Origin of the sequence: Bradyrhizobium lablabi, from assembly GCF_018129385.1 — a bacterium.
GTDB classification, from domain to species: domain Bacteria; phylum Pseudomonadota; class Alphaproteobacteria; order Rhizobiales; family Xanthobacteraceae; genus Bradyrhizobium; species Bradyrhizobium lablabi_C.
Map to the genome: position 1 here is coordinate 227906 of NZ_JAFCLN010000003.1, position 44595 is coordinate 272500.

The window sequence follows — 44595 nt, forward strand, 5'->3', positions numbered from 1 at the left end:
ACAGCACCACCGAGCCGATCACATAGAGCGCGGCCAGCATCAGCTCGCCGCGCTCATAGAGCAGCGCGGCATCGAGCGAATAGGCCGAGAAGGTGGTGTAGCCGCCGAGGATGCCCGTCATCAGGAACAGCCGCCATGGCTGGGCGGCTTCACCCTTGAAGGCGAGATAGCCCGCGATCAGGCCCATCACGGTGGAGCCCGTGATGTTGATGATGAAGGTGCCCCAGGGAAAGCCGGGCGGCATGCAGCGCGCGCAAGTGAGATTGATGAGGTGGCGGAGCGTTGCGCCAAGGCCGCCGCCGATGAAAACGAGGATGTAGCTCACCTGCCCTGCCCTTAGCTCAGGGAGCGACTTTCATCGTCATTGCGAGCGAAGCGAAGCAATCCAGCTTTCCGCACGGGGATGGATGGATTGCTTCGTCGCTGTCGCTCCTCGCAATGACGGCTGAGGGACTATCAGACCTTGCCGATCACACCTTGCCGAACAGCTCGTCGACATAGTCCCAGTTGATCAGGTGATCGCAGAACGCCTTCAGATAATCCGGGCGGCGGTTGCGGTAGTCGATGTAGTAGGAGTGCTCCCAGACGTCGCAGCCGAGGATCGGCGTGGCGCCGTGCACCAGCGGGCTCTCGCCGTTCGCGGTCTTGGAGATTTCGAGCTTGCCGTTCTTGACCTGTAGCCAGCACCAGCCGGAGCCGAACTGGCCGACACCGGCGGCGGCGAAATCGGTCTTGAACTTGTCGAGGCCGCCGAGGTCTTCGTTGATCTTCTTCTCCAGCCGGCCCGGAATCTTGCTGCCGCCGCCATTCGGCTTCATCCAGTTCCAGAAATGCAGGTGGTTGTAGTGCTGGCCGGCATTGTTGAACACGGCCGCGTTCTTGCCGAACGAGCCCTTGACGATCTCCTCAAGGGATTTGCCTTCGAATTCGGTCCCCTTGATCGCGTTGTTGCCGTTGGTCACATAGGCCTGATGGTGCTTGTCGTGATGGTACTCCAGCGTCTCCTTGGACATGTGGGGCGCGAGGGCGTCGTGGGCATAGGGCAGGTTCGGGAGCGTGAATGTCATGGGACTGTCCGCAAATGGTGGGAGACGGGGGGTAACGGGAACTCCTTATAGAAGGTTCCAGCGGCCTTCGACACCTGCAAATTTTGGAAAACAGGCGCCGCGCGGGGCATGGATGGTCACATCCGGCGGCAGCAAAATATCATTTGGAATGAATTGCTTACGCGATCGATCGACGACATGCCGGATCGATCCTGCGGAAGCGCCCGGATTGTCGCAGCGCGCCTGGTATTGCCGGCGCCGGCCTTCGCGGTTCGATACGGTCTCCATCGCCGATTGCGCGTAAGGACGAATTGCAAACAACCAGTCCTTCGCATTTAATCCGGCGCGTTATTGTAGCTATTTTGCCGGGGGTACATCCATGGGGCTGAAGACGATTTCGTTCGGTGCGGCGTTGGCCGCCACCATCCTTACAACATCTGCGCCCAGCGAAGCGGCCGGCCAGGTCAGGGCGCGGTTCACCTTCGAGGGCCTTGCGACCTGCCAGAACCCGCCGATCACGAACTTTCCGATTCGTGGCGAGGGAGAAGGCGTGCTGTCGACCGACCGCAGCGCGACACTCAACATGAATTCCACGGTCGAGGGCCAGGTGCAGTACCAGGCCAAACTCGGCGGCAAGGCGATGGAGGCGCCGGCGGGCTCGGCCTCGCTGCATGTGGTCGGACGGCATACGCTGCGGGCGGTGCGGGATTATCCGAACAACCAGATCATCATCACGATGACCATTCGCGGCGCTGCCTGCACGATGACGATCGACCAGCGGCTGAAGCCCGGCAAGAAGCAGTATACCTTCTACAACGGCTCCGGCCTTTCCTACTGCTCGCGTCCGGTCATCACCCGGACCCAGTGCACCAGCTACTGATCGGCAACGATTGCGGGGCGCCCCCGCTATTCGCAGAACGACATGCCGTTGGCGACGAAGCACTTGCCGCCGCGCCGGCCCGAGGCGGGCGCGCGGCGCTCACGCTGCTGCGTGACCTTCGGCGGCCGCTTCTGGCAGGCACCGTTGGAGCCGAGCACGTAGCCGTCGTCGCAGGTGATCTTGACGCATTGTTCGCCGCTGGCGCGGTAGCCGCGCTCGCAGGCGAGCGGACAGACGCGGCCGGTTTTCGATTTCACCACGTCGAGCGCATCGATGCTGGCGAGCTTGATGTCGAGCTTGGTGCCGGCATTGTTGTTGAACGATGACAGCGCCTTGCGCGCCGATTCATTCCACTCGCTGCTCACGTCGCCGGTCTTGCAGCCGACGCGCTTCAATTCGGCCTGCAACAGGCGGGGGATATCGGGGGGTGCCGGCTGCGACGTGCGGCTTTCCTGCGGCGCAAGCGAAGCCACCTTGGCTTCCTCCGCTTTCCTGCCCTCTTCCGCTTTCCGCGCCTGTTCGGCGGCAAGCCGCGCCTCGTCGGCCTGCTGCTTCTCTGCCGTCTTGCGGGCCTCCTCGGCTACCTTGGCGGCGAGCTTGGCGTCGTCTGCCGCCTTTTTCTCGGCGGCCTTGCGGGCGTCCTCCTCTGCCTTGGCCTGAGCGGCCGCCTTGGCCTTCTCGGCGGCGGCGACCTTTTCTTCCTCGATGCGCTTCTGCTTCTCGGCGGCCAGTTTCGCTTCTTCGGCCGCTTTGGCCTGCTGCGCGGCCTTGGCCTGTTCGGCGGCCCTGGCGCCTTCGGCGGCTAACCTCGCCTGCTCTTCCGCGGCCAGCCGCGCCTTCTCGGCGGCGGCAACCCGGGTAGCTTCCGCCGCGAGCTTGTTGCGCTGGGCTTTCGCTAGCTCGGTGTAGAAGCCGGACGGATGGGCGGCGATGAAGGAATCCCACGCCTCCCGCGTGCCGACGCGCTCGGCCAGTTCATAGTCTCTGCGGACACCTGCATTGGGATCGGCGACCACGGGCGGCGCCGCGACTGCCGGCGCCGGCACCAGCGAAACATCGTTGCCGCCCAGCGAACCATAGACAAACGGCTCCTGCCGGTTGCCGGTGGCTTTCATGACGTCATCGCGCACCAGGCGGAATGCCTTGCCGAGTTCGAGCCCGGGCTTGGCCAGATGCGCCAGCAAGGCCGATGTGAAGGGACTGTGGCGGCCGTCGCCATCGGCGGCGGTCGATCCGCCCTTGGCCGCGAACGCGATCAGCGTGTTCGGCCGCGACGGCTCGACACCGGCGAGCCCGCGGCCGAGCGCGCGCGAGGCCACCATACGTTTCATCGTCTTCGCGAAAGGATTGTCGCGGCAGGCATCGAGGATGACGAGCCGCAACTGCTTGGCCGGCTCGATCGCCTGTAGGATGCGGTCGAGCGAAATGGCCTCGTCATAAGCGTCGGTATCGCGCTCCAGCACGGCGTCGACGGGCACGAGATAGTTGGTGCCGTCCACCTCGAGCCCGTGACCGGCATAATAGATGACGGCGATATCGGCATCGCGCGCCTTTTCGGTGAAGTCGCGCAAGGCGCGCCGCATTTCCGAATTCTTCAGGTCGCGGCGGGTTTCGACGACGTCGAAGGCGGCCTTCTTGAACATGTCGGTGACGGCGGCGGCATCGTTGGCGGGATTGGCCAGCGCGACCACGTTCTGGTAGCTGGAATTGCCGACCACGAAGGCGACGCGCTTGTCGGCGAGCGCGGACCGGCTGGCAAGACCAATTGCCAGCATGGCAACGATCAAGGTGGCGAGCCGGCGCATCGAGTTCCCCAGTTTCCGATCGTGGAATCATATCATTTGCCCACATCACAGCAAGGCGAGGCGCCGCCATCTGTGATTTCCGTCACCGATCGGCTATGGCGGCACCCGGGCATCGTGTGGGAATCGAGCATGAGCATCGAAATCGAGGTCTTGAACGGGGATGCGTCCTGGCCGGTGGCTGAGCCGTTGATGGAGGCGGTCTGGCCGCCGCATGTGCTGCAAAAGCTGCCATGGGGCGAGGTGGTATTTGCCCATGCCGATTTGCGGGTGCTGGTGCAATCCGAGGAGCAGGGCCTGCTCTGCCACGTCGGCATTTTCCGGCGCGAAGTGACATGGAACGGGCGCAAGCTGCGCGCCGGCGGCATCGGCGCCGTCGCAACCCGCGAGGATTGCCGCCGCCACGGCCATGCCAGCATCGCGCTCAATGCCGCCGTGCAGACGCTGCGCCACGAGGGCGCGATCGATTTCGGCATGCTGTTCTGCGAACCGCACAACGCGCCGTTCTACGCGGCGCGCGGCTGGCAGCTCTATGAGGGCGAGGTCTATGCCGAGCAGCCGGAGAAGGGCCGTCTCCGTTTCGATGTCCTGACGCCGTATATCTTCCATATCCGCCGCTCACCGCTGCGGGGCGTCGTCGACCTATGCGGCCTGCCGTGGTGACCTCTGCGCGGCAGGGGATAGTTTGCCGCCCGCACCGTCTATAATATGTCGTCCATAATCTATTGCGCCGGGCGGAATTCGCTCCGGCAGGCCGGGGACGCATGACCATCGAAGCTTCTGTTGATGCGCGTCCGCCGGCAGCTCCCGTCAACGCGCTGTTGACCGCGCCGATCCTGCCGACGCTGCTGAAGCTGGCCCTGCCCAATTCGATCGCGATGTTCGCCACTGCCCTCGTCGCGGTCGCCGAGACCTCCTATATCGGCCGGCTCGGCGTCGAACCGCTGGCCGGCATTGCGCTGGTGTTTCCGTTCGTGATGCTGACGCAGATGATGTCGGCGGGCGCGATGGGGGGCGGCGTGTCGTCGGCGGTCAGCCGCGCGCTCGGCGCGGGCAACCGCGAACGCGCGGCGACGCTGGCGCTGCATGCGGCGATCATCGGCACATTGGCAGGACTGTTCTTCACGGTGATGATGCTGGTGTTCGGCCGCGCCTTCTATGCGCTGCTCGGCGGCAGCGGCGCGGTGCTCGAACAGGCGATGCATTATTCGCAGGTGCTGTTCTCCGGCGCGGTGTCGATCTGGCTGGTCAATACGCTGGCTTCCGTGGTGCGCGGCACCGGCGACATGCGCGCGCCGTCGGCCGTGCTGATTGCGGTTGCGATCATCCAGGTAGTGGTCGGGGGCACATTCGGGCTCGGCCTGTTCGGCGTGCCATCCTTCGGCATGCGCGGCGTCGCGGCCGGTCAGCTCATCGCCTTCACGCTCGGAGCCATTTTCCTGATCTGGTATCTTGCCAGCGGACGCAGCCGGTTGAAGCTGAACCTGAGGAATTTTGCGTTCCAGCGCGACATGTTCCTCGACATCCTCAAGGTCGGCGCGATTTCCTGTCTGTCGCCACTGCAAACCGTGCTGACGATCCTGATCTTCACGAAGATCCTCGCCGGGTTCGGCACCGTGACGCTTGCCGGCTATGGCATGGGCTCGCGGCTGGAATTCTTGCTGGTGCCGATCTCGTTCGCGTTCGGCGTCGCCTCGGTGCCGATGGTCGGCATGGCGATGGGCGCGGACCTCGTCAGCCGTGCGCGAAAAGTGGCCTGGACGGCGGGCGCTGCGGCAGGCCTGAGCCTCGGTCTGCTCGGCGTCATTGTTGCCATCAAGCCCTCGCTCTGGGTTTCGCTGTTCACCAGCGATCCCGGCGTGACGCAGGCCGCCTATTCCTATTTCGCCTGGGCGGGTCCGGCGTTCGGATTCTTCGGCATGGGGACGTGCCTCTATTTCTCCTCGCAGGGTGCGGCGAAGATGCTGGGCCCGGTGCTGTCGGGCACCTTGCGCCTCCTGCTGGTCGCGGTCGGCGGCTGGTGGCTTGCCTCGTCGGGTGCCGAGGCCTGGACGCTGTTCGCGCTGGTTGGCGGTGCGATGGTGGTGTTCGGGCTGACGACGGCGCTTTCGGTGCGGCTGACCCGCTGGGGAAAATGACGCGGCCCTGCGGCCGTTTCCAGCATTGCGCAAGCCGGATTTATTGATATTCAGGCCCCCGGTTTTCAGGAGGGGGTTATGACGCGATTCGGCTTTATCGTTGGGGTCATCGCCGTGTTGTTCGGCGCGTCGCCTGCACGGGCGCAAGGGGCTGAGCCGATCGGCATCTGGCAGACCCAGGCCGGCGATGCGCGGGTGCGCGTCAGCAAATGCGGCGGCGGGATTTGCGGTGTCATCGTGTGGCTGCGCGAGCCGATCGATTCGGCGACCGGCCGGCCGCAGGTCGACGACAAGAATCCCAATCCCGCGCTGAAGACGCGGCCCGTGATCGGGCTGCCGCTGTTTTCGGGGATGCGGCCGTCGGCACCCAACCGATGGTCCGGCCACATCTACAATGCCGACGACGGCGGCACCTATGAAAGCCACGTCTCGATGGCGGGCTCGGGCAGCCTGCGCGTCGAAGGCTGCGTCGGCGCGATCTGCGGCGGCGAAAACTGGACGCGGGTAGGGAATTAATCGTTCCTTCTCCTCATCCTGAGGAGCGCGCTCTTGCGCGCGTCTCGAAGGATGAAGGCCGCAGACGGGCCTTCATGGTTCGAGACGGCGCTGCGCGCCTCCTCACCATGAGGATCACGCGGCCATCGCCTTCAGCGCGGTTGCCGCCGAGGCATAGCCGCCGCGTGCGCCATCGATGAAATGCACATGGTCGCTGCGCATCACCGATGGCGTGAAGCAGGTCATCATTGCCGCATCCTGCCGGTGCAGGCCGTAGCGCACGATGCGGCTTGAGGCGGCGGCCGCAAGGCGCTGCGACAGCTCGGCCTCCAGCTCGGGCGTGCAATCCAGGATCATCCGCAAGCCGTCGTCATATTTACGGAAGTCGGAATTTTCCACCACTTGCTGCCGGTAAACCTTCGGCACGAAATTGCCGACCTTGATGCCGAAACGCATGATCACATAGGCCCAGAACGTGAAGGCGAGCACAAAGGTGCGCCGCATCAGAAGCGGACCGCCGCGCGCGGCGCGGGCCTCGTATTCGAGGCCGGCCGGCGGCCATTTCAGCGGCGGCCCGTCCGGCGGCACCGGCCGTCCCGCATCCGGGCTGCGTTCGACGCGGTTGATGACGTCCTCGATCACCTTGCGAAAGGCGTTTGGATCGGCGCCGCGCGCGGGCATCACCAGCACCGAGAGGATCACCCCCTGCCGCGCGGGGATTTCCTCGAACCGGCACGACAGGCCCGACAAATCCGGCTGCGTGCCTGCGGGCGCAGGCGGCACCGCGAACTCGCCGCGCTTCATCGCCGCATCGGCCCAGCCGAGCCCGCCGCCGGAAAACATCGCGTAGGAAAGATTCGCCGACGGCCCAAAGCGCGCAACGCGGACATCGAGCCCTTGCGCCCTCACCGCCGAGACCGGCACCAGCGCCACCCGCATCACGAGGTCGAGGTCCTCTTTCGCCCAGGCCGCCGTCGCCGCCAGCGCTTCGCGCGCGGAATCGAGGTCGTCAGGCGCCACCGCAAAGCTCGCGCCATCGCCGCCGAACACGAAAGGAAACTCGCGTCCGCCCAGCGCATTGGTGACGGCCGCGATCACGGCGGCACCCGCTACATTGACCGCCTTGTAGCGCTGGTTCGCGATCGCCTTGGTCGAGTCCACGATGTCGGCAACACCGATGCACCAGTCATCCGGCAGCGGCGAATACAGCTTTGGGTCCATCAGGCTGGCAAAGCCGCGAAAGACCGGGATGCGCCCGTAAAAGCTGTCGGTAGCGTTTGCCATCGCGATGCGGGCCCCGTTTGCCAACATTGTCTAGCAGATACGGGCGCGTTTGGAATCCGGTTCGGCCGAGCGAGCTAGAGTTTGACTCCCCGCAGCACCAGCCGATTCAGCCGGTTCGCAAACGCCGCCGGGTCCTCCGGCAATTCGCCGTCGAGGATTTGCGCCTGTTCCAGGAGGAGGAACGACAGATCCTTTGCCGAATCCTTTGCTTCGGTGATCGCCGCGACCAGCGGATGCTTCAGGTTGATTTCCAGCACCGGCTTCTGGATCGCGCTCTTGTCGTGCTGCGCCAGCAGCCGCTCCAGCGCGCGGTCGCGCGCCTCGCCCGAGGCGACGAGGCACGATGCGCTCGAGGTCAGCCGCTGCGAGGCGCGCACGTCGGAGACGCGTTCGCCGAGCGCATCCTTGATCACGGCGACCGTCATCGCCTCGTCGGCGGCGGCTTCCGCCTTGTCCTCGGACTTGTCGTCGAGCAGCGGGATCAGGCCGAAATCGATATCGCCCTGGCTCAACGATTTCAGCGGCTTGCCGTCGAAATCGAGCGGCGCCGCGGTCCAGAACGCATCGACCGGATCGGTCAGCAGCAGCACTTCGATGCCGCGCGCCTTTGCCGATTCCAGCTTTGGGTTGGATTTCAGGCGATCGATGCTGTCGCCGACCAGATAATAGATCTCGGTCTGGTTCGGCTTGAACTCCGCGACATATTGCTTGAGCGAGCGCTTCTCGCCTGTCGTAGTGGTGAAGCGTGATAGCGCCAGCAGCTTTTCACGGCGCTCAAAATCTTCCCAGATGCCTTCCTTGATGACCGGGCCGAATGCGTCCCAGATTTTTGCGAACGCCTCCGGCTCCTTCTCGCCGAGGCTTTCCAGCTCGCCGATGACGCGGCCGGTTACGGCCTTGCGTATCTGCGCGAGCTGCGGATTGTTTTGCAGCATCTCTCTGGAGATGTTGAGCGGAAGGTCTTCGCTGTCGATCACGCCGCGGATGAAGCGCAAATAGGCCGGCAACAGCTCGGCATCGTCGGCGATGAAGACGCGGCGAACGTAAAGCTTCACCTTGCCCTTGCGCGCCTGGTCGAACAGGTCGAACGGCTTTGTCGAGGGCGCGAACAGCATCACCGCATAGGACTGGCGGCCCTCGGCGCGGTAGTGCAGCGTCATCGCGGGCTCGTCGAAGGCGCCGGCAATGGATTGATAAGCCTGCTTGTAGTCTTCGGCCGTCAGCTCCGATTTCGACCGCTGCCACAGCGCGCTGGCCGAATTGATCTGGCGCGGCTCGCCCTCCTCCGGGACCAGCTCGATCGGAAACTGGATGTTGTCGGAATAGGCGCGCACGATGCGCTCGATCTCATAGGTCTCGAGATACTTTTGCGCATCCTTTTTCAGGTGCAGCACGATCTCGGTGCCGCGCGTGACGCGTTTAGCATCCTCATCGCTGGCGGGCGCGACTTCAAAGCCGCTGCCGCCCGACGACGACCAGGTCCAGACCTGATTGGAGCCGGCGCGGCGGCTGGTGACGACGATGCGCTCGGCCACCATGAAGGCGGCGTAGAAGCCGACGCCGAACTGGCCGATCAGGTTGGCGCCGTCCTTGGCCTCGGTCAGCCGCGCGAGAAAGGATTTGGTGCCGGAACGCGCGATGGTGCCGAGATTATCGATCAGCTCCTGCCGGTCCATGCCGATGCCGCTGTCGGCCACGGTCAGCGTATCAGCCTTCTTGTCCGGCCTGATCCAGATTTTTGGCGGCGCACCGTCGGCGATCAGCTCGGGCGAGGCAATCGCCTCATAACGCAGCTTGTCGCAGGCATCCGACGCGTTCGAGATCAGCTCGCGCAGAAAAATGTCGGTCTCGGAATAGACCGAATGCACCATCAGGTGCAGGAGTTCGGCGACCTCGGCCTGGAACGGCTGGGAGACAGGGGCGGTGTCGGTATCGGACATGGCGTGGCTCACTGGAACGCAAAATAGACGGTAGGTGGAAAGCCCCGATATAACAATGGCATCCGGGCTGGCAAGACTTGCCGGGGCCGCTCCGCGCCGGAACACGCCTAGCCGGCGATTGCCGCGAGATATCGCCGCACGGACGCATCGAACGCCGCCTTGGCGCCCGATGCGATATTGCGGCCCCACCAGGCGCCATAGACGCGGTCGAACGCCAGCGGCGCGATTGCGCTTGCGATGGCGCGCACCGCGGCCGCGTTCAGCGGAATGTAGTTCGGAAAACTGTACATGAAGCTGAGCGAGCGGCGGTCCATCGCCACCATGGCAACGTCGCCGGTGAGCAGCGCGCCGCGCCCCTCCGCACCGGCGCGCCAGTGCAGGATGGTGGCGCCGGCAAAATGACCGCCGGCGCGCACCAGCAGGATGTCATCCGATATGCGATGGCTGTCGCCGGACCATGGCACGATCGACGGATGCGGACGCGTGACCCATTTTCCATCGTCGCCATGCAGATAGACCGGAACGCCGCCGAACGCCGCGCTCCAGTCGGCGACCGCACCATAAAAATGCGGATGCGATACCGCGATCCCCTTCAGGCCGCCAAGCGATTTGATGTGCTCGATTGCTTCTGATGTCGCCAGCGGAATGCAATCCCACATCACGCAACCGTCGGTCTCGCGGATCAGCAGCGCGCGCTGCCCGATCGCAAATCTCGGCTCGAGGGCGATGCCAAGCAGGCCGAGATCGTCGCGCCAGACGACCTTGTGGTTTTTTGCGAACGCGTCGCGGGTCAGCCATTTCTGGCCGTCCCAGTTCACAAACTGCCGTTCGTCCTCGCAGATCGGGCATGATGCCGGCGGCTTGTCGCTCTCAGGGAACTGAGCGCCGCATTGTTCGCAGGTCCAAAAGGGCATGGCTGGATCTCCGTCCGAGAAGAGCATGTATGCCTGGTTAACTTGCAAATCAGCCCTTGACGCTGTGGTATGAAATGCACAGCCGCGGACTACAACCGCTCACATCGATCTCTCCAGTCGAGAAGCGCAGATGTCATCTAGTACGCCGAAGCTTACCCGTAGAGCCTTCGTTGCCGTAGCCGGAAGCGCGGCGTTCTGTACGCCGGCGCTCGCCCAGCATGCCGGGCACGGCAGCACCCTGCCCGAGGCCAAACCCTCGACTGATCCCTTCTCACGATTGCAGGGCGGCGCGCCGCATCATCTCACCACCGAGCAGATCGCCCAGCGCAAGACGGGAAGCCCGGCGCCGAAGGGACCGCCGGGCCGCTGGACTCCGAAGGCGGCATTGCCGCTGCCGCGCAGTGAGATGGCCTGGGCGACGGCGTGGGCCGGGCGCATGCATATCGTCGGCGGCTATGGCGAGGGCCGCGTCGACCGCGCCTATCACCATGTCTACGATCCCAGGGATGACCGATGGTTCAACGCAGCCCCCTTGCCGCGCGGCGCCAATCATGTCGCTGTCGTCGCGGATGCCGGGCGCATCTATGCGCTCGGCGGCTTCATCGAGCAAAACCGCAATCCCGATCCGAATGCGTTCTTCTACGACGTCGCGTCGGACAAATGGACCACCATTGCGCCCCTGCCGCGCTCGCGCGGCGCCGCCGCGGCGGTCGCGCTCGACGGCAAGATCCATCTGATCGGCGGCGCCGGCGCGCCGACCATGGAGCGCGCCAGCGTCGGCTGGCACGAGGTCTACGATCCGCAAGGAGACAAGTGGGAGATCCGCAAGGCGCTGCCGGCGGCGCGCGACCATGTCGGCGCGGTCGCCCATAACGGCATGATCCACATCATCGGCGGCCGCTTCAACGTGTTCGAATACAACACCGATCTCCACCATGTGTACCTGCCCGTGCAGGACACCTGGAAGGAGCGCGCGCCGCTGCCGACGCCGCGCTCCGGCCACGGCCTCGTCGTCTACCGCGACCGCTTCTTCGCGATGGGCGGCGAGTACGGCGTGATCGAGGGCGGCCAGATCACGCAAGGCGCCGTGTTCAGCCAGATGGAAAGCTATGATCCCGCGACCAACACCTGGCAATCGCACGCCCCGATGCTGACGCCGCGCCATGCGGTCGGCGCCACCACCATCGGCGATGCGATCTACGTCGCAGGCGGCGGCGCCGTCACCGGCGGCGCGGTGCAATCGTCCGTGCATGAAGCGTTTACGCTGGCGGCTTGATCGTCCGCGGTACTGCCCGCGCCAATGGCGTGGCAAGGCTCTCGCGCCGGCAGCCACCATGGGCCGAGCCATCTTGCGCGCATCACCTGATGAGGTGATTACGCCGCCGCCTCCGCCATCCATAGTCGGGAAACCGGCAGGCGGAGGCCTTTCGAAAAGCGATGACTCTCAGAAACGCGATTGCTTCGAGCCTCGTGCTCCAATGGCTTTTGCTCGCAGTTCCGGCCGCTCCCGCATTGTCGGCGGCGGATGGAACTCGCGTCCAGTTTTGCTGGGCGCTCGGGAAATTCGACCACACAGTCTATTTCGCCGAAGCCGAGGTCCGCGAGGATCGGCAAACAAGCTTCACCGAGCTACTCGATATCTCCGGCATCGACCACGATCTGGTCGAATGCCGGCTTTCGGATTCAGGATCGTTCCGTTCGGTGCGCGCCGAATTGATGAAAACCTGGGCAGACTCCGAATTCGAGATCATCAACACCACGTTCCTGTCCGATCTCGATTATTGAGGAATCGGGAACTCCGCGCCGTCATCGCTCTGTCGTGTGAGGCGCGCCGTTGTGCCGGCTGGCGCAGCCACCCATTTGGGTGAGGTATTGCGCGCATCACCCAAATTATCGTCACAACGCGTCCTTAGATTGATCGGCGTTTGACGTCCGCTGGTTCCATTGGCGCGATCGCGCCACAAGGTGAGACGATCGTGATTATTTCAGACAAACGATCAGAAACTATTCTCAATCTCGTCTATGACGCCGCTGCCGAGGAAGAACTGTGGAGCAGCGTTCTTACCGAGATCGCGGATTTGACCCGCAGCCAGGGCGGAATCCTGTTCGGTCAGTCGCTGACTGCAAGCCGGGTCTACTTCGACTACAACGGCCGGCTCGACGAGGAATGCAACCGCGTCTACCAGGAACGGCACATGCAAAATGTGTGGTCGGAGCACATGGAGCATCAGCCGGTCGGCCGGGTGGTGTTTTCCGACGATGCGGTCGAAATGTCGGCACTGCGCGCGACGGCCTTCTTCGATGAGGTTCTGCGGCCGCAGGATGTCGCCCACAATTCGATGATCGCGCTGGCGGCCAAAGAAGATTTCCGGGCGGCCTTCAATATCTGCCGCAGCTCGCGCCAGGGGGCTTTCGGAGCAGACGAGCAAAAGCTGTTCGAGTGGCTGGTGCCGCATTTGCGCCGCTCGATCACGCTGGGATTCAAGCTCGACAGCTACCAGGCCATGCAGCGCGCCGCGTTCGAGGTGCTCGAGCAACTCTCGGATGCGGTGATGCTGCTCGATCGCCGGGCTCGCCTGCTGTTTGCCAACGCGGCGGCCCGGGCGCTTGAAGAAAGCGGGGCGCTGCGCCTGCGGCAATGCGTTACGACTTACTCGCAGCCGCATTCGCAGCGATTGGCCGGGCTGATCCGATCGGCGCTGGAGGGATCGGCCGGCGGATCCATGAGCATGCCGGGCTGCATCGCGGGCCAGCACCTGACGATCCTGGTCTCCTCGGTACGCAGCAAGGATATGGGGCGGTTTTCCGACCTCAACATGAAGGACGCGGCCGTGCTGGTGTTCATCATCGACCCGGCGAACCACAATTCGATACCGCTGGCGCGGATCATGGACGCTTTCGGGCTGACGCAGGCCGAAGCGCGCGTCGCACTGGCATCGTCGTCGGGAAAGACGATGTTCGAGACGGCTCAATTGCTGGGATTATCGCCGAACACCATCAAGACCCACCTGCGCCGGGTGTTTGCCAAGACGGCAACGGGACGTCAGGCCGAGCTGGCACGACTCATGGCATCGATAGGGACCATGCGGTTTCCCAATGACGACCGCTAAGTCCCTTTCGCCGGCGTATTTGCTACCGGCCTCAGCGAGCTGCTCCAGAGCGCGGGCGGAGCATCCGCGCTCATCAGACCGGTGTGGCGACGCCGCTTGATGGCCGTGATGACGATCACCACGATGCAACAAATCGCATAGAGCCCGCTACAGGCCGCGAGCAGGCGATCGCCGAGATTGATGGCGGCATAACAGCCGGTCGACACATGGCTGCCGGTCCACATCAGCCAGGTGGAATATGAGATGGCGGAGGCGCCGTTGCCGTCACGGGCCACCCGCCAGATCTGGGGAAAATAGGATACGAGTCGCAACCCGCTGAAAGCACTGAAAGTGCCCAGGCTGATTTCTGCAAGCGTCATTGCATTCTCGCACGCGGCGCTACCGACCTCGATTCGACCCTAGGGTTTTCGACGATGCCGGCGCGTCATCCCATCGGGTGACGTCGAGAATTTTTGATCAGCGCGCCTCACCTGAATGGATGACGACGATTGTCGCGCGCTCGCTTACAGCTTTGCGCACTTCGGCTCGGGGTAGGGGCGAGAATGCGTGCATTTTTCAAACAATACCTGAACGAGGTTGACGATGAACAGATTTTCAACAGGTCGGACAAGCTTTTCGAAATATCCTGACGATCTCAGCGAACAGGACCGGCGGACCTACCGCCGGTGGGTTTCGGGACTGTTCGTTTTCTATTCGCTGGCGATCGCAGTTGCCGTGGCCGCTACCTTCACGCATCGGCCTGGCGGCGATGAAACGGCCTCTATCGAACGCGGCAAACAAGTCACGGCGGCGACTGCGACGTCCGGCTTCGTCACCAGCGCTGCCGCTGAGAAAAGGTGAGCGGTTACCCGCTCGCCCGTGATCGCACCGTGCGAAGCTGTTGCGGTGGCTGTGAGGTCATTTCGCTGTCACACTAAATAATCGCGGGGCGCGGCGGTTCGCGCCACGCGCAAGTGGCCTGCCCGCAACACCCGTCGAGAAAGCGGCTGTGGCCAACACAATTCCGTCCATTCGCCAAAAGCGTGCACGCGTTGAGAAGACGCTCCCCGGCCATTGCGCTACGAAAAATGCAGGCTACGGCGGTGGTTGGGGGAAGTGATGGAAGCGTTCGGCGGCAGGCTGGGCATGTGGCGCGGCGCGCTGCTCGGTTCGGTATCCCTGGTGGCGATGGCGTGCGCGTCGGATGCGTTGGCCGCGTGCCAGGGCGTGAACACCGGCAATGTGCTTTGCGATGCCGCCCATCCCTCAGGCGGCTCGCTCAATACGCAGTCCGGCGTCGATACGACCGTTAATATCAATGCCGGCGCCGGCATCACGGGCGGTATGCTCGTGGTGGCCAACGGCGCGTCCACCTCTCAATCTGTTACCGTCAATCACAATGACCCGGGCGGCATTCGCAACAGCACGTTTGAGGCCATATTAATCTATAACTTTACCCCCAGCGGTGCTGTTACCTATACGGGGTCGGCCGATGTCGTCGGACCGCTGAGCATCAAATCATCTGGCGGCCCAGTCTCCGTCACGCAAACCTCCGGCACCGTAACCTCTGTCGCAGTCGAGACCGAGGCCTCCGGGAGCGTCGACATCAACACGGTCGGCAGCCGGGTTGGGTTCGTCTTTGCCCGCAATATCGGGACGGGAGGACAATCGGACTTCACGATCAGAACCGGCGAAGTCACGGCGGCGGATGCCAACCAGGACGCCATATACGTGCTGGCGGGCAACAGCAGGATCACCGGACGCAATCTCAGTCTCACGACTGACGGCAACGTTCTTGGCCGCATAAGCATGTCAATGATGGGGACCGGAACCGTCGATTTTACGACCAACGCCGGTGTCACCGGCGACGTCAGGGTTGAGGCGACCAATCAGGCGAGCACCGGCGCATTCAGGATCAATCTCAATCAGGACGTCACCGGCAACGTCAGTCTGTCCAACGCCGGGACGGGCACCACCACCGTTCACACGCGCAACATCGCCGGCACACTCTCGGTCGGAGGCGGTGGCGGTGCAAACAGCAGCATTGTCGTTGACGGCAACGTGAACGCGGGCACCGTTGCGGCTTTCTCCTCCTACGGTGGCGGTGTTGCCTCGATCGGCCTCCGGGGTGGCGGGACCAACAGCGCGACCTTCAACGGCGCCATCTCGGGTACATTCGACGCCTCCGCCGCTCCCCGTCCGTCACTCGGCGGTCGCGTCACCGGCCTGGGCGCCACTTTGGGAAGTACATCCACTGACGGTTCGGCGACGCTGAACGTCAACGGACCGGTCACGGTGACCGGTATCGGCCGGGCCGGCGATGCGGCGCATGTAAACGGCGTGTCGCTCAGCACCGACCGCGATAGCGTCGTCCCGTTCGACGTCAACCTGCGCGGTTCGGTGTCGGCGACATCGATCGGTGACACCGCCGCCACCGTTTTCGGCATCAGCGCCTCGCAATCCCGCCTCGGCACGCTCCGGCTGACCGCCGACGGCGCCGTCACCGCCACGGCCAACGCCGCCGGCAGCACCGTCACGGGAATCTCCGTCGGCGCTTCAGCGTTTTCCACGTTCGACAATGCGACCACCTTCATCGTCCGGGCCAACGGCGATGTGACCGCGACATCGGACGGCGCTGCGACCGGCATTTTCGTGACACGCGGGAGCACGTCCGCGGGTGTCACCGCAGGAGCGGGAGGCGCCGACGTCATCAGCAGGGGGACCGTGACCGCCAACTCCACCAGCGCGGGCGCGATCGGCGTGCGCGGCCTGTTCATGAGCGACGACACCAACGCGGCCACCCTTTCCCTGCGCACCGAAGGCAACGTGATCGCCAACGGCACGGCTGCCGGCAGCTACGGCATCTTCGCCCAGCGCGGCGGCCTCGGCGATCTGAAGATCGAGGTACTGGCCGGGGTGCAGAGCACGGGTACCGGCATCGGCGTCACCCGCACCAATGCCGGCAACATGTTTATCACGGCGGGCAGCAATGCGGCGATCAGCGGCGTGACCGGTGTCACGACTTCGGGAGGCACCACCACGCTGGTCAATTACGGCGGCATCACCGGCACCGGCGGCACCGCGATCCAGTTCGGCGGCACCAATGACGTGCTGCGGATGATGTCGGGCAGCACGGTGAACGGCAATGTCGTCGGCAATGGCACCAGCATTTTGCAGCTCGGCGGCACCACGGCCGCGACCGTCAACCTTTTGCAGTTCTCCGGCTTCTCGAACATTGCATCGCTGGCCGGCTCGAACTGGAGTTTTTCGGGCACTTCGAATTTTGCCGGCACCTTCAATGTCGACGGCGCCTTCACCTTCAATGGCGACATGTCCAATGCCAGCGTCATCGTCGGGGCCGGCGGCACGCTCGGTGGCAACGGCACCTACGGCAATCTCGTCGTCAACGGCACGTTGTCGCCCGGCAACTCGCCGGGCACCATCACGACCGGCAGCCTGGCGCTGAGTTCGGCGTCGATCTATCTGTTGCAGGTCACAGGCACGACCAGCGACAAGATCATCGTCACCGGCACCGCCAACATCGACGGCAAGGTCGTGGTCGATCCGCTGGAGCGGCTGCTGAAGAAAACCACCTATACCATCATCAACGCAGGAACGCTGAACGGCACCTTCACATCGGCGAGCGTCGCCGGCACCAGCAATTTCGCCCGCAACGCTATTCTGAGCTATGTCGGCAACGACGTGCTGGTGACCGTCGATCCCGGCCTGCTCTCGCCGGTCCTGTCGGCGAACGCACCGGTCAATCACAGGAACGTCGCCGGCGGGATCGACAATGCGTTGCTGGGCGGCGCCAATCTCTCCAACGCCTTCAGCGCGATCTTCAATCTTTCGGGCAACGCGCTGGAGAACGGCCTGACCCAGATCTCGGGCGAGACCGCCACCGGCACGCAGCAGACGACGTTCAACGCCATGAACCAGTTCATGGGCACGCTGCTCGATCCCTTCATCGACGGGCGCGGCGCGGCCGCCAGCGCCGGCGGCGCACCGAATGCCTTTGCAGACGAAGAAGCGCTGGCTTATGCGGCCAAGCGCTCCAATAACGACGCCTATGCCGCGATCTACCGCAAGGCGCCACTTGCGGCGGCCTACGATCCGCGCTGGAGCGTGTGGGCGGCGGCCTATGGCGGATCGCAGAGCACGAGCGGCAACGCGGTCGTGGGTTCGAACGACACCACCAGCCGCCTGTTCGGCACCGCCGTCGGGTTCGACTACCGTTTTTCTCCGAACACGATTGCGGGCTTTGCGCTCGCCGGTGGCGGCACCAATTTCGGCGTGACGGGCGGCGGCAGCGGCCGCTCCGACCTGTTCCAGGCCGGCGCCTTCGTTCGGCACAATACCGGCGCAGGCTATGTGGCCGGCGCCCTCGCCTATGGCTGGCAGGACGTCACCACCGACCGCACCGTGACGGTGGCGGGCATCGATCGCCTGCGCGCCGAGTTCAACGCCAACGCCTGGTCGGGCCGCGTCGAAGGCGGCTATCGCTTCGTAGCGCCGTGGATCGGCGGCGTCGGCTTCACGCCCTATGCCGCCGGCCAGTTCACCACTTTCGACCTTCCCGCCTATGCGGAGCAGGCTGTGGCCGGCAACAACACCTTTGCGCTGGCCTATAATTCAAAGAGCGTCACCAACACCCGCAGCGAGCTCGGCCTGCGCACCGACAAATCGTTTGCGCTCGACGGCGCGGTGCTGACGCTGCGCGGCCGCGCCGCATGGGCGCACGACTTCAACCCCGACCGCAATATCGCGGCGACCTTCCAGACCCTGCCCGGCTCAAGCTTTGTGGTGAACGGCGCCGCGCAGGCGCCAAACTCCGCACTCACGACCGCCTCGGCCGAAGTGAAGTGGATGAACGGCTGGTCAGCGCTCGCCAGCTTCGAGTGCGAGTTCTCCAGCGTGACGCGCTCCTACGCCGGCAAGGGCGTGGTGCGATATGCGTGGTGAGCGCGGCGGGCACTGATTAAATCAGCTAAGGCCATTTCCGAAACAGCAAAGCAAAAGGCCTCCGCGATAATCGCTGGAGGCCTTCACTTCACGAGGGGTACATCCGCCCTCGCTCCACTACTCTTGCTATATTACTGTTGCCGTGCTGCTTCCCGGGCCAGCCGTTCGGCCTTCAGACGCTCGTAGTTTGCGCGGAAAGCATTGTCCGCGCGCTTGCGCTCCGCCATCGCCTGTTCGGCTTCGATGCGCTGCTTTTCCAATCTCGCCTCCCGCTCCATGCTGCTGGCGGCAGGCTTCATTCGGTTTTCATAGGTCATACAGCACAACGCGCTACGGCACCAAAAGTTCCCGTCAGATTGGCCATCGCGGGCAATCTCGCCCCCAAAGAGTCCCAACGCCTGAAGGGGGCGATGCCGTTCCAATGGCATTGGCCGGCGCAGGAACAACCCGGCACGCGGCGCGATTAAGCCATCATCCGGATCATGCCCCAGGGAGCATCTCACGCAGCAATGGCCGACAAGCGCCCGCAACAACAGAAGGGCAAGGCAACGCGGCTATGGCCGCTGCTCGCGGTGAACTTCTTTGTGGCCGACATGCAGTCCGGCATCGGCCCCTTCCTCAGCGTGTTCCTGCTCGAGCGCGGCTGGGCCGCCGGCATGATCGGCACCGCCATGACGGTGGGCAGTATCGCCGGCATGCTGGTCACCACGCCCGTCGGCGCTCTCATCGATGCTTCACGTCGCAAGCGGGTCTGGGTGATCGTGCCCGGCATCGCCGTGGTCGCGGCTTCTTCCATCATCCTGATCTGGCATAATTTCTGGGCGGTCACCGCATCGCAAATCGCGACCTCGATCGCTGGCGCCGCGATCATCCCTGCGATGACCGGCATCACCCTCGGCATCGTCGGACAGAAAGGCTTCAACCGGCAGAACGGCCGCAACCAGGCCTTCAATCACGGCGGCAACATGGTTGGCGCGGCCCTGTCCGGGTACCTCGGCTGGCAGTTCGGATATTTTTCGGTGTTCCTGCTCGCGGCGCTGTTCGGTGTCATCACGATCGCCTGCGTGCTCATGATCCCTGCCGACTCGATTGATGACCGTGTCGCGCGCGGCAGCAAGGAAGACGATCCCGAAAGCCAACCCAGCGGTTTGACCGTGTTGCTGAAACACAAACCGTTGCTGGTGCTCGCGCTGGCGCTGGCCGTCTTTCACCTTGGCAATGCGGCGATTGCCCCGCTTTACGGCATGTCCGCCGTCGCCGACAGCCAGGTCAACGGGCCGAGCTTTGTCGCCGCGACGATCGTGATCGCCCAGGGCGTCATGGTGATCGCCTCGATCCTTGCGATGCGCATCGCGGAAAAGCGCAATTACTGGCTCATCATGCTGGTGTCGTTTCTGGTGCTGCCGCTGCGCGGAATCCTTGCCTATTTCCTTGCGGGGTGGTGGGGCGTGGTCCCCTTGCAGATTCTGGACGGTATCGGCATCGGATTGCAGAGCGTGGCGGTGCCCGTGATGGTGGCGCGTTCGCTGAACGGGACCGGCCGCGTCAATCTCGCGCAGGGTGCGGTCATCACGGTGCAAGGCGCGGGCGCGGCATTGAGTCCTGCGCTCGGCGGCTGGATCGCGCAAGCGATCGGCTATACGCCGGTCTTCCTGTTGCTGGGAGGGCTTGGGCTGGTCGCCACGGCCGTGTGGATCGCTTTGGGTGCGGCCGTCAAAAAATACTGACATCCCTTGCGATCACGGCGGCCATGCCGTTCAGGCTGGTGACGGCGGGGTCGCTTGCTGCGAAGCCAGAACCAGCCGGCGGTCGTGGATCAGGTTTTCCAGCCGGTGCGCCGCCACGTTGAGCGCGACGACATCGCGCGCCGTCTCCTCGCCGGCGGCCTCCCTCGCCCGCTGCCCTTCCAGCACCCGGTCGATTTCGCTCTCGATCGCGTCGAGCTCAGCTTCACTATTGCTGGCGCGGATGCGGCGGCCCAGCGTGTAGAGCGCATCGAGCGCCTGTTCGCGCGAGAGCGGCGTGCCGGCGCGCAGGAATTTCCAGGCGGCTGCCAGCACCGATGCAAGACCGCCCGCGATCATCGGCACGAGGAAGATGATGTTGCCCCATTTGTCGAGAAAGCTTTCCTGCGTGCCGTTGTAGAAGGCGGCAGCGCCGGGATGCAGCGGAATATAGGCGGACGCGTCGGTGTCCGGCGTCGTGATGTGGGTCAGTTGTGGGTATTCCGCCAGCAGGTCCCGCCGGGCATTCATCAGCGACTCCGTCAGGTCGGCGATCAGGTCGCTGTCGAGCTTCTTCTGCGCGACGAGATAGAAGGACGTCCGGAGCGTCGTCAGATCGTCGGACGGATTGGGCGGCGATCCGCGCAGCGTGCCTTTCGGCACGTCGAAACTTTCATAGGCACGGTCCTTCCCCGCAATCGCTCCGGCCTGTTCGATGGGAATCATTATCGGGCCCGACTTGCCGCCCGGCGGAAACAGGCCGCGCAGCAGCGACAGGTATTTTTCCGTGAGCGGCGTCATCACCAGGATCGCGCGGACCTCCTTCGTTTCAAGCGCCCGGCGCACGTCCGGCAGCGCAAGCGTTTTGAAGGTCACGCCCGCCTGGCCAAGGTCGTATTCGTCGGTCAGGTCTTTGATGAGCCGCTTGTCGATGTTGCCGCCGATCACGCCCACTGCGACGCGTTTCAGTCCCGCAATATCCGATATCGTCGAACCTGGCGGCGCCATCAACAGCGCTACCGCGTGGCCCACGACCGCAACGGCGTACGCCTGCGAGAGATCGCCGACGTCACCCCTGACAATCGCAAGATCGACCTTGCCGGACGAAAAGGCATTGGCTGAATCGAGGGTGCTTGCTGTTTCCACCAGCGAGAGCCGCACCGGCGCCTTTTGCTGCGCGAGCTTGCTCGCCAGCGCCGACACGACCTTGTTCGCCTCGCCGTCGAACGACCCTACCGCAATGGTCAACGTCGTCGGCCGGTAATACCAGCGCCAGGCAAACAGGCTGGCGCCGGCGACCAGAACGACAATCCCGGCGACCAGCGTGATGCGCAGCCAGCTTGGCAATCTGGTTGGATCCATGTCCGGCAAACTACCCGATCAATCCGGCATCAACCAGCAGCAGCGAGCCGCAATGGCCGCGCGACCGGCGGCAAGTGCCGGTTAACCACAAGCCCGCCGAGGGGCTCAAAAAAAATTTTGCCGCCCTCTTGAACTTTTTTTCGCTCTGACGATTTTTTCGATCGCCGCATGACAAAGCGGCCGGGGTGCCTGTCGGGCCCCGCGACTTGAGGCGGGCGCCGGAAGGTGTCCGGCGCCAGCTCGTACCCAACTTGCTCTATGGAGGATTTGGCTATGAGGTATGATTGGACTCCCCTGTGGAGGTCGACCATTGGCTTCGACCGCCTGTTTGACGTTCTCGACGAGGTCCAGCGGACCGCCGAAGAGACCTATCCCCCCTACAATATCGAACGGCTCGACGAAAACCGCTTCCAGATCTCGGTGGCGCTCGCCGGATTCACCCCGGACGAGGTCACGCTGACGATGGAGCAAAACGTCCTGACGCTGGAAGGCCGCAAGACCGAGAAGGACGAGAAGACTTTCCTGCATCGCGGCATCTCCACCCGCTCGTTCAAGCGTCAATTCACCCTGGCCGACCATGTCGAGGTCAAGGGTGCGCGCTTCGAGAACGGACTGTTGCTCATCGAGTTGCAGCGCGAGATCCCAGAAGCCATGAAGCCGCGCCGTATCGCCATCGCCGGCGCAGGCAAGGTGAGCCAGATCGAGGCCAAGGCCGCCTGACCAACCTGCGGCCAGGACCGATCGCGTCGCGCGGGAGCTTCCCGCGCGGCACCCTATCAACGCGTCTTTCGATTGGAGGCAGCCATGCGGCCGACGCCCGCTCAACACGACAACGTCTTCGACTTCAATTCTCTGCTTCATCCCGGCACGGTGTTCACGCATCCGCGGGATGTTGTTTCCCATCCGAACCTCTCTCTCGCCGAGAAGCGCGCCATTCTGGCGTCCTGGGCATCCGATGCTTCGGCGATCGCGTCCTGCCCCGCCTTGCGCGCCCCCGACGGGCTGAAGGCGCCCGTTCACATCGACGACATCCTGGAGGCGCTGCGCGCGCTGGACGACAGCGGCCCGCGCCATCCGCCGGGCGGCAAGCCGATGCGCCTGCGCTCGAGCGAGCGGCGGGCGGCTGCCTGAAAGGTGACGGCAATGGAAACGCATCTTGAATTGCCGGGCGATGCCGAACAACTCCAAAGGGCCCTTGCGCAACGTCTTGAGGACGAGGTGCATGCCTGGCGGGCGGTGCGGGCGCGGCGATCCAGCGTAACGGCGAGCGGCGTGCCCGTGCTGCGGCGAACGCCGCAGACGGGCCGCGTCCGGCCCCGGACGTGAGCTGATCATGCCCTATAACATCCATGCGCAGAGCGGCTTGGGCGCATTCGGTGTCATCGTCGAAACGGCCCGGGAGGCGCTCGCAACGGCTGCGCAACTGGCTGAAGAAGGGCATCCCGACGTCCTGATCAAGGACCTCTTCGGAAACACGCTCACGCTTGGCGCGTTGACGGCGCTGGCCGACGCAGAAGACGCCTGACGCGACAGCGGCGGTGAGCGAACACCGGAAAGCCATTTGCGCTACGGGTGCAGAATGCAAAGGTTTTGCGCGACCCGGGCGCAGGCAAATCCGGCCCTTCCCGGGAGATTGTGGTAAGGTGATACGCTCGATAGGCTCTGGAAGCGCGCAACCCCCGCTGCTGGTGATGACAATGGATGCGCTGGGCTTGGCCTTGCTGGTTGGAGGGTTCGCCTTCCTCGTCAGCGGACTGATCTTTCTGGTGCCGACACGGCGCAAGCAATCGGCGCAGCGGGAAATCGTCGATGAAAATCTGGAACAGGTGGATCACTATTTGCGGGAGATGCGCCGGGGACGGGAGGATCTGCCCTGAGCAGGCCGGGAGCGCCACGATGCGTGCGATAGCTGTTTCGATCCTGCTCGCCCTGATCCCGGCCGCCGGCGCCGAGGCGCAAACATACGACCCGAGATACCCGATCTGCCTTCAGGTCTGGGGCACCGACGGCAGCTCGATCTCCTGCCGCTTCGGCTCCATGGGCCAATGCAAGGCGGTGGCGTCCGGCCGGGCGGCGCAGTGCGTGACCAATCCGTATTTCGCGAAGCGACGCCGTTAGGCCGCGTTGGCACGGGGGAAGGACAGCGCAAAACAAAAAACCCTTCCAAGCCGTTGGCCTGGAAGGGTTGTTTGGTTGCGGGGATAGGATTTGAACCTATGACCTTCAGGTTATGAGCCTGACGAGCTACCGGGCTGCTCCACCCCGCGTTAACCGTTGCGCGCCTTCCAAAAACCGGGCCGGAAACGAACCCGGCCCGCGCTTGCAGCGCCGATCGTCCCGTTCCGGAGGCTTCCTGAGAAGGCAACCCGGGCATCGCCAACGGGTGCGGGGCGTATGTATCAACGCTGATCCCCTTTGGAAAGGGCAAAAGGTCCGGTTTTGAGGATTTTGTGACAGCTAAATCACGGGTTTTCCGGCTCAAAATCGGAATGGGGAACCGCTCTTGCCAGAAACGGCCGAAAAGCGGAGCTTCACTGCAAAAATGATGGGGGATACGCGTGACGGATACATTCGATTTCGTGGTGGTGGGCGCCGGCTCCGGCGGGAGCACGTTGGCGGGGAGGCTTTCGGAGAACGCGGACACCTCGGTGGCGCTGCTGGATGCCGGCGGCAGGAACGACAATTGGGTGGTCACCACGCCCTTTGCGCTCGCGCTGATGGTCACCGGCAACATCAACAACTGGGCGTTCGCCACGGTGCCGCAGGCCGGCCTCAACGGCCGCATCGGCTATCAGCCCCGCGGCAAGGGGCTCGGCGGCTCAAGCGCGATCAACGCCATGGTCTATATCCGCGGCCATCGCAGCGACTATGATCACTGGGCTTCGCTGGGTAATCCCGGCTGGTCCTATGCCGACGTATTGCCCTACTTCAAGCGCGCCGAGGACAATGCCGATTTCGGCGGCGAGTATCACGGCAAGGGCGGCCCGCTGGCCGTCAACCGGCTGCGTACCGACAACCCCGTGCAGCAGATCTTCATACAGGCGGCGCAGGAAGGCCAGTTCCGGATCCGCGAGGATTTCAACGGCGAGGACCATGAAGGCCTCGGCATCTATCAGGTGACGCAGAAGAACGGCGAACGCTGGAGCGCAGCGCGCGCCTATGTCCATCCGCATATCGGCAGCCGTGCCAATTTGCGGGTCGAGACCGGCGCCCACGCCACCCGCATCCTGTTCGAAGGCAAGCGCGCGGTCGGCGTCGAATACCGGCAAGGCAAGGAGTTGAAGCAACTGCGCGCGCGGCGCGAGGTGATCGTTGCCGGCGGCGCGTTCCAGAGCCCGCAACTGCTGATGCTTTCTGGCGTCGGGGACGGCACAGAACTCGGCAAGCACGGGATCGCCAGCGTGCATCACCTGCCCGGCGTCGGTCAGAACCTACAGGATCATCCTGACTTCGTGTTCGGCTACATGTCCGACAATCCCAACTTCAACGGGCTCTCGCTGAAGGGAATGCCGCGACTGTTGCGCGCGATCCGCCAGTACCGGCGCGAGCGCCGCGGTCCGATGACGTCGAACTTCGCCGAATGCGGCGGTTTTCTGAAGACCAGGCCCGACCTCGAGATTCCCGACGTGCAACTGCATTTCGGCATGGCGCTGACCGACGATCACGGCCGCAAGCGTCACCGGGGCACCGGCTTCTCGTTGCACGTCTGCCAGTTGCGGCCGAAGAGCCGCGGACATGTCGGGCTTCATAGCGCCGATCCCATGGCCGCGCCCCTGATCGATCCGAATTTCCTCGGCGATCCCGATGATCTCGAAACCATGGTCGGCGGCTACAAGATCACCAAGCGGCTGCTGGAGACGCCGGCGCTGCGAGCGATCCAGAAAAAGGACATGTTCACCGAGGGCGTGCGCACCGACGATGACATCCGAAAAATCCTGCGCGAGCGCGTGGATACCGTCTATCACCCGGTCGGCACCTGTAAGATGGGCAGCGATCCCCTGGCGGTGGTCGATTCACGGCTGAAGGTGCATGGCATGGAGGGATTGCGCGTGGTCGATGCCTCGATCATGCCGACCCTGATCGGCGGCAATACCAATGCGCCGACCATCATGATCGGCGAGAAGGCCGCCGACATGATCAAGGCGGAGATGCGGGCGAACTGAATAACCGCTCGTCATGCCCGGACTTGATCCGGGCATCCATCGATCTTCGGAAAAAATCTTTCATGCGAGGTGGATTGCCGGGTCAAGCCCGGCAATGACGAGAGAGTTATCACGAGAGCTGTCGGAACCAAACGGCTGCGCCGATACCGACAATTTTAGCGATCGCGCGGCCGGTTCCTTGACGAACCTAGGGCATGGAAAGGCGCTGTTGGAAGTGCCACATGAACAGTTTCGATATCGTCGTCTATCTTGGTTTGGTCATCGCCATCGTGACTGGCTTCAACACCGGCCTTTTGCGCAGCGCGATCACCATTCTCGCCTATCTGGTTGCGATGCCGCTGAGCGCGTGGATCATGACGATGGTCGCGCCGCAACTCGGCGGCCAGTTTGCCGCGCCGCTTTCGCAAAACTGGGTGATCTTCTTCGCCACGTTCCTGTTCGCAGGGATGGGGCTGGGAAAAATGGCGCGGATGGCGCTGGACGATGCCATCGGCTCCGAGACCGGCATCGGCGACCGTCTCGGCGGCGCGGCGCTGGGCGCGGTTCGCGTCGGCTTGGTCGCGACCACGTTCGTCCTCATTTTCGATCAGCTCGTGCCGGCGGCCAAGCAGCCAGCGTTCCTGAACGGCTCGCAATTGCGGCCGCTGTTCTCCGCCGCCGGACAGAGCGGCATCCGGTCGCTGCCGCCCGACCTCACCGCCACCATCGAGCGGATGAAAAAAGAGCGGCACATCTGAAGCTTTTTGCTTTGAGCATAATCTTGCGGAAAGCCGGTGCCCACTTTTCCGGATTATGCTCCCTCTTCCCGCCGTCATGCATTTCTGCCGCGCGCGGTCCCTTATCAGGGCCGCGGAGGTTGGCTATGGTGCCGCCGTCCGACCTCAATAATCATCCGAAATCACGGGAGTGAAACAGTGGATCTTGGGATCAAAGGCCGCCGCGCCATCATCTGCGCCTCCAGCAAGGGCCTTGGCCGCGCCTGCGCCATCGCGCTCGCCGGTGAAGGCGTTCATGTCACGCTGACGGCGCGCGGCGCCGAGGCGCTGAAGGCGACTGCCGACGAAATCCGGAAGAAAAGCCCCGGCGTGACCGTCACCGAGATCGTCGGCGACATCACGACGCCGGCGGGGCGCGCAGACGTGCTGAAAGCCTGTCCCGAGCCGGACATTTTGATCAACAATGCCGGCGGCCCGCCGCCCGGCGACTTCCGCAACTGGACGCGAGACGACTGGATCAAGGCCATCGACGCCAACATGCTGACCCCGATCGAGCTGATCAAGGCGACGGTCGACGGCATGATGGCGCGAAAATTCGGCCGCATCGTCAACATCACCTCGGCCGCGGTGAAGGCGCCGATCGAAATTCTCGGCCTCTCCAACGGCGCGCGGGCCGGCCTCACCGGCTTCGTCGCGGGTCTCTCGCGGAAAACCGTCATCAATAACGTCACCATCAACGGCCTGTTGCCGGGCCCGTTCTTGACCGACCGGCTGCGCAACACCGCAAAATCCGAAGCGGAGAAGCGCGGCATCACGCATGAGGCGCGGCTGGCGGAACGCGCCAAGGAAAATCCGGCCGGCCGCTTCGGCGATCCCGAGGAGTTTGGCCTCGCCTGCGCATTCCTTTGCGCCGACAAAGCCGGCTTCATCACCGGCCAGAACATCCTGCTCGACGGCGGCGCGTTCCCGGGAACGCTGTGAGAGCGATCTGGTACGAACGCACGGGACCGGCGGCGGACGTTCTCACCTATGGTGAGATGCCGACGCCGGTCGCGGGACCCGGTGAGGTGCGGATCAGGCTCGAGGCATCGGGCGTCAATCCCGCCGATGTCGGCCGCCGCGGCGGCACCTATCGCGCGATGGAATATCCGCGTGTGATTCCGAACAGCGACGGCGCAGGGATTATCGACCAGATCGGCGATGGCGTGACGCGGTTGAGCACCGGCCAGCGCGTCTGGCTGTTCAACGGCCAGCGCAACGGCAGAGCGTTCGGTACCGCCGCCGAATACATCGCGTTGGCCGAGCACCTCGTGACGCCGCTGCCGGACAATCTCACCTTCGCGCAAGGTGCGACCCTCGGCATCCCCGGCATGACCGCCTGGTGCTGCCTGTTCGGCGACGGACCGATTGCGGGCAAGACCGTACTGGTCACCGGCGGCGCCGGCGCGGTCGGCCACTATGCGGTGCAACTGGCAAAATGGGGCGGCGCGCGGGTGATCGCGACGGTCAGTTCGGCGGCCAAGGCCGAACAGGCGCGGCTGGCCGGCGCCGATCTCGTGATCAACTACAGGAACGACGACGTGGTCGAGAAGGCGATGGCCTTCACGGGAAGGCGCGGCGTGGACCGCGTCGTCGACGTCGATTTCGGCGGCAATATCGAGACTACGCTGAAATTGATGGGCATGAATTCGACCATCGCGATCTACGCGACCAACGGCAACCGCACGCCCGTGGTGCCGATGCGCGAGCTGATGGAAAAATGCATTGCGGTGCGCGCGCTGGTGCTGTTCGCGCTGCCGCCGCCGCTGCTCGCGGCTGCGCAAGCCGACATCACCAAATGGCTCGCGGCGGGAATGCGCATTCACAACATCGCCGGTCAGTTCGCGCTGTCAGATACGGCGCAGGCGCATCTGGCGGTCGAGAAGGGCGACAAGCTCGGGACCGTCATCGTCGATTGCGCGCGATAACAAGAAACGAGGGAAACGCCGGATGCAGTGGAAGGTAGGCAGGGTCAAGATAACGAAGGTCGTCGAGCTCGAGACGTTGGGTCACACGCGCTTCATCCTGCCGCTCGCGACCAACGAGGAAATCCAGAAACTGCCCTGGCTGATCCCGCACTTCGCCAATGAAGAGGGCCGGCTGAAAATGTCGATCCATTCGCTTGTCGTGGAGACGCCGACGCGGCGGATCATCGTCGACACCGGCCTTGGCAATGACAAGCAGGGCCGCAACGTTCCGACCTGGAACAACCGCAAGGATCCCTTTCTGGACAGGCTGACCGCCGCGGGCTTTCCACCTGACAGCATCGACACCGTGCTGTGCACGCATCTGCATGTCGATCACGTCGGCTGGAACACCAGCCTCGTGGACGGCAGATGGGTGCCGACGTTCAGGAACGCGCGCTACGTGTTCGGCAAGACCGAATATGAGCACTGGCGCGACCACAGCGAGGAGCCGGCGCATATCGCCGTCTTCAACGACTCGGTGAAGCCGATCGCGGATGCCGGCAAGGCCGATCTGGTCGCCAGCGATGCAAAACTCGCCGACGAGATCACGCTGATCCCCACCCCGGGCCACAGCCCCGGCCATATGAGCATCCACATCAGGTCCGACGGCGAAGAGGGCCTGCTGACGGGGGACGTTGCCCACCACCCCTGCCAGATGGCGCATCTGGACTGGTCCTCGACCGCGGATAGCGATCCCACCCAATCGCCGGCGACCCGGCGCGAGCTGTTTTCGCGCTTCGCCGACACGCCCGTGCTGGTGATCGGCGGGCATTTCAACGCCGGCCACATCAGGCGCGAGGGCGACGCCTTCAAGTTCATTGCGCTCGCTTAGACCCTCATGGTGAGGAGGCGCGTAAGCGCCGTCTCGAACCATGAAGGCCCCAATTTTACCCGCGGCCCATCCTTCGATACGGCCGCTTTGCGGCCTCCTCAGGATGAGGGGTGCTGCGTTGCAGCAGCGCAGGCGAGAGGCCATTGCAATCCCGCCCGCGCTGTTCCATGAACGCTGCCAAGAAGGCATCAGTCAAACCAAGACCCTCAAGGGAGTGCTGAAAAATGAAGCTTGTGCGTTACGGCGAAAAGGGTGCGGAAAAGCCCGGCCTGATCGATAAATCCGGCCAGTTGCGCGACCTCTCGGCCCATGTGAAGGACCTGGATGGCGCGGCCTATTCGCCTGACAGCCTGAAGAAGCTGGCTGCGATCGACCCGGCCTCGCTGCCCGCCGTCTCCGGCAAGCCGCGCTTCGGCGCTCCCGTTACCGGCATCTCCAAATTCGTCGCCATCGGCCTGAACTACGTCGACCATGCCAAGGAGACGGGCTCGCCGATCCCGACCGAGCCGATCTTCTTCATCAAGGCCAACACGGCGCTGTCGGGTCCGAACGACGCGGTCGAAAAGCCGCGCGGCTCGACCAAGCTCGACTGGGAAGTCGAGATCGCAGCCATCATCGGCACCCGCGCCAAATATGTTTCGGAAGCCGATGCGCTGAATCACGTCGCCGGCTATTGCTGCTGCAACGACGTTTCCGAGCGCAATTTCCAGATCGAGCGCCTCGGACAGTGGACCAAGGGCAAATCGCACGACACCTTCGGCCCGGTCGGCCCGTGGGTTGCGACCAAGGACGAGATCGCGGACGTGCAGAAACTGTCGATGTGGCTCGACGTCAACGGCCAGCGCCGCCAGACCGGATCGACCTCGACCATGATCTTCACCATGGCCAAGTGCATTTCCTACGTCTCGCAGTTCATGACCCTGCTGCCCGGCGACATCGTCACCACGGGCACCCCGCCCGGCGTCGGCACCGGCATGAAGCCGCCGCAATTCCTCAATGTCGGCGACGTCGTCACGCTGGGCATCGAGGGCCTCGGCGAGCAGCGCCAGGAGATTGTTGCGGCCTGAGCGCACACTCCACCGTCATTGCGAGCGAAGCGAAGCAATCCATCTATCCGCTTGCGGAGCTATGGATTGCTTCGTCGCCTCGCTCCTTGCAATGACGTTCCAATTTCCAATGGACCATTTGGAACCACTCATGAAACTCACCTTCTCTCCCGCCTCGCCCTTTGCCCGCAAGGTGCGCATTGCCGCGATCGAGCTCGGGCTGATCGACAAGATCGAGATGATTCCCTCCACCGTCGCGCCCGGAACGGTCAACGAGGAATATTCCAAAATCTCGCCGCTGAAGAAGCTGCCGGTGCTGATCACCAATGACGGCGACGTCATTCTCGATTCCTACGTGATCGTCGAATATCTCAACGAGACCGCAGGCGGTGCGCTGATCCCCGGCTACGGGCGCAAGCGCTGGCAGGTGAAGACGGATCATTCGCTGATTCAGGGCATGCTCGATTCCATGCTGCTGTGCCGCTACGAAAAGGCCGTACGGCCGCAGGGCCTGCAATGGCAAGCGTGGAGCGACGACCACTGGAACCGGGCATGGACCGGCATGGCGCGGTTCGAGAGCCGCGATGACGTGCTGGGCGGTCCGTTCGACATCGTGCAGATCGGCCTTGTTTGCGTGCTCGGCTATGCCGATTACCGCTTTGCCGATTGCGGCTGGCGCAAGGCCTACCCCAAACTCGACAAATTCCATCAGAAGATGCTGGAGCGGCCGTCGGTGAATATCTCGGTGCCGCCGCCGGCGTAGAGTAGAGATTTGCGAGGGAGTGACCGACATGCGCCACCATCTCCCTCGCCTTCACTATCTCTGGCTTGGCGCCTTGTTCTCGCTCATCGCTTCCGCGGCATGGGGACAGAACCAGATGTCGCCTGGCCAACGAAATCTTGCCTGCGGATCTCCGACATCGCTCGACGACGGTTGGGTGACGGCCGCGCCCGAAAGCGCCGGGATGGATGGCGAGCGCCTCTGCACCATCGCCGCGCGTCTGCAACTCACGGGTTCGGAGGTTCACTCCGTGGTCGTCGTCCGCCACGGCAAACTGGTATTCGAGCAGTATTTCCCGGGGCTGGACCAGCCGTGGGGCGAGAAAGAAGCGCGGCACGAATTCACGCCGACGACCAGGCACGACATGCGCTCGGCATCGAAAAGCGTGACTTCGCTGCTGGTGGGCATCGCGATCGACCACAAGCTGATCGCAAGCGCCGATGAGTCCGTCGTGAAATTCTTCCCGGAATATCAGGTGGTGAAGCAGGCCGGATGGGATGCGATCACCATTCGCCAGCTCCTGACGATGTCCTCCGGCATCAAGTGGGACGAGACGCTCGGTTGGAGCGATCCGAGGAACGACGAACCCCACCTCGCCTTCGATCCCGATCCGCTTGGCTACGTGCTTTCAAAACCGATTGCCGCACCCCCGGACACGCTATGGGTCTACAATGGCGGTGGGACGGACCTGCTCGGCAGCATTCTCGAACGCGCATCCGGAAAGAAGCTGGAAGCGTTTGCCCGCGAAGCCCTGTTCGGGCCGCTCGATGTCACCGACTTCGAATGGAAGAATTATCCGAGAAATGGCAAGCCCGCCGCAGCAGCCGGCCTGCGCCTGCGCCCACGCGATGCGGCGAAAATCGGCCAGCTTGTGCTCAACCGCGGGACGTGGAACGGCAAGCCCATCGTTTCGGCGGACTGGATCGAAAAATCCATCACGCCGCGTTTCCAGGCCGCCGGCTATTTCGGCGGAACGATGTTCTACGGCTATCAGTGGTGGATCGGCCGCTCGCTCGCGCGCGGAAAGGAAGTGCAATGGGTGGCCGCGTTCGGCTGGGGCGGACAGCGGATCTTCGTCGCGCCTGAGTTTGATCTCGTCATGGTCACCACAGCTTCGCAATACGGCAAGCCGAAGGAAGGCCTCGCCGCGATGGATATTCTGGCCAACGTCGTCCTCCCGGCAGCGCTCGACAAGCACTGAACAGAAGAAACGGAAATGCCATGAACCTCACATTCAAAGCCGGCGATCTCACCATCCATCGCATCATCGAGCAGGAGACCACCTTCCTGCCCGCGCTCGAAATGCTGCCGGACTTGACGCCGGACGTACTGGCGGAGAATCGCGCCTGGATGCAGGCCTCGAACGCGCTGGATGGCGAGGACGTGCTGGTCCTCTGCTTTCAGTCCTACGTCGTGAAGACGCCGCACCACACCATCTTGGTCGATAGCTGTATCGGCAACGACAAGCCGCGCCCGACCCGGCCGAAGTGGAACATGAAGACCGACGACACCTATATGCGGGGCCTCGCCGCCGCAGGATTTTCCGTCGCCGATATCGACTATGTGATGTGCACGCATCTGCATGTCGATCACGTCGGCTGGAACACGCGGCTGGCGAACGGCCGCTGGGTGCCGACCTTCCCGAAGGCCCGCTACGTGTTCGGCAAGACGGAGTTCGATTACTGGATGGGCGTGCATGCCAAGACGCCTGTGCCGGTGATCGAGGACAGCGTGCTGCCGATCGTGGAAGCCAGGCGTTTCGAGGCCGTCGCCAACGATCACCAGATCGGCGATCACGTCCGCATCCTGCCGACGCCGGGGCACACGCCCGGCCACTCGGCCTTCGTCCTTGGCCGAGGCAGGGACGACGCCGTATTCTCCGGCGATCTCATGCATTCCCCGATCCAGACCCGCTATCCCGAGATGTCGGTGAAATTCGACGTCGATCCGGCGGACGCCGCGAAGACACGGCGCAGTTTCCTGGAGCGCTATTGCGACACCGAAACGCTGTGCTGCACGGCGCATTTCCCTTCGCCGTCGGTCGGGAAGATCAGGCGCTGGGGCGACGGGTTTTCCTGCGAGGCGGTGTAGCGGGCTTTTCCCTTCTTCCCCTTGTGGGAGAAGATGGCGCGAACGCAGTCCGCGACGGATGAGAGGTCTGTCTCCGCGGATAGAGACCCCTCACTCGCGCTCGCTTCGCGATCGCACCCTCTTCCACAAGGGGAGAGGGAAGAAAACGCTAGTCAAACAAGCTCGGCGTGTGGTTCACCGCGGCGCCCTCGATCGCCAGCATCTTCAGCTTGGTCACCACGCCGCCATTGGCCGAGAAGCCGCCGGGCTTGTTGCCGGCCGCCAGCACGCGGTGGCACGGCACCACGATCGGACAGGGGTTGCGGCCCAGCGCCTGGCCGACGTCGCGCGACAGTTCGACGCCGCCCAATTTCTTGGCGATATCGCCATAGGTCATGGTCTGGCCCGGCGGAATCTTCCGCGCGATGTCGTAGACGCCGCGGTTGAACTCCGGCACGCCGTCGAGATCGAGTTCGATCTCGAGCAAATCGTTCGGCTTGCCCGCGAGCAGTTCGACCATCGCGTCGATCGCGCTCTGCACCTCCGTCGGCGGCGGCGCTTCCGTCACCTCGCCGTTGCGCTGGAGGATCCGCTTGCGGGTCTTTTCCTCGTTGCCCATCGGCAATTGCACGCCTGATATGCCGCGCTCGCCCCAGATGATTCCGCAGGTCCCGATCGCGCTTTCGAAAATCGCAAAATGCTGGCCGGTCATGGCTCGCTCCTGATTCCTTGCGCTCCAGTCATGAGCTTGATGCTGGCCCGGAATCTAGGCTTGGAAATAGTTGCTATCCACCCGAATCCCGAAAGGATTTTGCGGCATCAACAGCCTGTGTTCCCTGCGGAAATCGGGCCTACTGGCGCTTTTCGGCCATGGGCAGGGGTGCTCTTCCATGAAATTATGGCGGCCCCTCCTTCTCGGTTTTCCGGCACCCCATGCAAACCCTGCGCGTCAACGGATATGACATGGCCTATCTCGATGTCGGCCACGCCGAGGGACCGCCACTCGTCTGCGTGCACGGGTCGCTGAACGATTTCCGCATCTGGAGTTGCGTGATCGGTCCGTTGTCGACGCAGCATCGCGTGATCTGCGTCAGCCTGCGGCATTTCTTCCCCGAGCAATGGGACGGCACGGGCAATACCTACTCGATCGCGCAGCATGTCGACGACCTCGCAGCTTTCATCGAGAAACTCGATGCTGGTCCGGTCACTTTGATGGGCCATTCCCGCGGCGGACACATCGCGTTCCGCGTCGCGCAGCTGCGCCCGGCCCTGCTGCACAGACTGATCCTCGCCGAGCCCGGCGGCGAGATCGATGCCTCGCTCGACCCCGGTTTCAAGGGCGGACCCTCGCCGCTGCTGGCGCGGTTTACGACTGCGGCGGACAGGATCGCGGCCGGCGATATCGAGGGCGGGCTTGCTTTCTTCGTCGACACGCTGGAAGGTGCGGGCCGTTGGCAACGGCTGCCGCCCGCAATGAAGCAGGGCCTGCTCGACAATGCGACCACGCTGATCGGCCAGGTCAGGGACGAGCGGCCGCCATTCTCCAAAGCGGATGCCGAATCGATCCAAATGCCGACGCTGTTCATCGGCGGCGAAAAGACTAAGGGCCTGCTGCCGAAAGTGCTGCATGCGCTGGCAGCGCATGTTCCCGATGCGACGACGGTGATGATTCCGAACACGACGCATCCGATGTTCGAACAGGCGCCACAGAAATTTTCCGAAGTCGTACTGGATTTTTTGGCGAGCTGAAGTATGCAGACAATCAAGGTCAATGGTTACGATATGGCCTATCTCGAATTGGGGAATGGCCCGCCGCTGGTGCTGGTGCACGGCACGTTAGGCGATTTCCGCACCTGGAATTCGGTGATGGGTCCGCTGTCGCGCAAGCACCGCGTGATCGCGGTAAGCCTGCGGCGCTTTTTTCCCGAACACTGGGACGGCGTCGGCGACGATTACAAGATGGCGCAGCACGTGTCCGACGTGCTCGCCTTCCTCGAGCAGATTTCGCCGCGGCCGGTCGACCTGCTCGGACATTCCCGCGGCGGTCACATCGCGTTCCGGATCGCCGAGCAGCGGCCCGACCTGTTGCGCAGGCTGGTGCTGGCCGAGCCGGGCGGCGATCTCGATGCGTCGCTGTTGCAGCCGAATGCGCCGCCGCCTCCGCCGATGCCGCTCTCGATCGCCATGCCCGTCGTGCTGAAGAGCATCAGGGGCGGCGACATCGACGGCGCGCTAAAACTGTTCGTCGATGCGATCGACGGTGACGGCGCCTGGGGACGCCTGCCGGCCGCCGCCAAGCAGCAATTGCGCGACAACGCTTTCACGCTGCTCGGTCAGGCCGGCGAAGGCCGCAAGCCGTTCACTCTGGCGCAGGCGCAATCGATCCATACGCCGACACTGTTCATCGGTGGCGCCAATACGACGGGAAGCCTTTCGATCGTTCATCGCGTGCTCGCGCAGCATTTCGAGAACTCGCGGACGGCGATGGTTGACGGCGCCAAACACTGGATGTTCGACGACTCGCCGCAGCAGTTTTGCGGGGCTGTTTTGAAATTCCTGGCGGATTAGCATCCCTTCCCTTCTCCCCTTGTGAGAGAAGGTGGCGCGAAGCGCCGGATGAGGAGTCTGCGTCCGCGGAGACAGACTCCTCACCCGTCCGCGATGTTGCCGCATCGCGTCCACCCTCTCCCACAAGAGGAGAGGGTAAGAAAGGACCGACGTCTCACACCTTCCACGCGCCGACCGGCTGGCGCACCACGACATTAAGCCGGTTCCAGACATTGATATTGGCGATGGCGAGGATCAGCGCAGCGAGTTCCGCCTCGTCGAACTGCTTGTCGGCGGCGCTCCAGATTTCATCCGGCACCGGATCGGCACGATCGGAAATCCGCGTCAGTGCCTCCGTCAGCGCCAGCGCGGCGCGCTCGGCCGCGCTGAAGTAGGGGGCCTCGCGCCAGGCCGCTACCGCGAATAGACGCTCGTCGGTCTCGCCGGCCTTTTTCGCGATTTTCGGGTGCATGTCGACGCAGACGCTACAGCCATTGATCTGGCTGGCGCGCAGATGCACCAGTTCCAGCAGCTTTTCCGGCAGACTGTTCTTGGGCAAATCGCCGAGCGCATGTAGCGCTTTCATGGCATCGGGAATGACCGCGACCGGGTGATTCATGCGGGCTTGCATTGGTCTTTCTCCATATCTGGTTTTCCTTTTGACGTTCCCTGCCGATCTCTGTCACATCGGCCGGGTTTCGTTCGTCATGACCGTGACGGAGCGCGATCAGGGAATGTGACCGATGGACGAGACAAAATTTCTGGCGGAAAAGTTTGAGGCCAAGCGGGCCCATCTGCGCGCGGTGGCCTACCGCATGCTGGGCTCGACCGCCGAGGTCGATGACGCCGTTCAGGAAACCTGGCTGCGGCTCAGCCGCTCCGACACCAGCGCGGTGGAAAATCTCGGCGGCTGGCTGACGACGGTGGTCGCGCGGGTGTGCCTCGACATGCTGCGCGCGCGTAAATCGCGGCGCGAGGAGCCGATGGGGCCGCATGTGCCCGAACCCGTCGCGGACGACACGCATGGACGCGATGCCGAGATGGCCGACTCCGTCGGCGCCGCGCTGCTGGTGGTGCTGGAGACGCTGGCGCCGGCCGAACGGCTCGCGTTTGTACTGCACGACATGTTCGCGGTGCCCTTCGAAGAGATCGCTCCGATCGTCGGCCGCACGCCGGCTGCCGCCCGCCAACTCGCCAGCCGTGCCCGTCGGCGCGTGCAGGGCGCGCCGCCGCCCGACGCCGATCTGGGTCGGCAGCGCAAGATCGTCGACGCCTTCATAGCGGCGTCCCGCAACGGCGATTTCGAGGGCCTGCTCGCGGTGCTCGATCCCGATGTGCGCTTCCGCGCCGATGAGGCCGCACAGCGCCTTGGCTCGCTTGCGGAAATGCGCGGCGCACCGGCGGTCGCCGCAGCCTTCAAGGGACGTGCGCAGGCGGCAAGAACGGCGCTGGTCGATGGCGCGCCGGCGATCGCGGTCATCCTCGGCGGACAATTGCGCATCGTCGTGCGGCTCACCATTGCCGGCGATCGGATCGCGGCGGTGGAGGCGGTGGCCGACGCGGACCGCATCGCAGAGTTCGATGTGGAGATGCTGTAGCGCTTGGCCGTGGTCTGGCGTCGGGCCTGATGCTAGTCTCAACGGAGAAGCGGAGAAACATCATGCACGCGCCTATCCGTCGCCTTGCCTCGACTGCCCTGTTCGTCCTTGCGCTTGCTTCAACTTCGGCATTCGCGGCACCCGATGAGAAGCTGCGCGCAAGCGCGGAGGCGGCAAAGCCAGCCCTGATCGACACGCTGCGCGACATGGTGATGATCGAATCCGGCAGCGCCGACGTCGAGGGCCTCACCAGAATGGCCGACTTTACCGAAGCGCGGCTGAAAGCGCTCGGCGCGAAAACCGAGCGGCGCAAGGTGGCGCGCGGCCCCGGCGCCGATATCGTGATCGGGACGTTCGAGGGCACCGGCACCAGAAAACTGATGCTGATCGCGCATATGGACACCGTCTATGCCAGGGGCATCTTGGGCTCACAGCCCTACCGGGTCGACGGCAACCGCATCTACGGCCCGGGCATCGCCGACGATAAAGGCGGCATCGCGGTGATCCTGCATTCGCTGAAAATCCTCGGCGAAGCCGGCTGGCGCGACTACGCAAAACTGACCGTGCTGTTCAATCCCGACGAGGAAATCGGATCGATCGGCTCGGGCGAGCTCATTTCCGATATCGCGGACCAGCACGACGTGGTGTTGTCCTGCGAGCCGATGGGAGCCGCGGGGGTGGCGGCCAGAAATGACGGCCTCCTGCTCGGCGCCAGCGGCACGGCGACCGGAACGATGGAAGTAAAGGGCAAAGCCTCGCATGCCGGCGCCGCGCCGCAGCTCGGCCGCAACGCGCTGATCGAACTCTCGCATCAATTGCTGCAAACCCGCGACATCGCGGCATCGATACCCGGCACGCAACTGAACTGGACCACGGCGCAGGCCGGCACGGTGCGCAACCAGATCCCCGAGCGGGCGACGGCCGGCGCCGACATCCGCGTGACCGTTCCCGGCGGCTTACAGAAGTTACAGGCCGCAATTGACGAGAAGGTGAAGCAAAAGCTCGTGCCTGACACCGAGACGACCATGAGGATCGAAGCGGGACGGCCGCCCTTCGTCTCAACGGATCGCGGCCGTGCGCTCGCCAAAGAGGGGCAGACGATCTATGCCGAGATCAATCGCACCCTCGACATCATCGAGATGACCGGCGGCGCCACCGACGCCGGCTATGCCAATCGCTCCGGCAAGGCAATCGTGGTGGAGGGCTTTGGCCTCACCGGCTGGGGCTACCATGCCCGCGACGAGTTTATAGACGCCGGCTCGATCATTCCGCGGCTCTATCTGATGACGCGGATGCTGACGGAGCTGGGCAAGAAGAAATAGAAACTCGAAGTTCTTCGCCCCCTCTCCTGCCGGTCCGGGTCATGAAGGTTTCTTCGCGGAGATAATCATGGCCTGGATCGCCATGCGCCCGGGATCACCGAACTCGCGACGAAATTCCTGCGCTAGCGCGTCGACTATCTGCTGCGGGTCGACGCCGCCGCGCTGGCGGACCTGATCAATCAGCGGGTTGCCATGCACTGCCGCGTGCGCAAACGCCGCGATATCGGGAATCCTTCTCTCCTGCCTGATCACGGCGATGCCGATATCGCCGAAGCCGGCAGCGGTCAGGTATTCCTTGAGCGGATCGATCTGATGACAGGAGAACGGAACGTTGTAGAACTGTGGCGGATCGACGGAGAAGAACCGCCCCGCAACCTCGTGTGTTATCCGCCCGAACGGGTTGTACCGATGCGAGTCCCAGACGCTGAGCCAATAGCGGCCGCCAGGACTGAGGACGCGATAGGCCTCGGAGAACGATTTCGGCTTGTCCGGATAGAACATCACGCCGAACTGGCATACGACGGCGTCGAAGCTGTTGTCGGCGAAGGGAAGCGCAAGGGCATCCGCCGGCTGAAACGCAACCTGCTCGTCGGCGCGAAACTTGCTGCGCGCGATTTCGAGCATCGGCGGATTGAGATCGGTCGCCGTCAGATGCGCGCCGGCAGCCAGCGCATCGCGCAGCTTTCGGGTGACGATGCCGGTGCCAGCCGCCGTTTCCAGCACCCTCGATGGGTTGGTCGCGGCCGCGCGTCGGGCGGTATCGGCGGCGTACTCGGCAAAGATGATCGGGCCGAGGCCTTGATCGTAATATTGCGGAATACTGCCGGTGAAACCGGCTGCGTCGTTGCTCATGACGACCCTCCGATCGCCCCCAGTGCGGCCGAGCATAGCGCGGGGCCGCCCCTCCCCGCAGCCGAAGGCTTGACTGCGACCTGACCTAGGTCTAAAAATACGGAATTCCGTATTCCAATTGGAACACCCGGCATGATCCCGCTCGACCCGCTTCCGAACCTGATCGACCAGGTCTATGCGCGGATCCTGGAGGCGATCATCGACCGGTCGCTGCCGCCGGGGCACCGCATTCGCCAGAATGAACTCGCCGACAAGCTGGGCGTGTCGCGCCAGCCGGTTTCGCATGCGCTGCATCTGCTGCACCGACAGGGGCTCGTCTCCGAAAGCGGCCGCCGCGGCTTTGAGGTCACACAGCTCGATCCGCTGCGCATCCGCCAGCTCTACGAAGTGCGCGGCGCGATCGATGCGCTGGCGGCGCGGCTCGCGGCGGCGCGGGTAAAGACCGATGCGTCCGGACGGGCACAGTTCGAGGTCGCGGTTCGAGCCGGGCACAACATTGATGGCAAGACGCCGCTGGCGCAACTGATTGCCCGCGACGTGGATTTCCATTGCGCGATCTATCGGCTGTCCGGCAATCCCGCGATCGAGGAGATGATTGCGCCGCAATGGCCGCACATGTGCCGCTCGATGGCGACCGTGCTTGCCGAGCTCGATTACCGCGAAAGCGCCTGGACCGAGCATGAGACGATTGCCGCGCACATCCTGTCCGGCAACGCCAAGGCCGCCGAAAGCGCTGCGCTGGCGCATGCGCTCGGCGCCGGACGAATGACCGAGGAACGACTGAGAGCAAGCGACGAGGCGGCCTAGCCGCCGGTTCAAGAAAACAAGAACAGCGGAGGAAAGACCATGAAACTCAATCAAGCGCAGATCGACTATTTCAACCGCGAAGGCTGGCTGTTCCTGCCTGAATTGTTCAGCCAGGAAGAGGTCGACTTCCTCGCCCGCGAGGCGGTCAGCATCTACGATGCCGATCGCCCGGAAGTCTGGCGCGAAAAGAGCGGCGCGCCGCGTACGGCCTTTGCCGCCCATCTCTACAACGAGGCGTTCGGACTGCTGGGCGCGCATCCGCGCATGATCGAGCCGATCGAGCAGATCTTTGGCGAAAAGCTCTACATGCATCAATTCAAGATCAACGCGAAAGCCGCCTTCACCGGCGACGTCTGGCAGTGGCACCAGGACTACGGCACCTGGAAGCGCGACGACGGCATGCCGCTGCCGCGCGCGATGAACATCGCGATCTTCCTCGACGAGGTGATGCCGATCAACGGCCCCCTGATGCTGGTGCCGAAGAGCCAGCATGCCGGCGACCTCAAGGCCTCGCATGATCTGGAGACCACGTCCTACCCGCTGTGGACGCTGGACGAGGAGACTGTGACACGACTGGTCAAGGAAGGCGGCATCGTCGCGCCGACCGGCAAGGCCGGCGGCATGCTGATGTTCCACGGCAATCTCGTGCACGGCTCGGCCGGCAACATCACGCCCTACCCGCGCAAGATCGTGTATCTGACGCTGAACGCGGTCTCGAACTACATCCGCACGCCGACGCGGCCGGAATACATTGCGCATCGCGACTTCACGCCGATCCAGACCGTGGATGACGATGCGTTGGTGCGGCTGGCGCGAGCGCCGAAGCAGGCGGCGGAGTAACACTCTCGTGCCCTGGATGCGGTGCAATGTGAAACGTTGCGCCGCAGAGCCGGGGCCCATTCTATAATGAACCCATGGGCCCCGGCTCTGCGAAGCAGCGCTTACGCGCTGCATCGCGTCCGGGACACGATAGCCGGATCAATGCATCATGAACCTTTTCCATCTCCTCAATGCCCGCCGCGCCGCCGGCAAGCCTGTCCGCGTCGCGCTGATCGGCGCCGGCAAATTCGGCTCGATGTTTTTGTCGCAGGTACCGCACACGCCGGGGCTCGAGGTATCAGTCATCATCGACATCGACCGCGACCGTGCGCGCGAGGCCTGCCGCACCGTCGGGTGGGATGAGGCGCGGATCGCCGCCACGGCCTTCACCGATGACGGCGCCCGCGCCATCGCGGGCGGCGCGATGGATGTGGTGGTGGAGGCGACCGGCAATCCCGCGGTTGGAATCAAGCATGCCCGCGCGGCGATCGCGGCGGGCAAGCATGTCGTGATGGTCAATGTCGAAGCCGACGTGCTGGCGGGGCCGTTGCTGGCGGAAGAAGCGCGCAAGGGCGGCGTGGTCTATTCGCTGGCTTATGGCGACCAGCCGGCGCTGACCGCCGAAATGGTCGACTGGGCGCGTGCGACAGGTTTTCGCGTGGTCGCCGCAGGCAAGGGCACAAAATATTTGCCGGCCTATCACGATGTGACGCCGGAGGGCGTGTGGGGCCATTACGGGCTCACCGCCGCCGAAGCGCAATCGGCCGGCATGAATCCGCAGATGTTCAACTCGTTCCTCGACGGCACCAAATCGGCGATCGAGATGGCCGCCATCGCCAACGCCTGCACCCTCGACGTACCCACTGGCGGCCTACTGTTTCCGCCCTGCGGCGTCGACGATCTGCCGCATGTGATGCGGCCGCGCGAAAAGGGCGGCGTGCTGGACAAATCCGGTGTGGTGGAAGTGGTGTCCTCGCTGGAGCGCGACGGCCGGCCGGTGTTCCGCGATCTGCGCTGGGGCGTCTATGTCGTGCTGGAAGCGCCGAACGATTACGCCGCCGATTGCTTCAGGCAATATGGCCTCAAGACCGACGCCAGCGGGCGCTACGCGGCGATGTACAAGCCGTATCACCTGATCGGGCTGGAGCTGAACATCTCGATCCTGTCGGCGGCGCTGCGGGGCGAGCCGACCGGCCAGCCGCATGGATTCCGCGGCGACGTTGCATCCATCGCCAAGCGCGACCTGCGTGCCGGCGAAATGCTCGACGGCGAAGGCGGCTACACCGTGTGGGGCAAGTTGATGCCGGCAGCGGCAAGCCTCGCCGCCGGCGCACTGCCGATCGGGCTGGCGCATCGCGTCAAGCTGAAGAACAACGTCGCCCACGGCGAGGTGGTGCGCTGGAGCGACGTCGAGTTCGACGCAAGTAGCGATGCGGTAAAGACACGCAAGGCGATGGAAGCGACCTTCGGCGCCACTTCCACCTCTCCGCGCCTGCGGGGAGAGGTCGGATTGCATGAAATGCAATCCGGGTGAGGGGACTCTCTGCGAGTCCCGATGCCGCACTACCCCTCACCCCCAACCCTCTCCCCGCAAGAGCGGGGCGAGGGGGTACAGCGGCTTCCGCGGAAGCAGTTATGGCAATAGACGCTGCTCGCGTGCCAGCCTGAACCACTCCGGAACATCGCTTCGGTATCCATCATCTCGGTGAAGCCGGCCTGGTTGATCTTCACCGTCGAGGAGATCGACGCCGGACCTGGTTCGGTCTGACCATAGCGCATCTGGTAATCGGCGTACTGGAAGGACAGGCCGACGAATTCTTCCAGGCCAGGTGCAATCAGATTGTGTTTGCGGCGCAGCTCGTTCCATGGCGCGATCCAGTTCTTGTATTCCTGCGCCATCGACAGCGGCGCGGCCTTGCCGGGCCTCATGCCGAGCCCATCGGCGATCGCCGGCCAGATGTTCTCCCAGGTGTAAACATCGCCATTGGTGACGTTGAAGGCTTCGTTGCGCGCGGCGTCCGATTCGCCGCACCAGGCGATCGCGCGCGCCAGCAGATCGACATCGACCGCCTGCCCCACCCGCGGCGCGCCGCCGGGATAGTCGAGATCGCGTCCCTGCTCGCGCAAAATGGCGGCGTACACGCCAAGCGGCGGGATCAGGTCCATCGCGCCGCCCATGGCGAGGCCAACGATCAGCACCGGACGCAGGATGCTGAAGTGCCAGGACTTGCCCTTCTGCAAGTCCCGCAGGAAATTCTCCTGCGCCCAATAGAAATTCGGCTGCTCGTACATTTCCGAGCGGCCTTCGCGTGCCGGCACCTTGAGCGGGCGGACATGGGAGCCGTAAGCCTTGGTCCCCTGTAGCAGCGCGACGTGCCTGAGCTGCGGCGCGGTCGGCTCGAGCGCGGTCATCAGGTTGCGCAGCATCCGGTCGTTGGTGTCGATCTGGTGCGGATCGCGCCAGCCGTCGACCAGGTTCGGCGCCTCATAGAGCGCGGCGAAGATCAGATGGGTTGCGCCGTGCAGCTCGGTCGCCGCTTGCGTGCATTGAGCCGGATCGGTCAGATCGATCGGGACGTGGCGGGCACCATACAATTCCCGCGGCTTGCGGCGCGAGAGCGCGATTACTTCACATCCTCCGACGCTGCCAAAATGGCGTAACGCCGCGTTTCCCACGAGCCCCGTCGCGCCCGCGACGATTACTTTCTTGGCCATTCACACGTTCTCCGGTGCGATTTGCGCAGCTTGAGTAGCAGATGACGGCGGCGGCCGGCAGCCCCGAAAGGAAAGCCTCGCCCAGGGAATGGGCAGCCCATACGACTTTGGTGCAAGATTTGGCGTTAACTCTTGCCCTTTCGCACATGCATTGAGCCGCGATGCCCCCTGATCCGGCTTGATTCCTGAGGACCGATTGGCCATCCTGCCCGCAGTCTGGAATTTTAGAACGTTCGGTTTTTCGCAACTTCCCAAGGCAGGGGTTCGGGAAGCCAGGTTTCAGATAACAAAACGCCGATCGTCGGCGAAAAAAGCGACACCAAGATCGCACTCGTCGCCGGAAACTCGGCACAACGGAGGAAGCGAATGAAACGTCGTGATTTCTTGAAAGCAGGTGGCGTGGGTCTGGCGGCAAGCGCTGCGGTCGCAGCGCCTGCCATTGCGCAGTCAAACCCCGAAATCAGGTGGCGCCTGGCCGCGAGCTGGCCGAAGGCGCTCGATACGCTGTACGGCGGCTGCGAGTATTTCTGCAAGCGCGTTGCCGAAGTCACCGACAACAAATTCCAGATCCAGCCGTTCGCCGCCGGCGAAATCGTGCCGGGCCTGCAGGTGCTCGATGCGGTGCAGAGCGGCACGGTCGAGATGGGCAACACCGCGCTGTATTACTACTGGGGCAAGAACCCCG

45 protein-coding genes and 1 tRNA gene (2 of these 46 only partly in view) are annotated in these 44595 nt (G+C 63.9%); 32 read left to right on the plus strand and 14 right to left on the minus strand.

All coding sequences use genetic code 11. The features are described 5' to 3' along the window. Together crcB and JQ628_RS07765 are read right to left on the minus strand one after the other, a co-directional pair. Positions 1-325: the 5' portion of a fluoride efflux transporter CrcB gene (gene crcB, locus JQ628_RS07760; protein ID WP_212221561.1), read on the minus strand. It extends 50 nt beyond the left edge of the window; 325 of the gene's 375 nt are visible here — the first part of the coding sequence; the start codon lies at positions 323-325; its stop codon lies beyond the left edge, outside the window. 145 nt (positions 326-470) lie between these two features. Further along, a complete protein-coding gene (locus tag JQ628_RS07765) occupies positions 471-1067 on the minus strand; it encodes a superoxide dismutase (protein WP_212221563.1) in 597 nt (198 codons plus the stop codon). Between the two features lie 358 nt (positions 1068-1425). On the opposite strand from JQ628_RS07765, the gene JQ628_RS07770 reads away from it, so the two are divergent. Then, positions 1426-1926, plus strand: a complete 501-nt coding sequence (locus tag JQ628_RS07770) for a hypothetical protein (RefSeq protein ID WP_212221565.1) — start codon at positions 1426-1428, stop codon at positions 1924-1926. A 26-nt stretch (positions 1927-1952) separates the two neighbouring features. Here the strand turns inward: JQ628_RS07770 and JQ628_RS07775 are convergent, their stop codons facing one another. Then, positions 1953-3731 carry a caspase family protein gene (locus JQ628_RS07775; protein WP_212221567.1) on the minus strand — a complete coding sequence of 593 codons (1779 nt, stop codon included), beginning with the start codon at positions 3729-3731 and terminating at the stop codon, positions 1953-1955. Positions 3732-3860: 129 nt separating this feature from the next. On the opposite strand from JQ628_RS07775, the gene JQ628_RS07780 reads away from it, so the two are divergent. The 3 genes from JQ628_RS07780 to JQ628_RS07790 all read left to right on the plus strand — a co-directional run bounded on the left by JQ628_RS07780 (position 3861) and on the right by JQ628_RS07790 (position 6382). Beyond that, positions 3861-4391: a GNAT family N-acetyltransferase gene (locus JQ628_RS07780; protein WP_212221569.1), complete on the plus strand. Its 531-nt coding sequence runs from the start codon at positions 3861-3863 to the stop codon at positions 4389-4391. A gap of 101 nt (positions 4392-4492) precedes the next feature. Continuing rightward, the gene (locus JQ628_RS07785) at positions 4493-5866 is read left to right on the plus strand and encodes an MATE family efflux transporter (RefSeq protein ID WP_212221571.1); all 1374 of its coding nucleotides are present in this window, start codon (positions 4493-4495) and stop codon (positions 5864-5866) included. Positions 5867-5944: 78 nt separating this feature from the next. Beyond that, positions 5945-6382: a DUF2147 domain-containing protein gene (locus JQ628_RS07790; RefSeq protein WP_212221573.1), complete on the plus strand. Its 438-nt coding sequence runs from the start codon at positions 5945-5947 to the stop codon at positions 6380-6382. A gap of 114 nt (positions 6383-6496) precedes the next feature. On the opposite strand, the gene JQ628_RS07795 is transcribed toward JQ628_RS07790, so the two are convergent. From JQ628_RS07795 to JQ628_RS07805, 3 genes are all read right to left on the minus strand, one after another. Further along, entirely contained in the window at positions 6497-7645 is a 1149-nt protein-coding gene (locus JQ628_RS07795) for a DUF3095 domain-containing protein (protein ID WP_212221576.1), read from the minus strand. Between the two features lie 74 nt (positions 7646-7719). Further along, positions 7720-9585, minus strand: a complete 1866-nt coding sequence (htpG, locus tag JQ628_RS07800) for a molecular chaperone HtpG (protein ID WP_212221578.1) — start codon at positions 9583-9585, stop codon at positions 7720-7722. Between the two features lie 107 nt (positions 9586-9692). Continuing rightward, positions 9693-10499 carry an MBL fold metallo-hydrolase gene (locus tag JQ628_RS07805; protein WP_212221580.1) on the minus strand — a complete coding sequence of 269 codons (807 nt, stop codon included), beginning with the start codon at positions 10497-10499 and terminating at the stop codon, positions 9693-9695. Positions 10500-10629: 130 nt separating this feature from the next. Here JQ628_RS07805 and JQ628_RS07810 point away from each other — a divergent pair, with 130 nt between their 5' ends. The 3 genes from JQ628_RS07810 (at position 10630) to JQ628_RS34825 (ending at position 13609) form a co-directional block, all read left to right on the plus strand. Continuing rightward, on the plus strand, positions 10630-11775 hold the full coding sequence (locus JQ628_RS07810; protein ID WP_212221582.1) for a Kelch repeat-containing protein: 1146 nt from the start codon (positions 10630-10632) through the stop codon (positions 11773-11775). 161 nt (positions 11776-11936) lie between these two features. Next, complete coding sequence (locus JQ628_RS07815) at positions 11937-12284, plus strand: hypothetical protein (RefSeq protein WP_212221585.1); 348 nt, start codon at positions 11937-11939, stop codon at positions 12282-12284. A 191-nt stretch (positions 12285-12475) separates the two neighbouring features. Further along, on the plus strand, positions 12476-13609 hold the full coding sequence (locus JQ628_RS34825; RefSeq protein WP_212221587.1) for a helix-turn-helix transcriptional regulator: 1134 nt from the start codon (positions 12476-12478) through the stop codon (positions 13607-13609). Here JQ628_RS34825 and JQ628_RS07825 read toward each other — a convergent pair. Next, positions 13606-13968 carry a hypothetical protein gene (locus JQ628_RS07825; protein WP_212221589.1) on the minus strand — a complete coding sequence of 121 codons (363 nt, stop codon included), beginning with the start codon at positions 13966-13968 and terminating at the stop codon, positions 13606-13608. The genes JQ628_RS34825 and JQ628_RS07825 overlap by 4 nt on opposite strands. A 223-nt stretch (positions 13969-14191) precedes the next feature. On the opposite strand from JQ628_RS07825, the gene JQ628_RS07830 reads away from it, so the two are divergent. Then, complete coding sequence (locus JQ628_RS07830; protein WP_212221591.1) at positions 14192-14449, plus strand: hypothetical protein; 258 nt, start codon at positions 14192-14194, stop codon at positions 14447-14449. 258 nt (positions 14450-14707) lie between these two features. Further along, positions 14708-18550 (plus strand): autotransporter outer membrane beta-barrel domain-containing protein, encoded by a 3843-nt coding sequence (locus tag JQ628_RS07835; protein WP_212221593.1) that lies wholly within the window; start codon positions 14708-14710, stop codon positions 18548-18550. Between the two features lie 131 nt (positions 18551-18681). On the opposite strand, the gene JQ628_RS07840 is transcribed toward JQ628_RS07835, so the two are convergent. After that, positions 18682-18849, minus strand: coding sequence for a hypothetical protein (locus JQ628_RS07840; RefSeq protein WP_249127603.1), 168 nt, complete (start codon positions 18847-18849; stop codon positions 18682-18684). A 210-nt stretch (positions 18850-19059) separates the two neighbouring features. Here JQ628_RS07840 and JQ628_RS07845 point away from each other — a divergent pair, with 210 nt between their 5' ends. Continuing rightward, positions 19060-20277, plus strand: a complete 1218-nt coding sequence (locus tag JQ628_RS07845) for an MFS transporter (RefSeq protein ID WP_212221597.1) — start codon at positions 19060-19062, stop codon at positions 20275-20277. 30 nt (positions 20278-20307) lie between these two features. Here JQ628_RS07845 and JQ628_RS07850 read toward each other — a convergent pair whose 3' ends face one another. Then, entirely contained in the window at positions 20308-21636 is a 1329-nt protein-coding gene (locus tag JQ628_RS07850) for a TAXI family TRAP transporter solute-binding subunit (protein ID WP_212221599.1), read from the minus strand. Positions 21637-21909: 273 nt separating this feature from the next. Between JQ628_RS07850 and JQ628_RS07855 the strand changes: the two genes are divergently transcribed. The 5 genes from JQ628_RS07855 (at position 21910) to JQ628_RS07875 (ending at position 23754) form a co-directional block, all read left to right on the plus strand. Then, on the plus strand, positions 21910-22356 hold the full coding sequence (locus JQ628_RS07855) for an Hsp20 family protein (RefSeq protein WP_212221601.1): 447 nt from the start codon (positions 21910-21912) through the stop codon (positions 22354-22356). An 84-nt stretch (positions 22357-22440) separates the two neighbouring features. Next, a complete protein-coding gene (locus tag JQ628_RS07860) occupies positions 22441-22767 on the plus strand; it encodes a hypothetical protein (protein WP_212221602.1) in 327 nt (108 codons plus the stop codon). 202 nt (positions 22768-22969) lie between these two features. Beyond that, complete coding sequence (locus JQ628_RS07865) at positions 22970-23161, plus strand: hypothetical protein (RefSeq protein ID WP_212221605.1); 192 nt, start codon at positions 22970-22972, stop codon at positions 23159-23161. Between the two features lie 172 nt (positions 23162-23333). Then, complete coding sequence (locus JQ628_RS07870) at positions 23334-23513, plus strand: hypothetical protein (RefSeq protein WP_212221607.1); 180 nt, start codon at positions 23334-23336, stop codon at positions 23511-23513. Between the two features lie 19 nt (positions 23514-23532). Next, complete coding sequence (locus JQ628_RS07875; protein ID WP_212221609.1) at positions 23533-23754, plus strand: DUF3551 domain-containing protein; 222 nt, start codon at positions 23533-23535, stop codon at positions 23752-23754. Positions 23755-23826: 72 nt separating this feature from the next. On the opposite strand, the gene JQ628_RS07880 is transcribed toward JQ628_RS07875, so the two are convergent. Further along, positions 23827-23903 (minus strand) — tRNA-Met (locus JQ628_RS07880). Positions 23904-24194: 291 nt separating this feature from the next. Here JQ628_RS07880 and JQ628_RS07885 point away from each other — a divergent pair. The 9 genes from JQ628_RS07885 to JQ628_RS07925 all read left to right on the plus strand — a co-directional run bounded on the left by JQ628_RS07885 (position 24195) and on the right by JQ628_RS07925 (position 33271). Next, complete coding sequence (locus JQ628_RS07885; protein ID WP_212221611.1) at positions 24195-25799, plus strand: GMC family oxidoreductase; 1605 nt, start codon at positions 24195-24197, stop codon at positions 25797-25799. Between the two features lie 221 nt (positions 25800-26020). After that, a complete protein-coding gene (locus tag JQ628_RS07890) occupies positions 26021-26536 on the plus strand; it encodes a CvpA family protein (protein WP_212221613.1) in 516 nt (171 codons plus the stop codon). Positions 26537-26713: 177 nt separating this feature from the next. Further along, complete coding sequence (locus tag JQ628_RS07895; RefSeq protein WP_212221615.1) at positions 26714-27496, plus strand: SDR family oxidoreductase; 783 nt, start codon at positions 26714-26716, stop codon at positions 27494-27496. Beyond that, positions 27493-28482 carry an NADPH:quinone reductase gene (locus JQ628_RS07900; protein WP_212221617.1) on the plus strand — a complete coding sequence of 330 codons (990 nt, stop codon included), beginning with the start codon at positions 27493-27495 and terminating at the stop codon, positions 28480-28482. Before JQ628_RS07895 ends, JQ628_RS07900 begins: the two co-directional genes overlap by 4 nt. A gap of 22 nt (positions 28483-28504) precedes the next feature. After that, on the plus strand, positions 28505-29353 hold the full coding sequence (locus JQ628_RS07905) for an MBL fold metallo-hydrolase (RefSeq protein ID WP_212221619.1): 849 nt from the start codon (positions 28505-28507) through the stop codon (positions 29351-29353). Between the two features lie 224 nt (positions 29354-29577). Next, positions 29578-30420, plus strand: a complete 843-nt coding sequence (locus tag JQ628_RS07910; RefSeq protein WP_212221620.1) for a fumarylacetoacetate hydrolase family protein — start codon at positions 29578-29580, stop codon at positions 30418-30420. A gap of 130 nt (positions 30421-30550) precedes the next feature. Further along, positions 30551-31162 (plus strand): glutathione S-transferase family protein, encoded by a 612-nt coding sequence (locus tag JQ628_RS07915; RefSeq protein WP_212221622.1) that lies wholly within the window; start codon positions 30551-30553, stop codon positions 31160-31162. A 28-nt stretch (positions 31163-31190) separates the two neighbouring features. Continuing rightward, the gene (locus JQ628_RS07920) at positions 31191-32381 is read left to right on the plus strand and encodes a serine hydrolase domain-containing protein (RefSeq protein ID WP_212221624.1); all 1191 of its coding nucleotides are present in this window, start codon (positions 31191-31193) and stop codon (positions 32379-32381) included. 20 nt (positions 32382-32401) lie between these two features. After that, complete coding sequence (locus tag JQ628_RS07925; protein WP_212221627.1) at positions 32402-33271, plus strand: MBL fold metallo-hydrolase; 870 nt, start codon at positions 32402-32404, stop codon at positions 33269-33271. Between the two features lie 148 nt (positions 33272-33419). Here JQ628_RS07925 and JQ628_RS07930 read toward each other — a convergent pair whose 3' ends face one another. After that, on the minus strand, positions 33420-33962 hold the full coding sequence (locus JQ628_RS07930) for a methylated-DNA--[protein]-cysteine S-methyltransferase (protein ID WP_212221629.1): 543 nt from the start codon (positions 33960-33962) through the stop codon (positions 33420-33422). Between the two features lie 221 nt (positions 33963-34183). On the opposite strand from JQ628_RS07930, the gene JQ628_RS07935 reads away from it, so the two are divergent. Then, on the plus strand, positions 34184-34999 hold the full coding sequence (locus JQ628_RS07935) for an alpha/beta fold hydrolase (protein WP_212221631.1): 816 nt from the start codon (positions 34184-34186) through the stop codon (positions 34997-34999). Between the two features lie 3 nt (positions 35000-35002). Continuing rightward, positions 35003-35818 carry an alpha/beta fold hydrolase gene (locus tag JQ628_RS07940; RefSeq protein ID WP_212221633.1) on the plus strand — a complete coding sequence of 272 codons (816 nt, stop codon included), beginning with the start codon at positions 35003-35005 and terminating at the stop codon, positions 35816-35818. A 154-nt stretch (positions 35819-35972) separates the two neighbouring features. Here the strand turns inward: JQ628_RS07940 and JQ628_RS07945 are convergent, their stop codons facing one another. Further along, the gene (locus JQ628_RS07945) at positions 35973-36428 is read right to left on the minus strand and encodes a carboxymuconolactone decarboxylase family protein (RefSeq protein ID WP_212221635.1); all 456 of its coding nucleotides are present in this window, start codon (positions 36426-36428) and stop codon (positions 35973-35975) included. A gap of 112 nt (positions 36429-36540) precedes the next feature. Here JQ628_RS07945 and JQ628_RS07950 point away from each other — a divergent pair, with 112 nt between their 5' ends. Together JQ628_RS07950 and JQ628_RS07955 are read left to right on the plus strand one after the other, a co-directional pair. After that, the gene (locus JQ628_RS07950; RefSeq protein WP_212221637.1) at positions 36541-37395 is read left to right on the plus strand and encodes a sigma-70 family RNA polymerase sigma factor; all 855 of its coding nucleotides are present in this window, start codon (positions 36541-36543) and stop codon (positions 37393-37395) included. A 62-nt stretch (positions 37396-37457) separates the two neighbouring features. Continuing rightward, the gene (locus tag JQ628_RS07955) at positions 37458-38717 is read left to right on the plus strand and encodes a M20/M25/M40 family metallo-hydrolase (protein ID WP_212221639.1); all 1260 of its coding nucleotides are present in this window, start codon (positions 37458-37460) and stop codon (positions 38715-38717) included. Between the two features lie 39 nt (positions 38718-38756). Here the strand turns inward: JQ628_RS07955 and JQ628_RS07960 are convergent, their stop codons facing one another. Then, the gene (locus JQ628_RS07960) at positions 38757-39569 is read right to left on the minus strand and encodes a class I SAM-dependent methyltransferase (RefSeq protein ID WP_212221641.1); all 813 of its coding nucleotides are present in this window, start codon (positions 39567-39569) and stop codon (positions 38757-38759) included. Between the two features lie 132 nt (positions 39570-39701). On the opposite strand from JQ628_RS07960, the gene JQ628_RS07965 reads away from it, so the two are divergent. The 3 genes from JQ628_RS07965 (at position 39702) to JQ628_RS07975 (ending at position 42729) form a co-directional block, all read left to right on the plus strand. Beyond that, complete coding sequence (locus JQ628_RS07965; RefSeq protein WP_212221643.1) at positions 39702-40376, plus strand: GntR family transcriptional regulator; 675 nt, start codon at positions 39702-39704, stop codon at positions 40374-40376. 39 nt (positions 40377-40415) lie between these two features. Next, a complete protein-coding gene (locus JQ628_RS07970) occupies positions 40416-41216 on the plus strand; it encodes a phytanoyl-CoA dioxygenase family protein (RefSeq protein ID WP_212221646.1) in 801 nt (266 codons plus the stop codon). A 148-nt stretch (positions 41217-41364) separates the two neighbouring features. Beyond that, positions 41365-42729, plus strand: a complete 1365-nt coding sequence (locus tag JQ628_RS07975; RefSeq protein ID WP_249127605.1) for an NAD(P)H-dependent oxidoreductase — start codon at positions 41365-41367, stop codon at positions 42727-42729. A 29-nt stretch (positions 42730-42758) separates the two neighbouring features. On the opposite strand, the gene JQ628_RS07980 is transcribed toward JQ628_RS07975, so the two are convergent. Next, entirely contained in the window at positions 42759-43910 is a 1152-nt protein-coding gene (locus JQ628_RS07980) for an SDR family oxidoreductase (RefSeq protein ID WP_249127608.1), read from the minus strand. 366 nt (positions 43911-44276) lie between these two features. Here JQ628_RS07980 and JQ628_RS07985 point away from each other — a divergent pair, with 366 nt between their 5' ends. Beyond that, positions 44277-44595 carry the beginning of a TRAP transporter substrate-binding protein gene (locus JQ628_RS07985; RefSeq protein WP_212221648.1) on the plus strand. It continues 773 nt past the right edge of the window, so 319 of the gene's 1092 nt are visible here — the first part of the coding sequence; it begins with the start codon at positions 44277-44279; the stop codon falls past the right edge of the window.

Coding starts and splice junctions, on each gene's coding strand:
- JQ628_RS07765 (WP_212221563.1), bottom strand. CDS start 1,067: ATGACATTCACGCTCCCGAACCTGCCCTATGCCCACGACGCCCTCGCG.
- JQ628_RS07770 (WP_212221565.1), top strand. CDS start 1,426: ATGGGGCTGAAGACGATTTCGTTCGGTGCGGCGTTGGCCGCCACCATC.
- JQ628_RS07775 (WP_212221567.1), bottom strand. CDS start 3,731: ATGCGCCGGCTCGCCACCTTGATCGTTGCCATGCTGGCAATTGGTCTT.
- JQ628_RS07780 (WP_212221569.1), top strand. CDS start 3,861: ATGAGCATCGAAATCGAGGTCTTGAACGGGGATGCGTCCTGGCCGGTG.
- JQ628_RS07785 (WP_212221571.1), top strand. CDS start 4,493: ATGACCATCGAAGCTTCTGTTGATGCGCGTCCGCCGGCAGCTCCCGTC.
- JQ628_RS07790 (WP_212221573.1), top strand. CDS start 5,945: ATGACGCGATTCGGCTTTATCGTTGGGGTCATCGCCGTGTTGTTCGGC.
- JQ628_RS07795 (WP_212221576.1), bottom strand. CDS start 7,645: ATGGCAAACGCTACCGACAGCTTTTACGGGCGCATCCCGGTCTTTCGC.
- htpG (WP_212221578.1), bottom strand. CDS start 9,585: ATGTCCGATACCGACACCGCCCCTGTCTCCCAGCCGTTCCAGGCCGAG.
- JQ628_RS07805 (WP_212221580.1), bottom strand. CDS start 10,499: ATGCCCTTTTGGACCTGCGAACAATGCGGCGCTCAGTTCCCTGAGAGC.
- JQ628_RS07810 (WP_212221582.1), top strand. CDS start 10,630: ATGTCATCTAGTACGCCGAAGCTTACCCGTAGAGCCTTCGTTGCCGTA.
- JQ628_RS07815 (WP_212221585.1), top strand. CDS start 11,937: ATGACTCTCAGAAACGCGATTGCTTCGAGCCTCGTGCTCCAATGGCTT.
- JQ628_RS07825 (WP_212221589.1), bottom strand. CDS start 13,968: ATGACGCTTGCAGAAATCAGCCTGGGCACTTTCAGTGCTTTCAGCGGG.
- JQ628_RS07830 (WP_212221591.1), top strand. CDS start 14,192: ATGAACAGATTTTCAACAGGTCGGACAAGCTTTTCGAAATATCCTGAC.
- JQ628_RS07835 (WP_212221593.1), top strand. CDS start 14,708: ATGGAAGCGTTCGGCGGCAGGCTGGGCATGTGGCGCGGCGCGCTGCTC.
- JQ628_RS07840 (WP_249127603.1), bottom strand. CDS start 18,849: ATGAAGCCTGCCGCCAGCAGCATGGAGCGGGAGGCGAGATTGGAAAAG.
- JQ628_RS07845 (WP_212221597.1), top strand. CDS start 19,060: ATGGCCGACAAGCGCCCGCAACAACAGAAGGGCAAGGCAACGCGGCTA.
- JQ628_RS07850 (WP_212221599.1), bottom strand. CDS start 21,636: ATGGATCCAACCAGATTGCCAAGCTGGCTGCGCATCACGCTGGTCGCC.
- JQ628_RS07855 (WP_212221601.1), top strand. CDS start 21,910: ATGAGGTATGATTGGACTCCCCTGTGGAGGTCGACCATTGGCTTCGAC.
- JQ628_RS07860 (WP_212221602.1), top strand. CDS start 22,441: ATGCGGCCGACGCCCGCTCAACACGACAACGTCTTCGACTTCAATTCT.
- JQ628_RS07865 (WP_212221605.1), top strand. CDS start 22,970: ATGCCCTATAACATCCATGCGCAGAGCGGCTTGGGCGCATTCGGTGTC.
- JQ628_RS07870 (WP_212221607.1), top strand. CDS start 23,334: ATGGATGCGCTGGGCTTGGCCTTGCTGGTTGGAGGGTTCGCCTTCCTC.
- JQ628_RS07875 (WP_212221609.1), top strand. CDS start 23,533: ATGCGTGCGATAGCTGTTTCGATCCTGCTCGCCCTGATCCCGGCCGCC.
- JQ628_RS07890 (WP_212221613.1), top strand. CDS start 26,021: ATGAACAGTTTCGATATCGTCGTCTATCTTGGTTTGGTCATCGCCATC.
- JQ628_RS07905 (WP_212221619.1), top strand. CDS start 28,505: ATGCAGTGGAAGGTAGGCAGGGTCAAGATAACGAAGGTCGTCGAGCTC.
- JQ628_RS07910 (WP_212221620.1), top strand. CDS start 29,578: ATGAAGCTTGTGCGTTACGGCGAAAAGGGTGCGGAAAAGCCCGGCCTG.
- JQ628_RS07915 (WP_212221622.1), top strand. CDS start 30,551: ATGAAACTCACCTTCTCTCCCGCCTCGCCCTTTGCCCGCAAGGTGCGC.
- JQ628_RS07920 (WP_212221624.1), top strand. CDS start 31,191: ATGCGCCACCATCTCCCTCGCCTTCACTATCTCTGGCTTGGCGCCTTG.
- JQ628_RS07925 (WP_212221627.1), top strand. CDS start 32,402: ATGAACCTCACATTCAAAGCCGGCGATCTCACCATCCATCGCATCATC.
- JQ628_RS07930 (WP_212221629.1), bottom strand. CDS start 33,962: ATGACCGGCCAGCATTTTGCGATTTTCGAAAGCGCGATCGGGACCTGC.
- JQ628_RS07935 (WP_212221631.1), top strand. CDS start 34,184: ATGCAAACCCTGCGCGTCAACGGATATGACATGGCCTATCTCGATGTC.
- JQ628_RS07940 (WP_212221633.1), top strand. CDS start 35,003: ATGCAGACAATCAAGGTCAATGGTTACGATATGGCCTATCTCGAATTG.
- JQ628_RS07945 (WP_212221635.1), bottom strand. CDS start 36,428: ATGCAAGCCCGCATGAATCACCCGGTCGCGGTCATTCCCGATGCCATG.
- JQ628_RS07950 (WP_212221637.1), top strand. CDS start 36,541: ATGGACGAGACAAAATTTCTGGCGGAAAAGTTTGAGGCCAAGCGGGCC.
- JQ628_RS07955 (WP_212221639.1), top strand. CDS start 37,458: ATGCACGCGCCTATCCGTCGCCTTGCCTCGACTGCCCTGTTCGTCCTT.
- JQ628_RS07960 (WP_212221641.1), bottom strand. CDS start 39,569: ATGAGCAACGACGCAGCCGGTTTCACCGGCAGTATTCCGCAATATTAC.
- JQ628_RS07965 (WP_212221643.1), top strand. CDS start 39,702: ATGATCCCGCTCGACCCGCTTCCGAACCTGATCGACCAGGTCTATGCG.
- JQ628_RS07970 (WP_212221646.1), top strand. CDS start 40,416: ATGAAACTCAATCAAGCGCAGATCGACTATTTCAACCGCGAAGGCTGG.
- JQ628_RS07975 (WP_249127605.1), top strand. CDS start 41,365: ATGAACCTTTTCCATCTCCTCAATGCCCGCCGCGCCGCCGGCAAGCCT.
- JQ628_RS07980 (WP_249127608.1), bottom strand. CDS start 43,910: ATGGCCAAGAAAGTAATCGTCGCGGGCGCGACGGGGCTCGTGGGAAAC.